Raw genomic sequence first — 56993 nt, 5'->3', positions numbered from 1 at the left:
TCGCACCGTCTCACCCGCCTGCCGGAGAGTCGGCGAGAATGGCGAGCTCTTCGGCGATCGTCTTCACCGTGTAGCGGATCTGTTCTTCCGAATGGCAGCTGGTGACGAAGAACCGCAACCGCGCCTTGTCCTCCGGCACGGCCGGGTAGAGGATCGGATTGGCGTTGATGCCGCGGCGCAGCAGCGCATTCGACAGCTTCAGCGCGGTGACGGAGCTCCCGACGATGCACGGGATCACCGGGGTGCCCTCGCTCTCGCCGGTGTCCACACCGGCTTCGCGGGCCAGCTCCAGAAACAGGGCGGACATGTCGCGTAGCCGCTTCAACGTCTCGGGCTCGCTGCGGATCGCCCAGATCGCCGCGAGCGACGCTGCCGCTGTGGGTGGCGGCATGCCGACGCTGTAGATGAAGCCCGGCGTCGTGTACTTCAGGAACTCGATGAGTTCCCTGCTGCCGCCCACGTAACCGCCGCAGCCGGCCAGCGCCTTCGACATTGTGCCCGACCACAATTCGACGTCGGCGCGGTCGACGCCGAAGTGCTCACCGATGCCACCACCGGTGGCACCGAGCACACCGATGCTGTGTGCCTCGTCGATCATCAGCAAGGCCTGGTGCTTGCGTTTGACCTCGATGAAGGCTGGCAGGTCCGGGATGTCGCCGTCCTGGCTGTAAACCCCTTCGATGATGATCAGCACCCGACGGTACTGGTGACGAATGCTGGTGAGCAGCTGGTCGAGCGCACCGGGGTCGTTGTGCGGGAACGGCCTGCGGGTGGCGCCGGAGAGCTTGCAGCCCTGCATGATGCTGTCGTGCGCGAGGCTGTCGTGGATCACCAGGTCGCCGCCGCCGAGCAGATGCCCGATCACGGTGACGTTGGTCGCGTGACCGCTGACCAGTGCCATCGCGTCCTCGGTGCCGAGCAGGTTCGCCAACTCGAGTTCCAATTCGCGGTGGACGGGCTTCTCCCCCGACAGCAGGCGCGACGCCGAGCAGGAGCTGCCCCATTGGCGCACCGCGTCCGACACGGCCGCGGCCACCGCGGGGTGACCCGACATGCCGACGTAGTTGTAGCTGGAGAAGTTGATGACCTCGGCACCGTTGATCACCGAGGTGTCGCGGGTGACGCCGTCGTTCACCAGGAAGTAGGGGTTCTCGACGCCGACGGCCTCGGCGAGCGCCTTCCGATCGGCCAACGCCTTGACTTCCTCGAACTCCCCGATCCGGAACTGCGGGCTCACTGTCGGCGCGACTTCCGTTGCCGCAGACTCCGGTACCCGTCCGCCCGCCATGGCGATCACATCGGCGATGGTCGTCGCCTGGCCGAATCCACTGGGGTCGATCGTGATGCCCTTGCGAGCGAGCCCGCTCGCAAGGTCGGTCACCATGATCGAATCGAAGCCGAGGTCGCCTGCGATGGTCTGCGCCGCGCGCAACTTGGCATCCGGGAAGCCGCTGACGCGTGCGACCTCGGCGCGCACAATCGCGGCGACGTCGACGGCCGGGTTCGCCTGCGGCGCGGGCGTCGTCGCGGCGGTGACCGGCGCGTCACCCTGGCCGTAGGCGGCCAGGACGGCCGCCTGTTCGCGAAACAGGGCGATGAGGTTGTCCATGGTCGAGTCCTTGGTGGCTGGGGCCGTGGTGGATACAGGTTCTTTCACCCAGAAGCGGTTGGCGGTGCTGAACGAGTAGCCACTGAGCCGGTGAGGAACCCGAGCTTCGTTGGGGTACAGCAGGTTCCAGTCGGGGTTCAGACCGTCGCGGTAAAGCGCGGCGACGACCTTGGTGACGCCTGTCGCGACGGTGAGGGCGGATGGCGCTTTGCGGTGGGCGCGCGTGATCATCGGAGCGAGCGTGCGCTTGGCGCCGAACTCGACGAGGTGTGTCGGCTCGGCGTGCATCGCCTCTGCTGCCGCGTCGGCGAACCGAACGGTGGCACCGATGTGCTCGGTCCAGTAGTCCGCATCCATCGGCTCGTCGTCGCCGAGCAGCCGGCCGCGCAGCGTGGAAAAGATCGGGAAAACGGGTAGTCGGTACGAGATTTCGGTAGCGATCGACGCGAACTTCGCGGTCATCGGCTCCATCAGTCGGGAGTGGAAAGCGTGCGACACGTTGAGCCGACGTGCGGTGATCCCGACGCCTGCCAGGGTGTGCACGGCCTCGTCGATCGCCTCCATCGCACCCGACAACACGACTTCGTCGGTCCCGTTCACTGCGGCGAGGTCGAGGCCCACTCCGGTCACGTCGTCGACACCCGCCCGGACCGCCAGCATGCCGCCGCCGTCGGGTAGCTGTTGCATGAGCCGACCGCGTGCGATCACCAGCCGGCAGGCGTCGTCGAGGCTGAACACCTCGGCGATCGCGGCGGCGGCGTACTCGCCGATGCTGTGGCCGAGCAGCCAGGCGGGTTCGGCACCGAGTTGAAGCAATGCCCGCGCCTGCGCGTACTGCAGCGCGAAGATCGCGGGCTGGGCGAATTCGGTGTCGTTCACGCGGTTGTCGTTCATGATCGAGGTGATCCGCACGCCAAGGTGCGGCAGCATCGCGGCGTCGACGGCGTCAAAGGCGGCGCGGAACACCGCGTTGCTTTCGTACGCCGCCATGCCCGGGTACTGCGTGCCCTGCCCGCTGAACAACCAGCCCGCCGACATTCCCGCCGCGGTGCCGATTTCGAAGTCGCCGCGCAGTGCCGCGACGGACTCGGCGCGGTCAGCGGCGACGACGGCGAGCCGAACCTTGCCTGAAGACTTGATCCGGTTCGTCGAGAAACCCAACTGGGCGATCGGGACGTCACTGTTCTCGATGTCGTCGGCGAGCTGTAACGCGTTGCAGTGCAGCGCCTCCGGCGAGTCGGCTGACAGGGTGAACACGCCGTCGCCGGCTGCGGTCGAAGCTGGCTCAACCGCAGGTGCACTGGCGAGCACCATATGGCAGTTCGTGCCGCCGATTCCGAAGCTGGAGACCCCCGCATACACGGTTTCGGCCGGGAGTTCCATCGGCGAAGTGAGCAGCCGCAGTCCCCCGGCGGCCAACCGAAGTCGGGCGTTCTCGGTCTCTGCGAACCGGGACGCAGGCACCACCCGGTGATGCAGGCTCAGCGCAATCTTGATCAGCCCTGCGATGCCTGCCGCGCCCTCGGTATGGCCGAGGTTGCCCTTGATCGACCCGATTGCGCAGGGCTCGTCGCGGCCCGAGCGGTGCGCGTCGGCCATCGCCTTCGCCTCGATCATGTCGCCGAGAAGCGTTCCGGTGCCGTGCGCTTCGAGGAAGGCGATCTGCGCAGGCACGATGCCGGCAGCCCGATATGCGGTGGCGGCCACCTGCTGCTGGGCCCAGCGGTTCGGCGCGGTGATGCCGTTGCTGCGGCCGTCGCTGTTGACCGCGCTGCCCTTGATCACGGCGTAGATCGGCAGACCTGCGGCCACCGCGTCTTCCAGCCGTCGCAGCACGACGACCGCCACGCCTTCGCCGCGGCCGATTCCGTCGGCTGCGCCGCTGAACGGTTTGCAGCGCCCGTCCGGTGCGGCCAGCCCGGCCTGCGTGTAGAAAACGTTGACGGCGGGGGTCAGGGTGAGGTTGACCCCGGCGGCGATGGCCTGGTCGCATTCGCCGTTGCGCAGCGCCTGCGCGGCCACGTGCACTGCGACAAGCGACGACGAGCACGCGGTGTCCACAGCGAGGCTCGGCCCTCTGAGATCGAGTTGGTAGGACAGCCGGTTGGCCGTCATGAAATAGCCGTTGCCCGAACCCGATTGCGCGGTGATTTCGCGGTAGTCCGTCAGATGTACATGCGCCCATTCGTTGGCCATCACCCCGACGAACACTCCGGTGGCCGAACCGGCCTGTGCACGCGGGTCGAGCGTGGCGTCTTCCAGCGCGCGCCACGTCGCCTGCAGAAGCAGGCGCTGTTGGGGATCCATCGCCTGGGCCTCGCGCGGCGTGATGCCGAAGAAGTCGTTGTCGAACGCGTCGGCGTCGCTGATGAACCCGCCGGTGCGGTGGTTGAGGGTCCCGTCGTCATGCAGTTCGGCCGCGTTGAAGCGGTCCGCCGGAATCTCATCGATGCCGTCGGCGCCGTCCAGCAGCAGTTTCCACAACGCGGCCGGATCGCCCGCCTTCGCGAAGCGGCAATCGATTCCGACGACGGCGACGTCGCTCATTACGCCACCGCCTCCTGCTGCTCGGCGACGGCGGCGTCGATGAACTCGGCGATGTGAGCCAGCGTCGGGTAGTCGAAGATCATCGTCGGGTCGACGTCGATGTCGAAGTGTGCTTCCACATCCCCGACGAGGCTGACCGCGTGCACCGAGTCGACGCCCATCTCGGCGAGCGGCACCATCGGATCGATCGCGGTGGTTGACACCTCGAGATAGGACGCGAGCTGCGCGGTGAGCCAGCGCAGGATCGAGCGGCGGTCGGCGTTCATGTGAGGGCTCCTACGGTTGCGGTGCTGTCGTGGACGACATCGGTCAGTTCGGCGTTGAGGAAGGCCGCCCGCATCGATGCGCGCTGCACCTTTCCGCTTGTGGTCAGGTGGATGCCGGAACGGTTGACGAAAACCACTGCGGGAGCGGAGATGTCGAAGGCGCGGGCCACGGAACCCTTGACGGCGCCGGCGAGCTCGCCGTAGCTCGTATCGCCGAGCAGTTCCGGTTTGACCGACTGAATCAGGACCAGCCGTTCGGCGTCGTCGACGTCGACCGACACCGCGACCCCGCGTGCACCGGCGACGGCCGGGTGCACGCCCTGCACGAACTCCTCGATGTCGTGCGGATACAGGTTGCGGCCGTTGACGATCAACAGGTCCTTGAGGCGGCCGGCCACGTACAGCTCGCCGTCGTGGAGCAGTCCCAGATCGCCGCTGCGCAGATAGGGCCCAACGCCGCCGGAGGTGTACGCGTCGAACTTTTCGAACGTCTCCGCGAGGCGCTGGTAATAACCGGCCGCGACGCTGGCGCTGCGCAACCAGATCTCGCCGACGCGGCCCTCAGGCAACTCACGCAAGGTGTGTGGGTCGACAATGCGCACGTCGATACCGAGTGCAGGCGCGCCCGAACTCATCAGGCTGACCGCACGGCCCGTGGCAGGTTCGTAGCGGTTCTGCTCGAGCGCATCAGCGTCGGCGTCCAGAAAACGTGGGTGATCGCGGGCGAAGGTGGCCATCAGCGTCACCTCGGCCATGCCGTACGCGGGACTCATTGCCGACGGTGCGAAACCGAACGGAGCGAGCATCTCGGTAACCCGCTCGACGGTGCGACGGCGAACCGGTTCGGCGCCGTTGAGCGCCACCGCCAAGGAGGAAAGGTCAAGGCCGGCCAGTTGTTCTCCAGTCACCCTCCGCGCGATCAGGTCATAGGCGAAATTCGGTGCAGCGGTGTGGGTTCCGCGGTAATCGCTGATCATCCTGAGCAGCCGGACCGGCTGCTTGAGGAACGCGAGAGGTGACATCGCGATGACCTTCGCACCGACGGAGAAAGCGCTCAGGACGCTGATGAGACCCATGTCGTGAAAATGTGGGATCCAGCCGGTGAAGACAGAACCGTCGGACACTGTCAGTGCCGCGGTGATCGCGGCGGTGTTGCTCATCACGTTGCCGTGGGTGACGACGACGCCCTTCGGGTCGCCCGTCGACCCGGACGTGTACTGAAGAAAGGCGACGGTGTCGGCCGCGATGGCAGGCATGCTCCACGCGTCGGGGTCGACCGGCTTCGATTCGTCGATGGCCTCGAACACAATTGGGTCGTCCAGGCCGAGACCGTCAACGCCCGCTGCGAGGAGGTCACGAAGCTTGGCGGTCGTCAGCGCCAGACTGCTGTCCGCATCGCGCACTATCCGGGCGACCCGCTGCATGCTGCGCGAATCATGCGGCAGCGGTGCAGGTATCGCGATCACTCCGGCGTAGAGGCAACCAAGGAATGCCCGCCAGAACTCGAGGCCGGGTTCGAACAACAACAGCACCGGTCGGGAGGCCTCGGGCCGCGAGGTAAGCCACACGGCCACCTCGCGGGCTCCGCGGTCGAGGTCGCGGAACGTCGCGACGTCCTCGACGAGGGTTCGACCGGACTCCTGCAGAAATGTGAAAGTGCGGCGCTCACCGTAGGTTTCGAAGTGGGAGCGGAGACGCTCGACGAGATTCACGCTGTCCTCGCTTCGACGAGATCGGCGCCGACAGCCGTGACGATCGTGCGGCTGATGGCGGCTGTGACGGCGTGCGCAGCCTCCTGCAGCAGCATGTGCCCGGCGAAGGGGTGGTGCTCGTGTGCGGCGCCGGGGACGGCGGCGGCCATGTCGTGCGAGTGCGACGGCGGCGTCAGGACGTCGGCTCCCCCGCTGAGGATGATCGTCTGGGCGCGGACCGAGGCGAGCGTGGCGGTCTGGTCGTAGGACCGCAGACTGGGCAGGAACCCGACGGCGGAGTCGAGGGATGTGGTGGCAGCAAGGGCATTGGCGAACAACGCGCTCAGTGTCGAACGCGCGTTGTTGCCGATCTGACGGGCCAACGTCGCGCATACGGGCTTGGTCAGCAGCCGAATGGCGCGCTGCGGCGCGAAACCGGCGAGCCCGCACAGCATGTCGGTTGCGGGGCTGGCCAACAGTCGAGCGAGGCCGCGCTCGGCGAGCCGGCCCGCGGCCGTCGCAACGAGGATCAGTCCGTGCGGCTCCACCGGCCGATCGGCGCGAGGCAGGCCAAGGTAGGCGAGGGCGACCATGCCGCCCATCGAGTGACCCGCGAGGGTGACTCGGCCAGTGACCCGAAGAGCGGTCAGGACGTCGGCGAGATCTTCGGCGAGCTGCGACACCGTGTAGGTGCGTTTCGGCGCGGAATCCGACTCGCCGTGGCCGCGGTGGTCATAGCTGATGATGCGGATGCGGTCGCCCCACTGCCGGGTCAGTTGCCGGATCTGGTCTGCCCATGAGCCCTGCTCGAGGCACAGCCCGTGCAGCAGCACCACGGTGGCCTCGGGGTGCCGCGGCCCTTGGTCGCGCACTGCGAGCCGGATACCGTCGCGTACGACGACGATCCGTTCGGTGCCGGAGCCTGCGGTGACCATGACGAAAATGGTCAGGGATCAGCCAGTGGCTCCGTAATCGTCGCGACGCCAGATTCCGCTGCTCGATGGAGAGGGTTTTCTAGCCGCCTGGTAAGCCTGCCTGCGATCTCCACCGGATCTCCACACAACCTCCAAGCTCGGATACCCGCTGTTGGCGAGCATCGAGCGCATGCGCGAAATCCTGATTGCCTCGCTGTCGCCGGTCGGTCACATCGCTCCCCTGCTGAACGTCGCGCAGGGTTTGGTGGACCGCGGCGACCGCGTCACCGTGCTCAGTTCCGCGGCCCACGCCGAGAAGATCCGCGCCGTCGGCGCAACGCCGGAGGCCATCCCGCCCGAGGCCGACTTCGACCTGACCCGACTCGACATCGACCTGCCTGGCCGCGCCGAGACCTCTGGCATCAAGCGGGTCAACTTCGACATCGTCCGGTTGTTCGTGCAGCCGATGCCCCACCAGACGAGGGCGCTGTCGGCGTTGATGTCGCAGACCCGGTTCGACGCGATCATCGCCGATGCGGGTTTCTTCGGGATACTGCCGTTTCTGCTCGGTGATCGCGCGGCCAGGCCGCCGGTGCTGGCCTACAGCACCACCCCGCTGATGATCAGCAGCCGTGACACCGCGCCGACCGGGATGGGGCTGCCGCCGTCGACGAGTCCGCTGGGCCGGCTGCGCAACCGCGCGCTGCACCTGCTGGCGCAGCGGGTGCTGCTGCGCCAGTCGCACAACGCCGCCAACTATCTGCTCGACCATCTGAACAGTCGACGGCTGCCGATGTTCTTGCTCGATGCCGGGTTGCTCGCCGACCGCTGCATCGCGCCGACGGTCCCCGAATTCGACTATCCGCGCAGCGACCTGCCCGACCACGTGCGCTACGTCGGTGCGGTGCACCCGGCGCCGTCGCGGGGCTTTCGGCTGCCGCCGTGGTGGGCCGAACTCGACGGCGGCCGACCGGTCGTGCACGTCACCCAGGGCACCATCGACAACGGCGATCTGGGCAGGCTGCTGTCGCCGACGCTGCAAGCGCTCGAGGGTGAGGACGTCGTCGTGGTGGCCACCACCGGCGGTCGCGAAACGGCGCAACTGCGGCGACCGGCGAATGCCTATGTCGCCGACTACATTCCGCATGATCTGCTGCTGCCGAAGGTCGACGTGATGGTCACCAACGGCGGCTACGGCGCGGTGCAGCGCGCACTGTCGATGGGCGTTCCGCTCGTCGTCGCGGGCAACACCGAGGACAAGCCTGAGGTCGCCGCACGTGTGGCGTGGAGCGGCGCGGGCGTCAACCTGCGCACAGGCACGCCGACGCCGGGTGCGGTGCGCGCCGCGGCCCGCGACGTGCTCAACGACGGCCGCTATCTCGACGCGGCGCGCAGGCTCGAGGCGGCGTTCGCCAGGCGCTGCGGGGTCGCCGAGATCGCCGCACTCGTCGACGAGGTGATCGGCGAGCACCGCGAGGCGGTACACGCCGCCGATTGAACTTCTCGCTACCGACGACCGTCGTGGAAACAGAAAGTCGCGTAGTCGGCTACTCGTGAGGATCGCCAACGGACGGAGAAGGCTCGAGTCATGTTCACCGAACTGCAATTCGTCGCGGTAGCGGTCTTCTTGATGTGGGGCCTGGCAGCGTCGCTGTGCGGGCTACTCAAACCTGACGCCGACGAAACCAAGCTGGTCCATTCGGACCGCAGTTCGAGCGTAGAGAACTAAGCGGACTTGTCGCGGCGCTCACTGCGCGACGGCTTACGCGGCACGATCGTCGGAAGCACGTTGTCCTGCACGGTCTCCTTGGTGACGACCACCTTGGCGACGTCGTCGCGGCTCGGGATGTCGTACATCACCGGCAGCAGGACCTCTTCCATGATCGCGCGCAGGCCGCGGGCGCCAGTGCCACGGTGGATGGCCTGATCGGCGATCGCGTCCAGCGCGTCGTCGGTGAACTCCAACTCGACGCCATCCATTTCGAACAGCCGAACGTACTGCTTGACCAACGCGTTCTTCGGCTCGGACAGGATCTTGACCAACGACTCCTTGTCGAGGTTGGTCACCGACGCGACGACCGGCAGGCGGCCGATGAACTCGGGGATCAACCCGAACTTGATCAGGTCCTCGGGCATCACTTCGGCGAAGTGGTCCTGGGTGTCGATCTCGGCCTTGGAGTGCACCTCGGCGCCGAAGCCAAGCCCGCGCTTGCCGACCCGGTCGGAGACGATCTTCTCCAGGCCGGCGAACGCACCCGCGACGATGAACAACACGTTCGTGGTGTCGATCTGGATGAACTCCTGATGCGGATGCTTGCGGCCGCCCTGCGGCGGCACCGAGGCCTGCGTGCCCTCCAGGATCTTCAGCAGCGCCTGCTGCACGCCCTCACCGGAGACGTCGCGGGTGATCGACGGGTTCTCGCTCTTGCGGGCGATCTTGTCGACCTCGTCGATGTAGATGATGCCGGTCTCGGCGCGCTTGACGTCGTAATCGGCGGCCTGAATCAGCTTGAGCAGAATGTTCTCGACGTCCTCGCCGACATAACCGGCCTCGGTCAGCGCCGTGGCGTCGGCGATGGCGAACGGCACGTTGAGCATCTTGGCCAGCGTCTGCGCCAGATACGTCTTGCCGCAGCCGGTGGGCCCGAGCATCAGGATGTTCGACTTGGCGAGCTCGACGGGCTCAGCGCGCGAGTCGCGCATCTTCTCCTGCGCCTGAACGCGCTTGTAGTGGTTGTAGACGGCCACGGCCAGCGTCCGCTTGGCGGTGTCCTGGCCGATGACGTAGCCCTCGAGGAATTCGCGGATCTCCGCCGGCTTGGGCAGCTCGTCGAGCTTGACGTCGTCGGCATCTGCCAGTTCCTCTTCGATGATCTCGTTGCACAGGTCTATGCATTCATCGCAGATATAGACGCCCGGGCCCGCAATGAGCTTTTTCACCTGCTTTTGGCTCTTGCCGCAGAACGAGCACTTCAGCAGGTCACCGCCGTCTCCAATGCGCGCCATGGTGGTGGGGTCCTACTTTCCTCGCGGTCGGTAAAAAGCTGGCTACAGGTCACCCGTCAGGTGTTGGTCCCGACGCTACCCGTATGTTCCGGCGCGGTGCGACCGATAAAGCCGAATCGCGTCGGTGGTATTTATCTGTGTTCGCAGAACATATCGCTTGTCACACCCTGCAGCCCCCCGGAACCCGCCGCCGTGTCCCTGGCGTGTCGCCGCCGTTATGAGACCGAGAGGCCGCCCCCGCGCATAGCCGTAGAGTTGCGATGTGGTGTTCGCTGCGCCCCACGATACCGTGCTGATCGCCGACGGCGGTCTGGCGACTGAACTGGAGGCCCGCGGCCACGACCTCTCCGACGACCTGTGGTCGGCCCGCCTGCTGGTCGACGCACCTGTAGAGATTGTGGCCGTGCACAGCGCGTTCTTCCGCGCCGGCGCCGCGATCGCGACGACGGCGAGCTATCAGGCGTCCTTCGACGGGTTCGCTGAACGCGGAATCTCGCGCGCCGACGCCGCCGGGTTGATGCGGCGCAGCGTGGAGTTGGCTCGGCAAGCCCGCGACGAGGTCGGCCACGGGTGGGTGGCCGCGTCGGTCGGGCCGTACGGCGCCGCGCTGGCCAACGGCGAGGAGTACGTCGGCCGCTACGGGCTGTCCGTCCCCGCGCTGAGGGACTGGCATCGCCCGCGGCTGGAGGTGCTGGTGGCCGCCGAGCCTGACGTGCTGGCGCTGGAGACGGTGCCCGATGTCGACGAGGCCGAGGCGTTGGTCGACCTGGTCGGTGAGGTGGGCGTGCCCGCGTGGCTCTCGTACACGATCGCGGGGACGACGACACGCGCCGGGCAGCCACTGGCCGACGCGTTCGCGGTCGCCGCCGACGTCCCGGAAATCGTTGCGGTAGGCGTGAATTGCTGCGCGCCCGCCGACGTGCTCGGCGCCGTCGAGATCGCCAGCGAGGTGACCGGTAAGCCCGTCGTCGTCTACCCCAACAGCGGCGAATCCTGGGACGGCGAGCGCCGCGTCTGGATCGGCGACAGCCGATGGTCGCCGGGTCTGGCGCCGTCGTGGGCGGCGGCGGGCGCGCGCATCATCGGCGGGGGTTGCCGGGGACGACCGGGCGACATCGCCGCCCTGGCGGTGACTCTGCGCTGAGGGCGCTCCGCACTCAGGCGTGTGCGCCGTGGGCGCAGAGTCAACCGCGGAAGCTAGGCAGTCTGGGCCGACAGCTTGCGGTACTCCAGGACCGTGTCGATGATCCCGTAGTCCTTGGCCTCCTCGGCCGTCAGGATCTTGTCGCGGTCGGTGTCCTTGCGGATGACCGCGGCATCCTTGCCGGTGTGGCGGGCCAGCGTGGCCTCCATCAGCGTGCGCATCCGCTCGATCTCCTTGGCCTGGATCTCCAGGTCGGAGAACTGGCCTTGGATGACGCCGGACAGCGCGGGCTGGTGGATCAGCACGCGGGCGTTGGGCAGCGCGAGCCGCTTACCCGGCGTACCGGCGGCCAGCAGCACCGCGGCCGCCGATGCGGCCTGCCCGAGGCACACCGTCTGGATGTCGGCGCGCACGTACTGCATGGTGTCGTAGATCGCCATCAGCGACGTGAACGAGCCGCCGGGCGAGTTGATGTACATGGTGATGTCGCGGTCGGGATCCAGCGACTCCAACACCAACAGCTGGGCCATGATGTCGTTGGCCGAGGCGTCGTCGACCTGCACGCCGAGGAAGATGATGCGTTCCTCGAAGAGCTTGTTGTACGGGTTCGATTCCTTGACGCCGAAGCTGGAGTGCTCGATGAACGACGGCAGGATGTAGCGGGCAGTGGGCGCAGGCCCACGATGTGTGAGATCGGTCTGGTCGGTCATGGCTTGACTCCGTTGACGTTGGCGTTGGTGATGATGTGGTCGACGAAGCCGTATTCGAGGGCTTCCTGCGCGGTGAACCAGCGGTCGCGATCGGAGTCGGCCTCGATGCGCTCGATCGGCTGGCCGGTGAACTCGGCGTTGAGCCGGAACATCTCCTTCTTGATCACCGCGAACTGCTCGGCCTGGATCGCGATGTCCGCGGCGCCACCGGTGATACCGCCGAGCGGCTGGTGCATCAGGATCCGGGCGTGCGGCAGCGCGTAGCGCTTGCCCTTGGTGCCGGCGGCGAGCAGGAACTCGCCCATCGAGGCGGCCATGCCCATCGCGTAGGTGGCGACGTCGCACGGCGCCAGCACCATCGTGTCGTAGATCGCCATGCCCGCGCTGATCGAGCCGCCAGGCGAGTTGATGTAGAGGTGGATGTCCTTGGTGGGGTCCTCGGCGGCCAGCAGCAGGATCTGCGCGCACAGCCGGTTGGCGATGTCGTCATCGACCTGTGAACCGAGGAAGATGATGCGTTCGGACAGCAACCGCTCGTACACCGAGTCGACAAGGTTGAGCCCTGCCCCGGCACCACGCATGTCAGTCACGACTGGATACCTGCTTTCTGTTCACGTGCTAGTTCACTCGACACTAACCAACCTGCGCCGCCGAGCACTCCCCAGAAGAGGCCCGTTCGCTCACAGCGTCACTTGGCGTCGGCGGGTTCCTCGTCGGAGGTGGTCTCCTCGGCGGCCTCGGTGGGCTCATCAGCAGCCTGCTCGGCCTGCTGACCCGACGGCCCGAAGAACTCCGTGGTGTCGATCACGTTGCCGTCGGTGTCGGTGACGGTGCCGCCGTGCACCACCGCCGCGACGGTCAGGCCGCGACGCACGTCGGCGAACATCGCGGGCAGCTGATTGTTCTGCTGCAGGTACTGCAGCAGCTGCTGCGGCTCGAGGCCGTACTGACGCGACATCAGCACCAGCCGTTCGGTCAGGTCGTTTTGGCCGACCTGGATGTCGAGCTTGTCGGCGATGGCGTCCATCAGCAGCTGCGTCTTGACGGCCTTCTCCGCGTTGGTGCGATTGTCGTTGTCGAACTCCTCGCGGCTGCTGCCCTGCGCCTCGAGCGCTTCCTCGAACTTCTTCTCGTCGTGATCGAGGCCGTGGATGGCGTTGTGCAGCGTGTCGTCGATCTGGGCCTGCACGATCTTCTCGGGCAGCGGGATCTCGGTCTGCTCGAGCAGCACCTCGATCGCCTTGTCGCGGATCTGCTCGGCCTGCTGGACGCGCTTGACCCGCTGCACCTGCTCGACGAGGCTGGCCTTGAGCTCCTCGATGGTGTCGAATTCGCTTGCCAATTGCGCGAACTCGTCGTCGGGCTCGGGAAGCTCACGCTCCTTGACCGACTTCACGGTGACGGTCACCTGGGCCTCTTTGCCTGCGTGCTCGCCGGCGGCCAGGGTGGTGGTGAAGACGCGGGTCTCGCCCTCCTTGAGGCCGATGATCGCGTCGTCGAGACCCTCGATCAGCTGACCTGAGCCGACCTCATGCGACAGGCCCTCGGTCTTGGCCTCGGGCACGTCCTCACCGTCGACGGTGGCCGACAGGTCAATGGAGACGAAGTCGCCGTTTTCGGCGGCGCGCTCGACGCCCTTCAGTGTGCCGAAGCGAGCGCGCAGGCTCTGCAGTTCGGCGTCGACCTCCTCGTCGGTCACCTCGATCGGGTCGACGGTGATCTTCAGCCCGTCCAGGTCGGGAAGCTCGATCTCCGGGCGGATGTCGACCTCGGCGGTGAAGGTGAGGTCCTGCCCGTACTCCTTGTTGGTGATGTCGATCTCGGGCTGGCCGAGCGGCTGCACCTCGGAGGTGGTGACGGCCTCGGTGTAGCGCGCGGGTACGGCGTCGCCGATGACCTGGTCGAACATCGCCTGCTTGTCGACGCGCGCCTCGAGCAGCTTCACCGGCACCTTGCCCGGCCGGAATCCGGGCATCCGGACCTGCTTGGCCATCTGCTGGAACGCGGTGTCGATGTCGGGTTGCAGCTCGGTGAAGGGCACCTCCACGTTGATGCGAACCCGCGTCGGGCTCAACTTCTCGACGGTGCTCTTCACGCTCTTGCTCCTTATGTCTAGTGGTATGCGTCTGGAGTCGGGGTGACAGGATTTGAACCTGCGGCCTTCCGCTCCCAAAGCGGATGCGCTACCAAGCTGCGCTACACCCCGGTTGTACTGCTCCTCGCGCTAGCGCTCGTCGCGGCACCTCGTGTGGCCTGGCCGCGAAACGCAGACCTGACCACGCGAGATACTACGGGCTGAACACGCGAACCATTTAATTGGATTTGATTCGGGCGGCGCTAGTACAGTCTGCTGGTGCTGCACATGCGGGCGTAGCTCAATGGTAGAGCCCTAGTCTTCCAAACTAGCTACGCGGGTTCGATTCCCGTCGCCCGCTCCACCAGGCCCGGCGGTCATGCCGGCCGAGTCGAAACACCGGGGCCGGCCCGTCGCTTGCGACGCCTTTTCTGCTCGCCCCGCCGTCGAAGATCGCCCTGAGGCGATATCCAAACACCACACCCCAAGCGCGACGCGCGCACGCCGCTGTCCACCCTGCGTGGTTGACGGCGGGCGACGTGCGCCCTAATCTACTAATGGTTACTATCGCAGTAACCATTAGTAATCCTCGGGAGGACCAAGATGACGACGTATTCCAGCGCCTCGCTCAGCGACCGCGTGCTGCACCTGCCAACCATCGATGTCATCGCGGCCGTCCTCGGCCGCTACGGGCTCGTGATCGTCATCGGTTGGATAGGAGCGCTGAAGTTCGCGAACTTCGAGGCGCATCAGATCCAGCCGCTCGTCGCACACAGTCCGTTCATGGGCTGGCTGTACCACTTCCTGCCCGTGTACACCTTCTCCGCGCTACTGGGCGTCTTCGAGGTCGCCGCCGCGGTGTTGCTGGCCATCAAGCCGCTGGCTCCGCGCCTATCGATCGCAGGCAGCCTGATGTCCATCGTGTTGTTCGTATCCACGGTCAGCTTCTTGTTCAGCACACCGGGTGTCGGCGAACCCGCCGGTGGCGGCTTCCCCGCGATTTCGCTGACCGGTGAGTTTCTCCTCAAAGACATTCCGCTGCTCGGCCTTTCGTTCTGGACGCTGGCCGATTCGATCCGCGCCGCCCGACGACGCAAGACGACGGTGTAGCACCCCACGCTGCGGCATCGGATCGACGTCGAGGAGGGCGAGGTGTGGTTCAACAGTTTCGCGGCAGCGCTGGCGGTCTGCCTGTCCCTGGTGGTGTTCGGCAGCCAACAAGCGGCCGCCGAACCCGGCGACCTTGTCCGCCTGGTCGACGAACTCGCAACCGCCGAACAGCGATTGAGCGATGTCGGCGCCGAGATCCAGACACGGCAGGAACAGGTCAACAAGGCGATCGTCGACGTGCAGTCCGCAAGAGACCTTGCCGACCGGGCTTCGCGGAATGTGGCAGACAGCCGGCGCGCCGTTGCCGACGCAAATGCGGCGATCGCGTCTGCGCAACAGCGGTTCGATCGGTTCGCGGCCGCCACGTACGTCAACGGACCGTCCGCCTCGTACCTGACCGCGGTGAGCCCGGAAAGCCTGATCGAAACGGATTCCCAGGAGCACGTCTTGGCGCAGAGCTTCGTCGTCGCCGTGGACACTCTGCGGCGAGCCCGAACGCTGCTGGCCAACAAAGAATCAGCGGCCAGGGCGGCCCAACAGAGGGCGAGCGTCGCAGCCGATGCCGCCCGTCAAAGCCAGGACGATGCGGTGACCGCCCTCGGCGCCGCTCAGCGGGATTTCGGCGTCCGGCGCGCCGAGGTCGATCAGGCGCGTGCCCGCCGCGACGCCGCACGGGCCCGGCTGGCCGCAGCACTGCCGGGCGCCGGGCCGCAAGCCACCGCGCCGCGGCCGGATGCGGGCCCGGCCGGCGACGACTGGGACCGCGCGTCGGGGCCCGCCGCAGCAAGTGCCCCGGTCCGATGGGACACCACCTTGCCGATGGTGCCGAGCGCCAATGTGGCGGGCGATCCCGTCGCAGTTCTCAATTCGGTTCTCCAGATTTCCGAGACCTCGGCGCAGGTGACCGCGCAACTGGGTCGCTCGTTCCTGTCGGCGCTCGGCATCGATGTCGGCGGCCAGTCCGGTGGCACCGGGATCACCAACGGTCGGATCCCGCGCGTGTACGGGCGGCAGGCGTCGGAATACGTGATCCGTCGAGCCATGTCGCAGATCGGCATTCCGTATTCCTGGGGCGGGGGCAACGCCGCGGGCCCGTCACGAGGCATCGACTCCGGCGCAGGCACAGTCGGCTTCGACTGTTCGGGAATCGTTCTCTACGCGTTCGCGGGAGTCGGAATCAAACTGCCCCACTATTCGGGCGACCAATACAATTCCGGCCGCAAGATACCGTCGTCACAGATGCGGCGCGGCGATCTGATCTTCTACGGCCCCAACGCAAGTCAACACGAGGCGCTGTATCTCGGTCAGGGCAGGATGCTCGAAGCACCCTTCACAGGTTCTGATGTGCACATCTCCCCCGTGCGCACCACGGGCATGACCCCGTACGTGACCCGCCTAATCGAATATTGAAGGCCGACAACCGAAGTGAGTCAGTCCCGTTGACGTTGCGCGTGCCGGGCGACCCGGGCGCGGTTGCCGCACAGAGCCGAGCACCACTCCCGACGGAAGTGATCCTTGACGAAGTAGTACGCGCAACCGGGCGCCGTGCATGGCCGAAGTTGTTGCCACTGAGGGCTGGTGATGAGATCGATCGTCTGTCGGGCGACCAGGGTGGTCAACGCATCGGCATACGACTTCCCAGCCCAGAGTTGACGCCGTGTCAATCCGCGATCGTCGGGCTGAAGTTCGGGCCACACCGAAGTCGCAGTGGCAGTGGCATTGACGATCGACATCGCCGTGGGCAAATCGGGAACAGGCGACTGCCCCACTGTTCGCGGATCGTCGGTGTGCTCGGCCGCGAGCCTGCGAACCGCGTCGCGTAGACGGATCAGCCGCTCCACGGCGTCCTCGGAGACCTTGTCGGCTTCCTGGCCAGCCGGAGTCAATTCGGACTGTGCGCCGACGGCCTTGACCCAATCATTCGCATACATCCGATCGGCGATCGCGTCGTGAACGCCATGACGATCGATGTAGATAGTGTTGACGAGGGAAAGCGGTGCAGGCTCGTTCAGTCGGGGCGGGGGTGGCGTAGGCGTCACGGATCCTTCCATCCTGTCGTCTGGGCTAGCAGTCGCCTGACCGCAATCCTAATGGTTAGGTGCAAGCGGTGGCATTAGCTTGCCCGGCCCTAATGCTTGCACAGGCAGGCAACGTTAGCTCTGGACGTCGTATTCCTGAGGCCCACCGGCGCTCGCTCGGAGCGCTGGCGAGCAACGCGGTGACGCGATCCTGCCAACGGCCGATCAATCGCTGCCAGCGGAATTAATGGCAACGATGCCTTGTTGCCATTAGTACATTGCTAATAGACCTTCAAGGAGACCCATCATGAAGAAGTTCGGAATCGCCTCGCTGATCGCAGGTGCGCTGACCGCCGGAGTCCTCGGTCTTGCCGGCCCTGCCCAAGCGGACATCGGCCACCACATCTGGGTCAACACCATCACCCAACCCCACGTATACGTTCCGCACGTGGACACCTCGGTTCACCCCTGAGGCCCCGCGGCAAACACGGAAATCGGGCGGCTTCGGCCGCCCGATTCTTCGTTGTGCGACCGCAGCGATTGAAACCCGCAATTCTGACGCGACGGTCAATAACTCATGGAATAGTTGCTACGGCAAACATTGATGCGGATCGGTGTTTTCCGGGGGGTCGTCGTGACAGACAGACATGCGAAATACGTCGGTCTCGCTGTGGCAGTCGGCATCGGTAGTTGGGCGCTGACCACCCCGTCGGTGGCGTGGGCCGAAGATCCGCCGTCAACGTCGACCAGCGACGCGTCGGAGTCCACGACGACCGCATCGGAATCGACTGTGTCGACTGGTCCCTCGAAGTCGGACGCATCGCCGGCAGATACGAAATCCGACGAAAAACAGGGCGTCGACCCGGCGCCGTCGACGTCGCCCACCGAGACGGAAGCAACACTCGACAACGGCGTGATCGTGCGGTCCTCCGGCGGCGCGGTGACGTCCGCACCGGACAACGAGGCCAAGCCTTCGCACTCCGACGACGACACCGACGTTCCCGATCCGGACGACACGCAACGACCCGTCGCCCCGGCCGACAAAAAGGCCCGCAATGAGCCGCGACGCAGCTCGCGGATCGCGGCCACGCCGGAAACCCGTTCCAACACAACTCAACTCGGCACGAGCAACGGATCGGACGGCTCCGCCAGCCGTGCAGTCGACGACCCGCAGCCGACGAACAACACGCCTGTGACCGAAAGCGTCGCCGCCAAGACCGTGATCCCAATGGCGGTCACTGCCGCTGTCGTCGCGCCCGCTCCGACCCCGGCGCGGAAGCCGGTCCCCGACCTACGGATGGCCCCGGCCACGGTGCTCCAGACCGCGGCCCGGCTGCTCAACGTGGCGCTGGCACCGCTGCTCGGACCTGGCCCCGCGACCCCGCCAGATTCGCCGCTACTGTGGGGATTGCTGGCCTGGGCGCGCAGGCAGTTCGGTCTGGCCGCGCCGACGACGACCGCTGCTGTTACGACGGCGCAGAGCACCCTGGCCGCCACGTCGGGCCTGCCCGCCGACCTGGAACGCACCGTTTTGGTGTCGGGCCTCGACCAGCCACTGGACTTCCGGTTCCTGCCGAATGACGGCGGCATCTTGATCGCCGAGAAGAACGGCGCGATCAAGCTCTACCATGACGGCCACACCGAGACCGTGATCACGCTGCCGACCAGTACCGGCGGCGAACGCGGAATCGGCGGCATCGAAGTCGATCCCGACTTCGAGACCAACCACTACCTCTACGCGTCCTACACCACCGTCAATGCCGCAGGCACCAACGTGAACCGGTTGTCCCGCCTCACCCTCAGCGACGATCTGCATGCCGTGGACGCCGAACGCGTGATCCTCGAGTTGAGCGAGCCCAACCCGATACACCACGGCGGCACAATCCGTTTCGGGCCCGTCGACCACATGCTGTACTGGTCGACCGGCGAAAACAACTTCGCCCCGAACGCCCAGGACCTGTCGAACCTGCACGGCAAGATCATTCGCATCGACCCGGTGTCGCTGAAAGCCGCGGCGGGCAATCCCTTCCTGAACACGCCGGGCGCGCGACCGGAGATCTTCGCCTACGGCCTGCGCAACCCCTTCCGGTTCACGTTCACGCCCGACGGCAAGCTGCTGGTCGGCGACGTCGGCAGCGCGGACTGGGAAGAACTCAACCTCGTCACCGCGGGTGCCAACTACGGGTGGCCCCTTGCCGAAGGCAATTGCAGCGGTTGCGGTTTCGTGAACCCGATCTATACCTACCCGCACACCGGGCTGCCCGCCCGGGCCGGCGCCATCACCTCGGTCCTCTACTACACCAGCGACGCGCTGGGAGAGCAGTACCAGAACCGGGTGTTCATCTCCGATTACACCCTCGGCTGGATCAAGATGCTGACCTTCGACAAGGACTTCACCAGTCTGATCGACGTCGCAACGTTCGACGATCAGGCCGGTATCGTTCTGCAGCTGTTGCAGGGACCGGACGGAAACATCTACCAACTCGACTATCGCGGCGAGCTTTCCGTCATCGCGCCGTCGGGCGGTAACCGGGCCCCCAAGGCCGTCATCTCCGCGACCCCCGACCAGGGCTACGCCGACCTTGCGGTGCAGTTCTCCGGCGCCGGATCAACCGACCCGGAAGGCGCTGAGCTGACCTATCTTTGGGACTTCGGCGACGCGGGTGATGCGGACACGTCGACCGCGGTCACCCCCACGTGGACCTACACCGAGAACGGTTCCTACCTCGTCACGCTGACCGTGACGGACGCCGGCGGCAAGACGAACCAGGCGACCCATCAGATCGTCGTCGGCAGCGTCACCCCCACGATCGACACCCTCACCGTCAGCCAACCGAAATACAACGCCGGCGACACCATCACCTTCACCGCGACGGCGTCGGATGCCGACGACGGTGCGCTCGACAGCAGCGCCTACCACTGGAGGGTGCTGTTCCGCCACGCCGACCACATCCACCCGTTCGCCGACGACATCGTGGGACCCAACGGCAGCATCACCATCCCCCGCGACTCCCACAACGTGGACACGACGCGCTACGAGATCATCCTCACCGTCACCGACAGCTCCGGACTGTCGACCAGCAAGTCGATCACGGTGAACCCCAATCTCGTTCAACTGCAGTTCACGTCGAACGACCCGGATGCCGTCTACACGATCGACGGTGTGCCACACAAGGGCACGTACACCGAAACCGCGGTCGTCGGCGTCGAGCGCGTGATCGGCGCGCTGCCATCGCAATTCGTCAACGGCAAGCGACTGGTGTTCGGCTCCTGGTCCGACAGCAACCTGCCGACGCACACCATCGTGACACCGGCGACGGCGACGACTTACGTTGTGACATACGACGAATACATCGCTCCGAAGAGTCCCGAGCCTTGGTCGATCCCCTCGCAGATCCTGCTGTCACAGCGCGCCAACCTCGATCGCCTCGCCGGCGCCATCACCACTTCGGTCGGGCTTCGTAGCGCCGCACCGCTGCTCAACGCCGTCACCGACGTCATCGCCGTCGAGACGATCCGCGCTGTCGGAGCGGTGGCGGCGCTGGCGTCCAACGTCATTCCCGTCACCGCGACCGTGCTCAGAGCGCCCGCCGAGATCACCAATATCCTCGTCGACACCGCGCTCGCCTTAGTCCAGGCTGCGATCAGTCCCGACGGTCCCGCCGCGCTGGGCGCACTCGACCTCGTGCAGGTACTGCTGAAACAGGAAGTGGCCGAACAACAGGGCCTGATCCTCGGCGCGTTCGCGAACCTGATCGATGACGTCGCCACGGCGTACGCCGTGCCGCTACCGCCGCCGGCAGCGCCAGGTACGCAACCCATAGAGCGGTCGCTGACGATCGCAAACCAGGTTGCCGATTCGGTGTTCGCGATCGTCCGCGCCGCCGTCGCCGCGCCGGTACATGTGGCGAGCACCGCGACGAGGGGACTGCAGGTGTTCGCCGCTGCCAACCCGTCCATCGACCTCGTTCCCGATTGGGTCGCGTTCCTGCTCGGTCAGATCGTGCGGGAGTCGACCGACGGACGACACGCGGTGCTAGAGGCCATCATCAAGGCCGGTGAGGACCTCTCGACGGCGGCGAAAGCGCCGTTCTGAACAGCCAGTATGTGACTTCTCAAGTTGTAGCGCCCCGGCCGGGTTAATGTCCGCAAGGGCGTTCCGAGGGGAGAAGGTTCATGGTGTCGTATCAGTTCGGAGCGGTGGCCGTCGCGTTGGGCATCGGGTCGGCCGTCGTCGCCGGGCACGGGGTCGCGTCGGCCGATACGCCGGAAGGATCCACCGACAAAGCGGGTGCGACGGAGTCGACGCAGACCGAGAACTCCGCGGACACTCCGAAGGCCGAAGACCCCAAGGCCACACCAAAATTCGACGCCGACGTCAAAAAGCTGAAGCCGAAGAAGGGCACGAAGGGTCCGCGGTCCTCCGCCACCCAGTCCGTCAAACCCCACCGTGCGGCGGACGCCGCCGACGACGCCACCACGAAGCCGCGACCGAAGCGCACCGCGAAGGTCGACACCGCCGACGAGCCCAAGGCCGCCGTCGTCGACACCCCGCCGCAGCAAGCCGACACCACACCGGCGCTGGCGAAGGTGTCCACCCCCCCCAACCCGCCGCAAGACCCCGTGCAGATGGTGACCATTGCCGTCGCCAAGGCATTCGACGCGCTGGCACACCCGGCCACCGATCACACGCCGAAGCCGCCGCTCGAGACCACCGCCATGTTGACGCTGGCCACTGCGGCCCGACGTGAATCATCAACCGATACAACGACTCTCGACAAGACTGCGGATACGGCGACCACCAGCCTTTTCGTCGATTCGACGCCCGTCGTCGCGATCCCGCAGATCGCACCGCTGGCCTTCCTGCAGCACATCCCGGTCATCGGACCGGTCGCCGTCACCCCGATCGTCGCGATCATCCACCAGATCCCAGTCGTCGGCGACGTGCTGCATCCGTTCGTCGGATATCCGGTCGGGTCAGGCGCCCGTGATGTCAAGGTGGTCTCCCCCGACGGCACGCTGATCTACGTCCACTTCATGCCCGCGAGCGGGCTCAAACCCGGGCAGAAGGCACCCACCGTGCTCAACGGACCCGGGTTGGGACTGCCCGGTTCGACGAGCATCAACGGCACCCCGCTGGACGCCGTCCTGGCCGACGCGACCGGGATGATGAGCGTCGGCACACTGCGGCACGCCGGCTACAACGTGGTCACGTGGGATCCCCGCGGCGAATGGAATTCGGGCGGCAGACTGGAACTCAACTCCCCCGAATTCGAGGGCCGCGACATGTCGGCCATCATCAGCTGGATCGCCGACCAACCGGAGGCGCGCCTCGATGCGCCCGGCGATCCGCGGATCGGCATGGTCGGCGTGTCGTACGGAGGCGGAATCCAATTGGTGACCGCCGCCAACGACCACCGGGTCGACGCGATCGTGCCCGCGATCACCTACAACAATCTGGTCACCACGCTGTACAAGAACGCCGCGTTCAGGAGCAGTTGGGCCACACCCCTGACGGTGGTGATGCTGCTGACCGCCGGCGAGATCAATCCGAGGATCCTGCCGGTCGCCATCTACGGCGCCCTGACCGGGACGATGCTGCCGAGCGACCTTGCCATCTTGGACGCGCGCAATCCCGACATCAGCAAGATCACCGCGCCCACACTGCTCATCCAGGGCACCGCCGACACGATCTTCTCGCTGCAGCAGTCCGATGCCACCGCGCAGACGCTGATCGCCAAGGGAGTGCCGACCAAGGTGGTGTGGTTCTGCGGCGGACACGGTGTCTGCCTGAACAATCCGCTCGACCTTCGCGACGGCGCACTGATCCAGGACCGCACGCTCGACTGGTTGGACCGCTACGTGATGGGCCTGCCCGTGTCGACCGGTCCCCAATTCGAGTGGGTTGACCAACGCGGACAATGGTATTCGTCGAACACCTATCCGGTGGCCGCGGGCGGTTCGATCGTCACGTCGAGCAGCCAGCAGCGCTCGTTGCCGCTGATCCCGTACCTCGGCGGCTCGGGAATTCCGTTCGTCCCGATCGCCTTCACGGCCCCCTATGCGCTGAACCTCAGGACCGAAAAGGCGACGACGACCACCTATGTCGTTGGCGCGCCGAAGCTTTCGTTCAGCTACTCCGGCACCGGCACGAGCACCCACGTCTACGCTCAACTCGTCGACAACCAAACCGGTCTGGTGCTCAGCTACCTCGCCACCCCGATCCCCGTGACCCTGGACGGGGCGACGCACACGGTTGACCTTCCGCTGGAACCGGTTTCGTACACGATGCGGCCTGGCGATTCCGTCACCCTGCAACTGGTGGGCTCGGCGGGGCTCTACGCGACGGTCATCCCGTCGGGCGGTGTGCTGAACGTGTCGAACATGAAACTGACGTTGCCGACCGCGGATCCGTCGGCGGTGACGGCGGCGTAATTCAATCCGCCGCCCGAACCGTGGCCATAACGTTGCTCAACCGCAACGATTCTCACAGTCTGCGTCCGTAGCGTTCACTCAATGCTCGGCGAATCGGCAGCCCCCATCGGCGGGTTGTGCGCGGCCGGTTTCGAGCGGGTACGCACCGAATTCGCGTCGAACTTCACCGATCGCGACGACGTCGGCGCCGCGGTGGCGGTCTGGGTCGAAGGCGATCTCGTCGTCAACCTGTGGGGCGGCTTCGCCGACGCGGCGGGTAAGCGCCCGTGGCGCGAGGACACCCTGGCCAGCGTGTACTCCGGCTCCAAGGGGCTGACGAGCACCTGCGTTCACCTGCTGGCCGACCGCGGCGAACTCGACCTCGACGCGCCGGTGGCGCGCTACTGGCCGGAGTTCGGTCAGGCGGGAAAACAGGACATCACCGTCGCGATGGTGCTCGGGCACCGGTCGGGGGTGATCGGGCCGCGCGCCCGGATGCACTGGGCCGACGCCGCCGATTGGGACGCCGTTTGCGGGCGCATCGCCGCCGCCGAGCCGTGGTGGGAACCCGGCACCGCGCAGGGCTATCACATGGTGACGTTCGGCTTCATCCTCGGCGAGGTGGTCCGCCGGGTCACCGGCCGCACCATCGGGCAGTATCTGCGCACCGAGATCGCCGAACCGCTCGGTATCGACGTCCACATCGGGCTGCCGATCGCCGAGCACGGGCGCTGCGCCGAGATGGTGAACAAACCGCACATCCGCGACGTGCTGGCCTGCGGTGCGGCGCCCGAATATCCGTCCTCGCTGACCGAACATCCGATGGCCGGGCTGGCGGTGGCGATGGGCTTCGTCCCCGACGACGAGTTGGGCTCGAACGCGTTGCAGAGGTGGCGGACACTCGAGTTCCCGGCCACCAACGCGCATGTGACCGCGCTGGGCATGGCGACGTTCTACAACGCGCTGGCGCAGGACAAGCTGTTGTCGCGTGAGCACATGGAGCGGGTGCGGGTATCGCAGGGCGGCTTCGACACCGACGTGGTGCTGGGCGCACGTGTGGCCGACCACGGCTGGGGGCTGGGCTACATGCTCAACCAGCGCGGTGTCGCGGGGCCGAACCGGCGCACGTTCGGCCACGGCGGATCGGGCGGCTCGTACGCGTTCGTCGACCTCGAGTACCGCATCGGCTATGCGTATGTGATGAACCGTTTCGACGCCACGAAATGCAACGCCGACCCGCGCAGCGTGGTGCTCTCCGACGCGGTCTACTCCGCTCTTGGCGTAATGCGCGGCTGACTTTCGGGGGGTTTCCTGTCGGTACGCTGGACGTCATGAACGGCGTCCTGCTCGTCCTGATCATCGTTGTCATCGCTGCGCTCGCGTTTGCGGTGTACAGCTCGTCGAAGGCGTCGGGTCGGCGCAGCGCGGCGTCGCTGGCTGACGCGAAAGCCGACGCCCGTCGGCTCATCGAACGGCTCGGCGGCCAGGTGCTCAACGTCACCGGCACCAACGACGCCGCCAAGCAGGCGATGGCCGACGCGTCCGAGCGCTACACCGCGGCCTCGTCACAGATCGAGCAGGCCACCACGGTGCGACAGGCCGCGTTGGCCAAGGAGAGCGCCGTCGAGGGGCTGTACTACGTGCGCGCCGCGCGCACTGCGATGGGCATGGATCCCGGCCCTGAGTTGGAGTCGCTGGCCGGGCAGCGGTCGGCGGGCACCGTGACCGAAGACCGGCGCATCAACTTCGAGGGCCGCGAGATCGAGGCGTCGCCGTCGCCGTCGCAGCGCACACCGAACTACTACCCCGGCGGCCGGGTCGCAGGCCGTCCAGTTCCTGCCGGATGGTATTCGGAGCCGTGGTGGAAACCAGCTCTGGTGGCCGGCGCGTGGGGCCTCGGGTCGGTGCTGTTGTTCGATGCGTTGTTCGACGGCATGCACGGAGTCGACTACGGCGCACAGGGTTTCGAGAGCGGTTACGGTGACGGCTATTCCGACGGGTTCGCGGCCGGGCAGGACGCAGGCGGATTCGACGGCGGCAGCGCCGACGCCAGTGGCTTCGACGGGTACAGCGGCGACGGCGGCGGCTGGGACGGCGGTGGCTGGGGTGGCGGCGACTTCGGCGGCGGCGACTTCGGCGGCTTCTGATTCAGAAGCGGCTGTCCAGACGCGCCGACACCCCGGCCTCTTGTAAGTCCAAGCGTTCCAGCATGGCGCGGGCCGCCTCCTCCTCGATGCGCCCGGCGTCACGCTCGGCGATCAGCGCGCTGCGTTGCGCCGCAAGCACTTCGCGATAGAGCTGCGAGAACACCTCCGCGCGCCGCGTGTGCGACTCCGGATCAGGCATCTCGTCGGCGTCCTGGGAGTGCCTGGCGATGGTCAGCCTGATGTTGGCCAGCGTCGCGGCATCCAGACCCGCGGGCGGGTCGGCGGCGAACTTGGCCAGCACGTCGTCCGCGGCAGTGTGCACGATCTGCTCGGCCTTGCGGGTCTCGGTGTCGTCGAGCACCCGGTCGGCTTCGAAAGACGGCCCGAGCCAACGGATCAGCAGCGGCAACGTCCAGCCCTGCAGGAGCAGGGTGCCGACGCTGACCGCGAACGCGATGGCCTGAATCGTCGCCCGTTCGGGGAACGGCTCACCGGCGGTGGTCAGCAGTGGGATACCCGACGCCGCGGCCAGCGTCACCACACCGCGCATGCCTGTCCACGACACGACGACGTTCTCCTGCCACGTCAGCAAGCGGCGGTCGATCATGGTAGACCACTTGCCGTCCAACCGTTTTCGCGTGCCGAGCGCGCCGCGTGCACCGCCAGGGACCGGCACGCTGAGCCTGCTTTCGACATGACGCGACAGCAGGCCCCGGCCGAACATCAGGAACACGCATGCGGGCCGGATCACCAGCACGACCGTCAGCACGACAGCGGACGCCAGCGCGACCTCGGTCAGCGATTCGTGTGCCTCGCGCAGATCCTCGAGCACGAACCGCAATTGCAGCCCGATGTAGGCGAAGACGAACGCCTCGAGCATCACATCGACGGAGTTCCACACATACCGCTCCTGCAGCCGTGTCTGATAACCCGCATCCAGCGAGCCGTGGCCGACGACGAAGCCCGCCACGACGACCGCCAGCACCCCGGACGCGTGCAGATGTTCTGCGGAGATGAACGCCGCGAACGGCACCACCAGACCCTGGATCGTTTCCAGCCCCGGATGCGCGAGCCTGCGCCGGATCCACAGCGTGATGTAACCCAGTGCCGCACCGAATGCGGTGCCGAGGACGGCGCTGTAGCCGAACAACAGGACCGGATTTTCGATGAACGCCTCGCTGCCCGCGACGTGCGCCACCGAAATCGAGAACAGCGACAGCGCGGCCGCGTCGTTGACCAGACTCTCCCCCGTCAGGATCGCCATCACCTTTTTGGGCAGGCCCAATTTTCGGCCGACCGCCACCGCAGTGACCGCGTCGGGCGGCGCCACCACCGCACCGAGGATCAACGCGGTGGCGAACGTCAGCGACGGCACCAGCCACGCGGCGACGCCCGCGACGGCGACAGCGGTGATGACGACGAGGCCGACCCCGAGACCCAGGATGGGTCGGATGTTGCGCAGGAAGGTCGGGAACGAAAAGTCGAGGGCGGCAGAGTAGAGCAGCGGCGGCAACACCACCGACAGCAGCACTTCGGATTCCAGCTCCACGCCCTTGAATTCGGGTGCGAACGACGCCGCGAATCCGACCACGACGAGAACGAGTGCAGGTTCGAGCCCGCGCCGATGCGCGATGGCCGTCACCACGATGGCGCCGACGACAACGAGAATCAGTTCCACCCGGCGATTGTCGCCGAGGCCGCCGAACCTCGCTCGATTTGCTGGCGGACCCCGGGGACGTCGAGTGGGTGACGTCGCCAGAGTCCTCTCCTGCGTTGCCGCGTCAGGCGTCGCCTCCGCCGCTACCGCCTGCATCACCGGACGCGCCGGCGCCGCCGTTGCGTCGAACGGACGCCCCTTCTTCCATCGACGATGCGACCCGCTACCTCGATAGGAACTGCGCTTGGACATATTCAACCCCTTTGAACTCGTTGTTTGCCAAGCGACAGCAAATACTCGAATTCGCGCAGCGTTTCCATCCGCAAACACGGTATCCGCTGACTGAACACCCGTATCAGGTAATTCAGGCGATACGCGCGCGGCTCTCTTGTCGAGAGCAAATTCAAACTCAACGCCGTCGCTAATTCGCCAAATACGCCTGTGCGCCCGGACGCGAGTCCAGCGAACTACGTCTGGTCGGTCGGACACCAGAACAGATTGCGGCCCTCGAGTTCGGCGGTGCGGATCGTGGTGCCGCACACCCGGCACGGTTCCCCGGCCCTGCGGTAGACGTACGTGCGCGGGCGCCCCGGCGCATACGACGGCAGACCGTGGTCGTCCTCGGGTCGCACCGTGATGATCTTGCCGCGCCGCAACCCGACCTTCATCAGCGCGACCAGATCCGTCCACATCGCCTCGAACTCGGCCTCGTCGACGCGTGTGCCAAGCCGATACGGGTCGATGCGATGGCGGAACAACAGTTCGTTGCGGTACACGTTGCCGACCCCGGCGATCACCGTCTGGTCCATCAGCAAGGCCCCAATCGGCCTCCGGGACTTGCAGATTCGCGCCCACGCCAGCGAGCCATCGGCGTCCGGCCGCAACGGATCCGGCCCCAGCCTGGCGACCACCTCGGCGACTTCGGGCTCCTCGATCACCTCGCACACCGTCGGGCCACGCAGATCGGTGCCGTACTCGGTGCCGATCATCCGCATTCGCACCTGGCCGACCGGCAGCGGCATGGGGATCGGCACCTCGGTGAACGTGCCGTACAGGCCGAGGTGCACGTGCACCACCCGGCCGCCCTCGTAATGGTGGAACAGGTGCTTGCCCCATGCGCTGGCCTTCTTGAGCACCCGCCCGTTGACCGAGGCGGCGCCGTCGATGAACCTGCCCTGCGGGCTGGACACCATCACGGGGGCACGTCCGAACCGGCGCTGATGCAGCCGGGCCAGCCGGTGCAGGGTGTGGCCTTCGGGCATGCCTCAGGCCGGTGCGCCGGGCACCGGTGGCGCGACGTGCGTCTTCTCGTACTCGGCCAAGATGTCGATACGGCGTTGGTGCCGTTCGGCTTTCGACCACTCGGCCGCCAGGAACGCGTCGATGATCTCCAACGCCTGCTCCAGCGTGTGCATGCGGCCGCCGATGCCCATCACCTGGGCGTTGTTGTGCTCGCGGGCCAGCGTTGCGGTCTCCACGCTCCATGCCAGCGCGCAGCGCACCCCTGGCACCTTGTTCGCGGCCATCTGCTCACCGTTGCCCGAACCACCGATCACGATGCCGAGGCTGCCCGGGTCGGCGACCGTCTTCTCCGCGGCCGCGATGCAGAACGCCGGATAGTCGTCCTCGGCGTCGTAGACGTAGGCGCCGCAGTCGACCGGGTCGTGGCCGTTCTTGCTGAGGTGCTCGATGACTGCCTGTTTGAGTTCGAAGCCCGCGTGGTCAGAGCCCAGGTAGACGCGCATGGCGGCCATTCTGGCAGAACGTGCACCCGCCCCTCCCGCGAGCGCCCGTGTTTGTCCGCGACACGCCGCGAAAAAGTGGCATTTTGCGGTCACTTGCCTGGCGTTTCAGCCGACGGTGATGGCGTCCAAGCGCTCCTTGATGAATGCCGACGACGTCACCGGCCCCAGCCCCGACACCCGCCCGATGGGCGGCTTCAGCGGCGTGACGACCGCGTCGTGGTTGGCCTCGTAGAAGTAGACCAGCGACACCAGGTCCTCCTCGGGCGCGTGCGGTTGCGGTGGCAGCACCCGATGCCTGCCCGACGGCCAGCGTCGCCCGCTCCAGTACTCCAACAGGTCGCCGATGTTGACGGTCAGCGCGTCGGGGTCGTACGGGGCATCGCTCCAGTCGTCGTCGTCCGAATACACTTGCAGGCCACCGGCGCCCGGTTCGCGGTCGAGAATGGTCACCGTGCCGAAGTCGGTGTGCGGTCCGATGCGGAACTGCCCGGGTTCGGGTTCGCCGACGACGCTGACCGGCGGATAGTGGTTGATGTTCATGGTCCAGGTCGGCCGGTCGGCCAGGGCGGCGAACGGGTTGTCCGGCAGCTTCAGCGCATAGGCGAACAACGCCAGCAGATCGTCGGCCAACCGGCGCATGGCGGCGGTGTACTGGCCGACCAGCCGCTGCAACGACGGGACCTCGTCGGGCCAGACGTTCGGTGCGAACCACACCCGGTCCACCTCGGGGTCGCCGGTCGTCGTTTCGGCGCCCAGGCTGTAGCTCTCCTTCAGGTCCGGCGGCGTCTCGGTGCCCTCGGCGTACGCGTTCGCCTCGACCCCGGGCGGCAGCCAACCGTGGCCGGCGACCGACACGGCGTAGCGCTGCTTGACCTCATCGGGCAGCGCGAAGAACTCGCGCGCGGCGGCGCGCACCTCCGCCGGTAACGACGGGTCTATGCCATGCCCGGTGACCAGGATGAAACCCGCACGCTGCAATCCCTCATCAACTGCCACGGCCACCCTGTCGGCAGCCGCCGCACCCTCGCGCCAATGCGAAATGTCAACGGTCGCAATCACTCACTGATCCCTATGTCCTCGTTCCAGAGTTGCGGGTTGGCCGCGATGAAGTCCGCCATCATCGTCACACACCGCTCGTCGTCGAGCACCGTGACCGCTACGCCGTGCTCTGCCAGCCAGTCGTGCCCGCCGGTGAAGGTGCGGCTCTCCCCAATCACCACCGCCCCGATGTTGAACTGGCGCACCAGTCCGCTGCAGTACCAGCACGGCGACAACGTCGTCACCATCACCGCCGACCGGTAGTCGCGTTGCCGTCCCGCAGCCCGAAACGCGTCGGTCTCGGCATGTATCGACGGATCGTCCTGCTGCACCCGCCGGTTGTGGCCGCTGCCGAGCAGCACCCCATCGGCGGTGAACAGCGCGGCACCGATCGGAATACCGCCTTCCGCCAACCCTTTTAGGGCCTCCTGGTAGGCGACCTCGAGCATCGCGTCGGCGTCCATCTAGCCGACCACCCGCTCCGCGGCGATCTTGGACCTGCACAGCGTCAGATAGGCGGCCCCGGCCAACAGGAACCCGACGAAGAACGTGACGTCACCCAGTGCCGGGCACGCCTTGGCGACGAAGCCGACGAACTTCTCCTGGTTGGAGAACAACGCCACCGACACCGCCAACCCGATCACGAACGACAGCAGGCCGTTCCAATTCGCATACGAGCGGTCGTAGAGGAAGCCTGCGACGGCCTGGCCGCGGCGCAGATACTGGTCGGCGAACACCACGCCGAGCCACGGTCCGATCCAGTAGGCGATGATGAGCAGGAACGCCTCATAACTCTGGGCGGCGTCGGGCAGCGCCCACGAGGCCACCAGAAAGCCCGCCACGCCGAAGAACACGGTGACGACGGCCCTGGCGACGTGATGCGGAAGTTTGATGCCAAGCGTCACGAAAGCCATTGCGCCCGAATAGATGTTGATGGCATTGGCGGCGACGGCGCCGATCGCGATGGCCAGCAGCGTCGCCTTGGCCAGCGGCGAGGCCAACTGGCTGGTGAACTCGGCGGTCGGATTGTCCAGCGAGTCACCGCCGATGGTGACCGATGCCGCGCCGACCACCTCGAGGAACACGCACGACACGAACAGCCCTGCGGCCGCGAAGAATCCGGTACGGGCGGTCGACACAGAGGCGGGCAGGTAGCGGGTGTAGTCGGCTGCGTAGGGCGTCCACCCCGCCGCGTAACCGAATGCGGTGCCGACGGTCAGCAGGAATCCCCCCATGCCGCCGACGCCGCCCGCGGCGGGAGCGCCGAGGTGCGCTTTGGACAGGATGACCACCGACGCGACCGCGAAGATCACGGCGAGCACCGGGAACGTCCAACGCTCGAAGGCCTGCACCAGGTTGTGCCCGAAGAACGCCAGCGCGGTCTGCAGCAGCACGATGATCACCAGTCCGACCAGCGGGGCGAAACCAAACAGGGTGGCCAGCGCGTAGGCGCCGCTGACGCTGTTGGTGGCGAACCAGCCGACCCCGGCGGTGATCGACATCAGCACCGCGGGCACAGCGTTGCCCTTGAACCCGAACGGAAGTCGGCCCAGCACCATCTGTGGCACTCCGTGCAAGGGTCCGCGCGCGGACAGGAAGTAGTGCGCGATCGCGCCAAGCCCGGTGCCGATCACGATGCCGAGGACCGCCTGCCAGAAGCTCATGCCGAACGCCGCCACCGCCAGCACGCCGACGAAGATCGTCGCGAATTCGAGGTTGGGCGAGGTCCAGGTCCAGAACAACTGGCTGGGTTTGCCGTGGCGATCGGCCTCGGCGATGTATTCGTTGCCGCCGGGTTCTACGGCGACGACCTGGTCGCGGTAGCTGCCGTCGCTCTGGACGGTGGGTTCGGTGACTGTCACCGTCATACAGTCATGCCCACGTCGCTAACTCGCAACCGGAGTAAACGCGCCGGAAACAAACGGGCAGGCCGACAGGTTGGTACGCCACATGGAGACACTCGTGGTGAGCGCCAGCCCGCGCGAAGACGGCAACTCGCACATCCTCGCGCGCGCCGCCGTCGAGGGCGCACAGCGAGCCGGGCACCATGTCGAGCACCTTTTCCTCGACGAGCACGTGCAACGGATGCTCGGCAACTGCCGGCGGTGCCGCCTGTCCGACGGCAGCTGCTCGCTGGACGACCGCTACGAAGAGCTGCTGATCGACCACATGCTGCCATCGGACGGCATCATCTTCGCGATGCCGCTGTACTTCTACGGCATGCCAGGCCGACTCAAGACCGTCTTCGACCGGTTGTTCTGCTACACCGCCAACAGCGCTCCGCAGCAGGACCGGGTGGTCAACGGGATCATGCACAAGAAGATCGGCGTACTGATCTCCTGCGAGGAGAGCTATCTCGGAGCGACCCAAGGCGTCATCGCGCAGTTCCAGGAGCTGACCCGTTACCTGAACCAGGACCTGGTCGGGGTTGTCGTCGGAAATGCAAACAGCCGCGGCGAGATCGTGCGTGACCCCAGCGACCCGCTGGCATGCGCACGCGATCTCGGCTCGCGACTGTTCGATATCCGGGTCACCGACTACCGGTTGGACACGGTCCGCTCGAACCGGGTCTGGGACGGCGCGCCGACGTTGCGTTGACTCTGCATCTACGGCGTCGAACTGCCCGAAACGGCCGCCCTCAGCGCAGAGTCAACGCGCACACGCGACAACCGTGCACGCTGTCAACCCGGAAATGCGAAGAATTCCAGCGCGATACCGTCTGGATCACGGAAACTGAGCGCCGATCCATAGGGCGCATCCACAATGCCGCAGTGTTCGATGCCTAGCTCGTCGAGGCGCCGTACCCAGGCTTCTAACTCGCTCCTGGCGGAGCAACCGAAGCCGATATGATCCAGCCCAACCCGAAACTCGCTGAATCCCTCACTATCGGCTCGCTCGTCATGCTGGTGAATGCCAAACGCGGAACCGTCCTCAAAGATCCACACCTGATGGTGAAACCCTGCGCCGGTGTGCTCGTCGATCGCAGGCTCCGTACCGATCAGCGCGCGATACCAGGGCCCGCTGACCGTCAGATCGCTTACGGTCACGGCGACATGGTTGAGGGCGTGAAAACCGACCATCGAGGTCCTTCCATTGATCTGACGTTGGGTACTCAGTTCTTTCGCACGTCACCCAGGGCTCCGCGGCATGGCCGACGAGCTCGGTCCCCGCGTCCCGGCAAGCACGCCATCGGCGGATCCGGACCCGAGGGACGGCATCTGTGTATACGCCAGGCGCATGGAAAAGCTTGCGAAGCGGCGCAACCCGACAAACCAGGCGCGGAGCCGGACCGGGCTGCGATCAGATACCACGAAGCACCGCAACGCGTCGCCGCTCCGACGAGGCTGGCGCGATCGAACGTCGATGTGGCGCGATCGGACAAAGATGGGCGCTCGGGATCCTCATATCATTGCCGACACTGCATCGTCGCGAATGAAGGGAATCGCGTCCGGCCCCGCGTGTTCTGGGAATCGACGTAAAACTTCTCCCCCACACCGCAGTCTCAACAACACGATCGACAAGCGAATCTACTCAAAGATTTCACGAAGGAGCCAACCCATGGGCCGCGAAGTTTCGGGAGTGACGGAGAAGAAGGTCACGTTCGACAGCGATGGCAAGAAAATCGCAGGCCTTCTCTTCACTCCCGACGGAATCAGCGCAGGGGAAAAGCTGCCTGGGATGGTCATTACCCGACCAGCGAGCGGTGTGAAGGAACAAACGGCAAGCCTGTACGCGCGGAAGTTCGCGGGCAAGGGGTACGTCACCTTGGCTTTTGATCCAAAAGGCTACGGCGAGAGCGAGGGCGTTCCTCAAATGGAGGATCCCTTCTCGATCATTTCAGACAACAAGAACGCGTATACCTACCTCGCATCGCTGCCCGAAGTTGATAAAGACAAGCTCATCAGCGCCGGCATCTGCATGGGAGCCGGACATGCGACGGCCGCCAGCTCGGCGGATCCGCGCATCAAGGCGACGGTGGCGATCAGCCCGTATCTGACGTCACATATCGACTATCCAAAAGCGTTCGGGGGAAAGACCGTCGTGAGTGTATTGATGGGTCTTTCCGACCCGATCATCAACCTCTTCAAGCTGTTCGGGGTCTACTTCTACATACCGATTGTCCCGTTCAAGAAGTGGATGGAAATAATCCCCGCGACGGAGACGCAGGTGGGAATGAAGGAGTACTACGGAGGCGAGGGGCAGCCCGGCTATGTGCCCAATTGGAAGAACAAAGGCAACTTCTATCGGGCAAGTAACATAATGACTGGCCGCTACAACCCCTTCGAATACATAAAAGGATTCATCAACAAGCCGTTCTTCATGGCGTATGCCGACGGCGGGTATTCGGTGGATAAACTCCAAAAATTCTATGCGGAGATCCCGGCGGACAAAAAGGAAATCATGGTCGCGGAGGCCGCCACCCACTTCGACTTGTACTACAAGCCAGAGTTCGTCGACCCCATCGTCAACAACGCCGACGCCTTCTTGAGGAGGAATTTGTGAATGGGGTCGTGACGGCGGGAACTAGGAGCGTCTTCCGGATCGAGCGGGATACCACCGTTGCGGCCCAGAAGATTTACGATCGCCTCGCCGACGCAGCGGCGTGGAATCAGTGGGCTCCAGTCTTCAACCGTTCTGACGTCGTCCAGCTGGGTCCGATAGACCCGTTGGGCGCCGGAGCGATTCGTCGGCTACGCGGCCTGCGCGGCCTACTGACCATCGACGAGCAGATCCTGGAAGCCACACGGCCCTCCTATCAACGGTATACGGCGTTGCGTGGACTACCGGCGCGTGAGTACAGCGCAGAGGTGCGCATCGATGAGCTAAACGGTGGGACGCGCCTGGTTTGGACCGGTCAATTCAAGCCACGCGTCCCCGGCACCGGCTGGGTCCTGGCCAAAATCCTCGCGTATTCGATAGGTGTGGTCGTTAATCGGCTGATCGCGGGGTGTGAACGCGCCGCGGTCAACGGCTTGTGACTGTCCGGTATCGAGGCCTGCGACGCTAGGAGGGGCCGCCGATCTCCTGCTGGTGCAACACCGTTCGCAAACCACGCCGAATGCCGTTCGGCGGTCGTTACCGATCAATAGTCGTGCGCGCATAGACAAGCGGAGCGGCGACGCCCGTCGCGATACTGGCGTCAGCGACAGCTTGGCTCATGGGCGGTCGGCTCTACGACGGATTCGCAAGTGAGCGCTTGAGGACTGGCCAGCGTCGGCCCACTTCACTGGCGTGCCTTCACCAACACCATGCTTCACTGAGCGGCCTTGTCGGTGCGGGACGAAACATACAACCACTATTGGAGAATCAATGATCGCTGACACTTGTGATGTCATTGTTGTTGGAGCCGGTCCGGTAGGTGCCACAGCCGCTCTGCTTCTCGCATCACAAGGACTTTCGTGCATCGTGATCGAGGCACAACAACAGGCATACAGCGGGCCCGCCGTGCACGTCGTTTCGACACGGTCGATGGAGATTTGGCGCGAGGTCGGACTGGAGGGTGACATCCTCGCGCTGAGCAAAATGATGCGCGAGAAGGGCGGCATTCCCCACTGCTCGGCACTGACAGGTCTCGAGATGGAGCCAGCGCACCCGGCTGAACTGCCAGACATGCATATGGGCGTTGGTGACTTTGTCAGCCCGACCCGTGCGGTTCACCTGCCAGAGAATCTGCTCTCGCCGTTGTTGTGGCTCCACTTGCGTGGGAATCCGCGCATCGATCTCCGAACAGGTTGGAAGTACCTGTCGCACACGGACTTCACTGACGGCGTCACGGTCAGCGTCGCAGACGCCGCGACTGGAACCCGTGACGTCATCGTGGCCAACTACATCGTGGCCACCGACGGTCCATCCAGCAGTGTCCGGCTTGCATTGGGAGTCGCGACGCACGGACCGATGTTGCAGCACATGGTCAGCGTGCACTTCAGCGGCGAACTCGAGGCCCTCCCGCGCGCTGCGTCCGGGCCGGTGGTGTGGACCCGCAGCGCCAACGGTGTCGGCGCCCTCCTGATCCACGGGGGGCCAAACGACCTCGTGTTTCAGTTCCCCTATTTCCCCCCCTTCGAGTCGTTGGACGATTTTCCTCCAGCGACCTGTCGCGACCGCATCCTCGACGCCATCGGTGACCGAAATATCGAAGTCAACGTGAAGGCCGTTGAGTCGTGGACGGTGCAAATGCAGGTGGCCACCACCTACCGGATAGGGCGCTCCTTCCTGGCTGGTGAGGCAGCGCATCGGTTTCCGCCCGACAGCGCGCTGGGGCTCAATACGGGTATCGCAGATGTCCACAATTTGGCGTGGAAACTGGCCTGGGTGCACACCGGGCGAGCCGGTGACGACTTGCTGAACACCTATGAGCGGGAACGTCATCCCGTCGGTGTCGCCATGGCCGCCGAGGCAATGGAAAGCCTGGACGGCATGTTAGAAGTTGTTGCCGTGCTGGGCCTGCCGCGACGAGCAGCACGACTGCTGCCTCGTGCCGTCGCCGCACTGCCGACGTGGTTACCGCAGGCTCCCGTGCGTGTGGTCCTACACGGCCTGATCAGATTGGCGTACCAGCGTTTCTTCCTGGGAATCTCGCCGGGCAGGGTCGGGCGGTCTGCAAGGCGCCGCGCTCGAGCAGCCATCACAAGGCAGCGTTCCCACCACCACACCTGTGGACGCGACTTGCGGGTGCGATATACAGATGGCGCGGTTTCCTCCGATGGGCTACCGGCCGCCCGCAATGATCAGCACTTCTGCGCGCCTTTTTCGCGTTCGGGTGGGCGCCTTCCGCATCGCTGGGTTAGCGAGCGGGGAGGCCGTGTTTCGACGCTGGATCTGATCAGTCGCGATGAACTCACCCTGCTGATGACATCAGAAAGCGCGCCAGTGTGGTGCGTTGCGGCTGAGGGTCTTCCATTCTCGCCAGTAGCGGTCGCCGAACGCGACATTTTTGAGACGGGAGTACCCGCAAGGCGTTTCGACGCTCTAGTCGTTAGGCCGGATGGTCACATCGTCGCGGCATTGGACTCCGAGCGACATGGCGCCGGATCTTTGCGACAGGCTCTGCTGGTCGTTGGGGCGTCATCGTCGGCTGCAGGAGCGGACGCGACGCCATGAGTGCCGTCGTCGAAGTTCGGCCGCCGACTACTGCCGGCCCAACACGGGGTGTGGAGTCCAGCTTGCCTCCGGGAGACGGAACTCTGGTCGGTCCACGGCTTTTGGCGGCTGTGGCGCATGTGTGAGGTAGCGACTATGGGAAGAGGTAGATGATGAACGCTCCTATGGTCTCAGCCAACGATGAGCCTGTTAGTAGCGAAAGGGCTGGACCGGTCGCCGCTTGGTGCGCCAGATTTGAAGTAGAGGTGATGCCGCTTGTGGACCACCTTCGCGCGGTCGCCTGGAAGTACGCCGGCAACGCAAGCGACGCTGAGGACCTACTCCAGGAGACTCTTCTTCGGGCCTTCAAGGCATTTGCCCGGTTTGATCAGCACCGGCCTTGTATGCCGTGGCTGCTGACGATCATGCGGAATACGTGGATTACCAACTACCGGGCCTCTAGACATCGGCCGGTTGAGCACCTCGTTGCCGACTATTCAGAACACGAAGCGTCCGCGTCGACGGGAACTGTTGGTCAGAGGTTGTCGGCCGAAGACCAAGTGCTGTGCGGCGATGTGAACGCCGAGTTGCTTCGCGCGGTTCTCGCACTGTCGCTGGATATGCGCAAGACTCTGTATCTCGTGGCTTTTCAAGATCTTGATTATCACGAAGTGGCCAGGCTAATGGGTGTATCGCGACATACCGTGGCCTCACGAATGCACCGCATTCGGCGTAGTCTGCGAATGGTGTTGCAGCAGCATGAGATATGCAGCGCCGCTTAGCGTCACAGGCCTCGACACCGTCAGTCGAGATTCTCCATAGGCACAGAATCGCTCGGGTAAGAACACGCATTCTCGCCGGGACTGCTCTGCGGCATTGGGAGACACACCATCGTCGTCATGACAGGTTCCACCGCGCCGGGTCCACCGATTGTGCCGATCGGTTCGATCGATCTCGAGCCACCGCACTTCTGGCGCGGCGACGACGAATACCGCGACGGCGCATTTGCAACGCTGCGCCGCGAGGCTACTTTCCTCTTTCCTGCACGTGATCTCGGTGGGTCGGACTAGGAGCGGGCGGTAGGCAGCGCAACTCATTCAAAACTGCACGGCCACGCGTCCGCCGGTTTCCAGCAGACTCTCAGTGCATAAACACCACCAGCATTGGTTACGGTTCGTTGCCCATTGTGAGGGCAGTTCTGTATCAAGATCGATGGAGGTGGTGCACCGTGGCCTCACAAGCAGTTCATTCGAAGCGTGACTTCGACTCCACCGCAAACCCGTCTGTCTTCGCGGGCGAGGCGCAATACCAAACGCTCAGTAGATCGCTGCTCCGACAGTCGGTCCCGATGCATTTGACTACAGACCGTGTCGATAGCTTTTGCGCGCGAGTAGCCTCGCTCGACCTCGGGTTCGTTCAGATGCAAAGAATCTGGTCTGGCAGCCGATTCAATGTGCATCGAACCAGTAGGCTCATCGCCCGCAGCGACTCAGACTTCCTCAAGGTCGTTGTTCAAACGGGGGGTGTCTGCACGCTTTCGCAGGGTGGTCGACACGCCACCTTGGCCGCGGGGCAGTTCGTCCTGTATGACACCGCGCGTCCCTATGAGATCAGCGGGAAACCTGGCTTCCATATGTCGGCCGTCCTGATACCGCGTCAAGTTCTGCGCCTGTCCCCGTCTCACTTGGAACGCTTGGCATTGCAACCGATAAGTGGCCGACAGGGCATCGGACTGCTGGTTTCGGAGTACATCGAAAAACTCGCTTCGCAAACGGGCAACGGAATCGAATCTGGCGCATGCCATCTGGCCGACGCGACCCTGGCCCTGCTCGCTGCATCGTTCGCCGAACAACTCGGTACCGATTGCATGGAAACCGATGATGGAAAAGTAACTATTCTTCGTGTCCAGGCCCACATCGAGCGTCGCCTCAGCGACCCGAAGTTGAACATCGCGAGCATCGCTTCGGCCAATCACATTTCGATCCGCACTCTGCAAAAGCTCTTCGAAGCCGAGGGCCACACGGCGACGGGGTGGATTCGTCTCCGACGGCTTGAGCACTGTCGCAGGTACTTGGCCGACCCGGCCCGTGCCCACCAATCGATAGGGTCGATCGGCGCTAGCTGGGGGTTGCCCGATCACGCACGTTTCTCGCGGCAGTTCAAGGCGCAATACGGTCTCTCGCCGACGGATTACCGCGCCGCAGCGATCGCTGTCGCCGGATATGCGCAAGACTCTGTATCTCGTGGCGTTTCAAGATCTTGACGATTGCGAGGTGGCCAGGCTCATGGGTGTGCCGCGACGTACCGTGGCCTCATGAATGCACCGCATTCTGCGTAGTTTGCGAATGGTGTTGCGCCAGCGGCGTGCTTCCCAGCGCGGCCCGGGCCTGAAAAGGAGCGCTCGGACCGCTCTGCTCCTGCGAATGTGTGAGATCCGATGCAGGAGAAGCTTGGGCAGCTGCGTTCTGGTTGTTACCTATGATCAACGCCGAGTAATTTCGTGCCAGACAAGGATTCTCGGCTGGAACAAGAGTTGAGGAGCCGCAACGGGTCATATTGCGTCTACTGCGTTGCGCTGGCTTCGCATGACAAGAAATGAGCTGTGGTGGGCAAGCGGAGGCGCTGCTCCGAGTTCTTGACTGTCGCCCGCCCCCGATTCTTCGAGCAACCTCAGCCTACCGCCGGCACAGCCCGTCGGTGACACGACCCATGATCTCAGCAACCGGCCCTGGACGACTTCGCCGGAATTGGCTGCCGGCGAACAAGCTCAATCCCTGCGCATCACCCGCCTCAGCCGCTGCGGCGAGCAAAGGCGCAGTCATGAAGCCGATCTCGGGAAAGCCGAACGGTGCCTGATCGGAATGATCGTCGGTAAACCGGTTGCGAATTGCCCGCGCATACCGCCCGGTGAACGACCGGGTCACCACCGTTTCTGAGAACTCGTCACTCTGCAGGGCAGCGCGGTACACCTGATGCGTACCCGCCTCATCGGCGAGCAAGAAGGCCGTACCCAGCTGCACGGCCGCTGCGCCCGAACCTAGAATCGTCGAAACGTCGGAAGCCGTGGCGATGCCGCCGGCACCTACAACGGGGATGTCTACGCTGGCGGTCACGGCTGCGACAAGTTCCGGGAGCGCCTCCGTAGCCGGCTGCTCCCGCGGATCCAGGGTGCCGCGATGACCGCCCGCTTCGGGGCCTTGCGTGACCAGGGCATCAACGCCGATCGCTGCCGCAATCCTCGCTTCGGCCACCGTGGTCACCGTCGCCGTAGTGCTCGCCCCCACCGCCTGTAGCCGCTTCACCTCCGCCGGGCTCGGCAAACCGAAGGTGAAGGAGACCATGTCCGGGCGGATATCACACAACATGTCGAGCTTGGGTTGCCAGTCGGTGTCGTGTCGTGGCCGGCCCACCTCGACGCCGAATCTTGCGGCGTCAATTCGAAGGTGTTCCGCATATTGCTCTAACTCTTGCGGAATGGCCGCCACCGGTGTTGGGACAAAGAGATTCACCGCCAGCGGCCCGGACGATAAGCGCCGAACCTCGGCAGCCTGGTGGGCGCATGCTTCGGTCGACAGCAATCCGGCTGCAACCACGCCAAGCCCGCCAGAATTCGTTGCAGCAGCGCATAATTGGGGCGTCGATGGACCACCCGCCATCGGCGCGACTATCACTGGAACCGTGAGGTCATTGAAGACAAAGTGCACCATGCTGTCCTATACGCCGGTCGGCGTCGAGATATTCGCCTGAGAGTCAATGCGTTCAGGTAACCCATCAAGACGTTTTTCACCTCGGATGTGTCCCGTGCCTCGGGTGTGAAAATGATTACCGTGGAATGTGGGGCCGACTCCCTAGAATCGCCGAGATGTCGATACCCGATGTGAAACCCGGGACATCTGCCGCCCATCGAGCCGTGGCCCGACTAGCGACATCCAAGATCGGAATCGCGATGGTGCGCTCGCTCGGCGGCCGGTATGACCCCCTACTGTTACGGCTCACGCGCGGCAGGATCTCCCTCGTCCATCCTTTTCCTGCATTGTTGATTCACCATGTCGGCGCTCGCTCCTGCAAGCCCCGGACGAGCGTGGTCGTGTACTTCACCGACAGTGGGCGAATCATCGTGATCGCTTCGAACTTCGGTTCGCGCCGCAATCCCGCGTGGTACCACAATGTTCTAGCGAATCGCGAGGTGAGGCTGTTCGGGCGCGGCATCGACCGCCGCTTCACCGCAGAGGAAATCGTAGGCCTCGAACGTGACCGCCTGTTCGCCCTGGTGCAGGGGGCAGCGTCGCCGTATGGCGACTACCAGGCGGCGGCTGGTGACAGAACGATCCCTGTCATCGCGTTTGCCCCCGTCGACGGTCATAGTCACCGCCGACGGGCATGAAGCCGCGCTCCCCTGCCTGCGATATCGCGTTCCTGTCGATTTGATCAGCACGCGAACGGCGGGGACCTAATCCGCTTCCCCGGCGTACTTGGATATGTGACCGAACCCAGATACGCGTTAGGCAGCGGCATATCCCGTCTGGACACGCTTGAGCTACGACGGAAAGAGGCCCTACACGACATGAATTCGGTTACCACACTGCCGACAATCGTGGCAGTCGGGCCAGCGACCGCAGAGGGTGCTCGGATGCGGGTTGCCCTCCTCTATTTGGAAAAGCACGTCGACGTAGACATGGGCCGGTCGCGCCGCGGCACTGGACCCGCGCTGCGGTGTGCGCCTGTCGAAACGATTCTGTCGGTTCTCGTCTGAGGCGTTCCAGCCACATCGGCTATTGATCCGTTGATGGGTTGTCGCCGCGGCCCACCGTCGAAAGGAAGCTCATGTCACAATCGTCGTCCTCGACGCGCGTTGACCATCACCAGCGCATGCTCGAGATGATCTTCGGTTTCTGTACCACCCAGGTAGTGCGCACCGTCGCCGGGTTGTCGATAGCCGATCACTTGGCTGCCGGACCGCTGACCGCCGACCAGATTGCCGAGCGCGAACACACCTCTCCACACATCACATTCCGGCTGCTGCGCGCCTGCGCCGGACTGGGATTGACCACCGTAGATGACGCAGGTCGCTTCGGCAGCACCGAGGTTCTCGAGACACTGCGCTCAGATGCACCTCGCTCGCTGCGCGCGCTGTCGATCGGGGCCACCAACGACGCATTCTGGTTGCCGTGGATGAGGTTCGCGGAGTCAGTGCGCACCGGACACAACCAGGCAGCCGAAACCCTCGGCATGGATGTCTTCAGCTATTTGGAGCAGAACCCCGCGCTAGCAATCGAATTCAGTGCCGCTATGACCAGCTTCACGGAGCTGTGGGCGTCGCCGTTGGCTGAACTGATCGATACGCGCAATGTTCGTCGCGCGGTGGACGTTGGCGGCGCCAACGGTACGTTGCTGACACTGCTCCAACAGGCCAACCCGGCGCTCCAGGGAATTCTCTTCGACCGCCCGAACATCGCCGAAACTGCGAAGGCGCTGCTCGCGGGGAACGGTTTCGCCGAACGCACCGACGTCGTTGGCGGCGACTTCTTCGAGTCCGTTCCGACGGGGGATCTCTACCTACTGAAGAACATCCTGCACGACTGGGACGATGAGAGGGCCGTGAAAATTCTGCGCCGGTGCCGTGAGGCGATGGAACCGGGCGGCCGCGTTGCAATCATCGAATTCGTCATCGGCGATGACCCTCACAACAGCTTCGGTACGCTGGTGGACTTGCTCATGCACGTGCTTGCCGATGGGCGCGAACGCTCGCTGAAGGATTTCGATGCCCTGCTGCACCATGCCGGTTTGAAGCGTACGTCAGTACTGACGGTGGATACGCCGCAGAGCGTCATCGAGGCCGTCGCCCAGTAGGCATCCGGATATCCGTGCGGCACGAAGCGAAATGGGTGGCGACTGCCTGCCGCGCGCGCTTAGCAGCACCAGGTCGATCGCACGCCGGTGTGAACTCGTCGCCCGGCAACGAACTCGAAATGAATCCCGACAGGAGAAACACATCGTGAACACCGACATGGAAACGGACTACCTCGTCATCGGCGCCGGCGCCTCGGGCAGCGTGATCACACGCCGATTGCTCGATGCGGGTCATCGTGTGCACGTCATAGAGGCCGGCCCCGGCGACTGTGATCCTGCCATCGCCTCGCCGCACGCGTGGGTCGAATTGATGGTCCGCGGGTCACTCGACTGGGGGCTGGCGACCACGGCACAGCAGCACGCGCACAATCGGCAGATCCCCTGGCCTCGTGGCAAAGTGCTCGGCGGGTCGAGTGCTGTGAACGCCATGATCTACGTTCGCGGACACGCCAGTGATTACGACAAATGGGCCACCCACACCGGAGACCCAGGTTAGTCGTGGCGAAGCGTGCTACCGCTGTTCAAACGCTCAGAGGCCAACGACCTCGGACCGTGCGAGTACCACGGTGGCGATGGGCCGTTGCCGGTCAGCAGCGCATCGACCATCCATCCCATTTCCGCCGCATTCGTCAGCGCCGCAATTGCGTCCGGCCACAAGCCGATAACGGATTTCAACGCCCATGAGATGACCGGCGTCGGCTATGTGCAGACGACCACATGCGGCGGTGTACGGATGAGCGCTTGGCAAAGCTTCGTGGCGCCGGTGGCCGACAACCCGAACTTGACGGTTACCACGGATGCGTTGGTGCACCGCGTCTTGATTCAGGACGGTCGCGCGGTCGGCGTCGAGTACGGCAAGTCCGACGGTCAGCTGACACGGGTTTATGCGCACAATGAAGTGGTGCTGAGCGCGGGTGTCATCGGATCGCCAAAAGTGTTGCTGCTCAGCGGTATCGGTCCCGCGGAGCATCTGCGATCAGTCGGCGTACAACCCCTCGTGGACTTGCCAGGTGTTGGAGGAAACCTTCATGATCACCCGCTTGTCGCCAACCTGTACGAGGCCAAGCGGCCGCTACCCGACCCGGTCAACAATCTCGTCGACGCACAGCTGTTTGCTCGTAGTACCGTCTGTGAGGGCGAGGCACCTGACCTGCAGCCCGTGATGGTTCAGGTACCGATACCCGTCGATGGACATCCCTTCCCGGATAACGGCTATGTCATCGGGGCTGGCTTGCTGGCTCCGAAATCACGTGGCACATTGAAACTCTCGTCGAGCGATCCCAGTGATCCACCGCTCGCGGATCCGAACATGCTCGCCGACCCGTACGATGTGGAAGCATTGGTGGACGCCGTACTACTCTGCCGCGAGCTCGGCGGATCCGAGGCGTTCGCCGCATGGCGCAGATCCGAACTGGCCCCCAATCCGGACGTCCAAACACGTGACGAACTTCGGGAATACGTGCGCCAGACCGCAACCACGTATTTTCATCCAGTGGGCACCTGCACGATGGGTCGCGCGGATGACCCCAGTGCAGTTGTCGCGCCCGATCTTCGGGTGCGGGGCGTCGAGGGGTTGCGCGTCGCCGACGCGTCGATCATGCCAACCGTTCCGCACGCCAACACCAACGCAGCGTCAATCATGGTGGGTGAACGCGCGTCTTGTCTCATCCTCGGCACCTAGCGGAACATGGTGAGGCGCGGTAGGCGCTCGGTGACCACTGACACCTATCGCGCCGCACGATGTGTCGATGTCTCGGCGGGTGTTCCTCCGCAGCGGCATCGCCCCTGCCAGCGCAGCCAGACTGATCAGGCGCGAGGGAAATGTGCCGGCCGTGGCGTGAGCCCCCACTCTTTGGCGAGCAGCTCGTGTGACCGCAACCGGTCTCGGTGGTTGTGCGTGATCGTGGTGACGACAAGCTCCTGCGCGCCGGTGGCGCGCCGAAGTCCGTCGAGCTTGTCCGCGACCGTCGCGGCCGTACCCACGAACCGCGTGGCGACGCGGTCCTCGACCAACGCCGCGTGTTCGGGCGCCAACTGCCCATCGACATGTTGCGGATTCGGGTACGGGATGGCGCCGTCGCCGCTGCGAACGCTGTACGCCCATTGCGCGAACGGCATCGCGAGATACTCAGCTTCCGAATCAGTCTCCGCGACAAGGACATCCGCGGATACGACGAGGTAGGGTTCGTCAAGCGTCGATGATGGAAGGAAAGCGTTTCGGTATGCTTCGACGGCGTCGAGCACGGTGCCCGGGCTGAGATGGTAGTTCGCCACGAAGGGCAGTCCCCTGGCTCCGGCGGCCTGTGCGCTCTGGCCGCCACTGCTACCGAATAACCACAGCTGAACCGAGGCGCCCTCGCCCGGCGTGACAGAAAGGTGGACGCCGTCCGCGACCTCGAACGTCCCGTCGATCAGCGCTATGACGGCATCGAGCTGATCTTCGAAATCCGGTACAACGGCGCCGGGCTGCTGCAAGACACTACCTGTGGCGACGAGGCGCTTCGACGCCAACAGCGAATTCATCCGAAAAGGCCTGGGAAACAGTGTATTTTCCAGAATCATCGGCTCCCGCGGGGTTTCTGACTCGGGCTTCCCGGCCGCTGCGTCGGCACGGCGCTGCGGTGAGCGTCCGAGCCCCAAGTCGATGCGGTCGGGATACAGCGCGTCGATTGTGCCGAACGCCTCCACCACTGCCGCGGCAGTGAGGTGGCCGATCTGGACCGCGGCCGATCCCACCCGGATGCGATCGGTCGCAGCGGCAATCAAACCGATCAGCACCGCCGGCGACGAACTCGCCATGGCGACGAAGTGATGTTCGGTGACCCAGTAGCGTAGGTAGCCCCACTTCTCAGCATGCTGCGCGAGGTCGATGGTGTTTCGCAGCGCCTGCCGCACGGTAGACCCTTCACTGACCGGTGACACGTCGAGGATCGACAAGGGCACCCTGGTCATCGCGGGCTCCGTTGGCCGGCCGCGACGGCGACCGGATGCCGATTCGACGGCCAGACCGTGCTGCTCCGCGGCGTCCCATCGATCGGCAAACGTCTCTCCTCAACGTCAGTGAAGTCGGCGAACGGACCGTCGTTTCGCCTACTGACGTAGACGCTGTTGTCGCACAGCGGGTCTCGTGTTCGGCTGGGATGTGTTGTAGATCGCAGTAGAGTGCACCCGCGGCGTTCTCACTCGCCCGCCTGGAGCTGGGCTATCGCTTGAGCGACGGCGCTGGTGTTGCCGTACTCCCAGCTGCGGTGCTGCGTGATGCCCTCGATGTGCCACCCCGCATCGGTACGGCGCATGCGATTTGTGTAAGAGCCGTGCAGTAGATAGAACTCTCCGCCCTCTGCCCCCACGAGCAGATGTTGCGCAAACATGTAGGAGTGGCAGACGGCCCGATCGGGATCGCTGGCGTCAAATTCGATGACATGGTTGGGGCTGAGGTGCTGTGTGGCAGTAAATCCGTTGAGAGCGAGCGAGACCTGCGCGACCAGTTCCTCGCGGGCATAGTCCTGCGCGGGCATACCGCCTTCAGAGAAGTCCGCATAGACGGGATCGGTGAAGCAGTCGGCGAACATTGCCCAGTCGCGGCGGTCGACGCCCAGCGCATACTTGGTCACTTGTTCGCTGATCTGAACGCGGTCTTCCAGCCGCCGCACGCGGTCTTCGAGATCAGTAGTCATGCCGCATCCTTCGTTGGTTTGAAGTAGATATCGTTTGAGTTCAAACTATCTGCATTCAGATATTATTTCAAGAGATCGTCTTGAGGCCTGCGTATACTGATCGTCGTGCCCTCACCGAAACGTCAAAACCCGTCACGTACACCGCAGAATCCGGGTCTCGACGACTTGACCTGGCTGGCCCACCGTGCCGCGGATGCACTGGGAGACGCGTTCAACAAGGTCTCGCGGGACGCCGGGCTGGCAGACCTGCGGGACTGGCTGGTGCTGGCACTGATCAGCGGTGATGAAAAGCCGCGCACCCAACTGGAGATCGCCACTCAGCTCGGGATCGACAAGTCGACCCTGGTACCACTGCTTGACCGGCTAGAGCGCGACAAATTGATCGTGCGTACCGTGTCCGAGCGCGACCGGCGCGTGCGCATTCCTCGGGTTACTCCGGCCGGCATCAAGATCGTCAAACAGGTGGCGATCGCGCGCGATGCCGCGATCAACGACAAGCTCGCGGCGATCCCACCACAACAACGCGCCGACTTCCACGCGATGCTGTGGAGCATTGTTCAACCCGCCGACGATTAACGCAGTTGCGTTGCCCCCGAACGAAGGCCGTGCGTGAATCCACCGTCCCGTTGTCCCCCTGCTGAGGAGTTGCCCATGACACCCACATCAGTCCGCAATATCCGCGGCGAGTCCTGAGCCTCCCCATGGCCGGTTACGTCCTCGGCTCGGGCTGGCACGTCGTTCTGCGCGATCTTGGTATCGATACCGCCGCGACACTGGCCCGCGCTGACCTTCCCAGGGAACTGCTGGCGCGGCCCGATGCGATGCTGACGATCGAGCAGTTCTACCGCTTGTGGACCGCCGTGGAGGCGGAGTTTGACGGACCCGACGTCGCTCTTGCCATGGCCCAGGCGATTACCACCGAGGCATTCACTCCTGCGATATTCGCCGGCCTGTGCAGCCCGACGCTGCGCGTGGCCGCTGAACGCATCGCGACTTATAAGCGCCTGTTCTATCCGGTCACCTTGGATGTCAAGTGCGAGGACGCGCTTCGTATAGCAGTCAAGGCGCGGGAGCCCTTCGAACCGCCGCCTGTGTTGGCCCGGTTCGAATTGCTGTTCTGGATTAGATTCGCTCGCCTTGGCACTCGTGAACATATCCGGCCGATCCGGCTGACGTTTCCCGCACCGGTGCCCGACCGCCAAGCGCTGGCCGAATTCGCCGGCGGCGATTGTGTCGTCATCGGCCGCTCACCCGAGATCACGTTCGGCGCCCTGGATGCCCGGTGCCCGTTCGTCACCGCGAACGAGGCAATGTGGCAGGTTTTCGAACCCACTCTCCGGCAGCGCCTTACGGTGTCGGACGACAACGCGCCGTGGTCAGCGCGAGTGCACGCGGCGCTGCTCGCAGCGCTACCAGCCGGGCGAGGATCCCTCAGTGAGCTGGCCGCCGACCTTCACCTCAGCGCGCGCTCGCTGCAACGTCGGCTTGCCGCCGAAGGCGACACGTTCCAGGGCATTCTCGACCGTGCACGTGAACGCCTCGCCCGCCACTTCCTGACCACAACCGATCTGCCGGACAGCGAGATAGCGTTCCTCATCGGCTACGACGAACCGGCCTCTTTTCACCGAAGGTTCCGCTCGTGGACCGGGTGTACTCCTGGTGAGGTGCGCGCGGCGGTGCTTGAACCGAAATCAGGCTGACGTACTCGACCGCAACGAATAATCCGTGTGCTTCGTGCGTCTGTGTCTGCGTGACCGATCCGCAATGCCGGTTGAGCGCAGCAGCGCACCGATATGACCATTGAAAAATCTTTCGCCATGTGGGCGCGGTTGGGTTCGCTGAAAGTCGTGTGCGCCGCGCTGATCGGACTACAGGCGCTCTACATGGCCTTGGTGGCGTTCGGGAACATCAGCGACTTCTCAACCAATCAGCAACTGGTGAAACATGTTCTGGCGATGGACAGCACGAATTTTGGTCAACCCGTAGGTGTCGGGTTGGATCACGCCGTCATGTGGCGAGCCCTCACCGCGGCCACCGCGCAGGATGCCGTGTACGTCTTGATCATTGTCTGGGAGTCGGCAACAGCCTTGGTGCTCGCGGGGGCGCTGGCCATGTGGATTCTCGAACGTCGTTCGGGTAGGCCCACGGCGCGTGCGCTGTCCACGATCGGCCTGTTGATGATTCTCATGCTGTTCTTCGGTGCCTTCATCGACATAGGCGGTGAGTGGTACCAAATGTGGCGGTCGACGACGAACAACGGCGTCGAACCGGCGTTCCGCAACACCGTCCTGTCGATTGCGACCCTGATCGTGATCCATCTCCCGCAGACGCCCGCGTTGCGTTGACGCTGCGCCCACGGCGACAAAGTGGGAGAAGCCGGCGCCCTCAGCGCAGCGTCAACGCCTGAACCGCCCGAACCGTCAGTCGAACTGCGGCGCTTCGGTGCGGGTGCGCTTGAGTTCCCAGAAGTGCGGATACGACGCGAACGTCACTGCGGCGTCCCACAGCTTGCCGGCCTCTTCACCGCGCGGAATCCGCGACAGCACCGGGCCGAAGAACGCCACACCGTTGACGTGAATGGTCGGGGTGCCGACGTCCTCACCGACCGCATCCATGCCCTCGTGGTGGCTCTTGCGCAGCGCCTCGTCGTACTTGTCGGTGTCGGCGGCCTCCGCCAACTCGGGGGGCAGGCCGACCTCTTCGAGCGACTCCTTGATGACCTTCGAGAAATCCGGGTCGTTTTCCCGGTAGCCCTGATCGTGAATCCGGGTGCCCATCGCGGTGTACAGCGGCGCCAGGATCTCCGGACCCTTGGCCTGCTCGGCCGCGATAGCCACGCGCACCGGCCGCCACGCCGCTGCCAGGCCCTTCTTGTAGTCCTCGGGCAGATCGCGGCCCTCGTTGAGTACCGCAAGGCTCATCACGTGGAAGTTGACCTCGATATCGCGGACCTTCTCGACCTCGAGGATCCACCGCGAGGTGATCCAGCACCACGGGCACAGCGGGTCGAACCAGAAACCAGCGACCGATTTTTCAGCCATTACTCAGTTGGTCCTCTCGGTAGAAGGGCAGAACTCCGTTCAGCACAACCGTGCCCGCGAGTGCTGTGTTCCCACTGCCACGACGGTCAAAAAGTCGCCCCAAAGGACACGCATAGTGTGCAAATGGTTATCCAAGCGTGTTGTCGATGTGACCGTTGTCAATCAGTGTTTCCCTTGTGATTAAAGCGAAACGATTTATGACCGCAACTCTGGTCGGGGCCGCGGCGGCAGTGACCCTCGCAGCGCCGGCATCCGCCGACCCCGACAACTCCTTCCTCAACGCACTGACCAGCGCCGGCATCGGCTTCAACGACCCGAACAGCACCGAACAACTGGGCCAGTCGATCTGCCCGATGCTCGTCGAGCCTGGTAAGAATCTGGCGCAGATCTACTCGACGGTGTCCAACAAGGGCATCAACCCGGACATGGCGGCCTTCTTCACCGGGATCGCGATCCAGATGTACTGCCCGTCGATGATGACCTCGATCGGCAACGGAACGTTCCTGAACCAACTCAGCGGGCTGCACATCCCTGGCCTGTAGCGCGCCGCCTGGCTGCGCGGCCGATAAGTTGGACGCGTGGCACTTCCCAATCTGACTCGCGAGCAGGCCGTCGAACGCGCCGCGCTCGTCACCGTCGACAGCTATCGCATCGTCCTCGACCTCACCGACGGCGGGGGTAAACCGGGCGAACACACGTTCCGCTCGGTGACGACGGTCGAGTTCGACGCCCTGGCCGGCGCCGACACCTACATCGACATCGCCGCCAATTCCATCCGAAGTGCGACGCTCAACGGTCGCGCCATCGACGTGTCCGGCTACGACGAGTCCACCGGCATTCCGCTGCACGGGCTCCAAGCGCACAACACCGTCGTCGTCGACGCCGACTGCCGCTACTCCAACACCGGTGAGGGGCTGCACCGCTTCGTCGACCCGGTCGACGGCGAGGTCTATCTGTACTCCCAGTTCGAAACCGCCGACGCCAAGCGGATGTTCGCGTGTTTCGACCAGCCCGATCTGAAGGCCACGTTCGACCTCACCGTCACCGCGCCGTCGCACTGGGAGGTCATCTCCAACGGCGCGACGGTGTCGAACGACAACGGCGTGCACACCTTCGCCGCCACCCCGCGGATGAGCACCTACCTGGTGGCGTTGATCGCGGGCCCGTACGCCAGATGGGACGACACCTACAGCGACGACCACGGCGACATTCCGCTTGGTCTGTTCTGCCGCAAGTCGCTGGCCGAGTTCATGGACGCCGAGCGGCTGTTCACCGAGACCAAGCAGGGATTCGGCTTCTACCACAACAACTTCGGCGTGCCGTACGCGTTCGGCAAGTACGACCAGCTCTTCGTGCCCGAGTTCAATGCAGGCGCAATGGAAAACGCGGGCGCGGTGACGTTCCTCGAGGATTACGTCTTCCGCAGCAAGGTCACCCGCGCATCGTACGAACGCCGCGCCGAGACGGTGCTACACGAGATGGCGCACATGTGGTTCGGCGATCTCGTGACGATGCAGTGGTGGGACGACCTGTGGCTCAACGAGTCGTTCGCCACCTTCGCCTCGGTGCTGTGCCAGGCCGAGGCCACCGAGTACAAAGAGGCGTGGACGACGTTCGCGAACGTCGAGAAGTCCTGGGCCTACCGGCAGGACCAGCTGCCCTCGACGCACCCGGTAGCCGCCGACATCCCGGACCTGGCCGCGGTCGAGGTGAATTTCGACGGCATCACCTACGCCAAGGGCGCCAGCGTGCTCAAGCAACTGGTCGCCTACGTCGGCCTCGAGGAGTTCCTCTCCGGGCTGCGGGATTACTTCCGCGACCACGCATTCGCCAACGCCACCTTCGGCGATCTGCTCGGCGCGCTGGAAAAGGCGTCGGGCCGCGACCTGTCCGGCTGGGGCCAGCAGTGGCTCAAGACCACCGGCCTGAACACGCTGCGCCCCGACTTCGACCTCGACGACAACGGGCGGTTCACCCGGTTCGCCATCACGCAGAGCGGCGCGCAACCAGGCGCCGGTGAGACCAGGGTGCACCGGCTGGCGGTCGGCGTCTACGACGACGATGACGGCAGCGGCAAGCTGGTCCGCATCCACCGCGAGGAAATCGACGTCGAGGGTGCGACCACCGATGTACCTGCGCTGCAGGGAGTTTCGCGCGGCAAGCTGATCCTGGTCAACGACGACGACCTGACGTACTGCTCACTGCGCCTGGATGCCGAGTCGTTGCAGACGGTGCTGACCCGCATCGCCGACATCGCCGATCCGCTGCCACGCACACTGGCGTGGTCGGCGGCATGGGAGATGACCCGGGAAGCCGAACTGCGCGCCCGCGACTTCGTGGCGCTGGTCGCCGGCGGCGTGCACGCCGAAACCGAGGTCGGCGTCGCGCAGCGACTACTGCTGCAGGCGCAGACCGCGCTCAGCGCGTACGCCGAGCCGGGTTGGGCCCGCGCCGAGGGCTGGCCCGCCTTCGCTGACCGGCTGCTGGAATTGGCCCGCGGCGCCGAGGCCGGGTCCGACCATCAACTGGCCTACGTCAACGCACTGTGCGGATCGGTGCTGTCCGATCGGCACACCGACGTGTTGAGAGCGCTGCTGGACGCCGACCCGACCACCCAAGGTCTGGCCGGCCTCGTGGTCGACACGGATCTGCGCTGGCGCATCGTCACCGCGCTGGCCGCCGCAGGCGTTGTCGACGCCGACGGCCCGGACACCCCGTTCATCGACGCCGAGGCGCAGCGGGACCCCACCGCGGCAGGCAAGCGGCACGCCGCCGCGGCATCGGCGGCACGGCCGCAGCCAGCGGTCAAGGAGGCGGCGTGGCAGCAGGTGATCGAAGACGACACGCTGCCCAACATCACCGCACGCTCGATCATCGGCGGCTTCGTCAGGCCCGGTCAGGAAGAGGTGCTGACCCCGTTTCGCGCCAGGTACTTCGACGCGATCTCGGGTGTCTGGCAGCGGCGTTCGAGTGAGGTCGCGCAGACGGTGGTGATCGGCCTCTACCCCGCGTGGGATGTCAGCCAGGCCGGCCTCGACGCCGCCGACCGGTTCCTGGCCGACTCCGAGGTGCCACCGCCGTTGCGGCGACTGGTGGTGGAGGGCCGTGCGGGCGTCGAGCGGGCTTTGCGAGCGCGCGCCTTCGACATCACCTGACGTCTCCGCCATACGCTCCGTGCATGGTGGTCAGTCGCACGCGCAGAGCGCGTGCCGCCCGCAAGCGGAAGCGTCGGCTCGACGCCGTCGTCAATGACCTGACCGCCGAGCAGTGGGCGGCGATCCAGGCGGCCTGGAGCGGCTGCGCGTACTGCGGCGCGACCGACAAGCCGCTGCAGCGTGACTGCGTGATGGCGATCTCGCGGGGCGGGCGCTACACCGTCGACAACGTGGTGCCCGCGTGCGCGGCGTGCAACACCAGCAAGTGCAACGAGGAAGTCACCGCCTGGCTACGCCGCAAGCGCCTCGACGAGCGCGCATTCCTGGCGCGCTACGTCGAGATCCGCGCGATGTTAGCGGGGTGAGACGCCCGCGCTGAGCACCCGGATGGCGCTGATCAGGCCGTCCATCAGGTTGCCCTCTTTGAACGACGCGGCGGCCGCCGAGACGCCGAGCGGCGCGGACTCCTCGATGCCGCGGCCTTGCACGTCGGCGCCGTAGACCACCTCGATGGCGCGCTGGTTCGGCGAAACCGCCAGCAGCACAGCGTTGTTCGGCGTCGGCACCTTGGCAAGGATGGACCTGGCGGTGGCTGCGGTGTCGGCACCGAGGTCGCCCAGGTACACCGCGAAGCGGGCCTTGGCGTACCGCGAGCCGTACTTGAGCGCGTCGTCGAGCACCACCAGATCCTTGACCGGGAACGGGTAGGTCACCGACACCTGACCGGGCTCGGTGACGCCGGAAATCCGGCCGCTGTTGGTTACGACGAACCCGCGCGGCAGCTGCGCCGGGAGCGCTGATCCGACAGTCGCGACCTCACCACTTACCACTTGCGCCGCCTCCAATCGTGACGCCGTGCGAATCATGACCGCCGTGGCCGTGATCGGCCGGCTCGTCGGACGCCCACAGAATCGGCTCGTGCGTCCACGGCTCGGTCAACTTGTAGGTCTCGGGGTGCGGGCCCTTGCGGTTCTTGCCGACCCCGTAGATCAGGCCGATCAACACCAGCAGGACAACCAGCGGAACGCCTCCGAGGAGGGAATGAGTCAATGCGGTGCTCACGACGCAAACCGTATAACAGCCACTGGTCAGGCCGCGCCCTCACCCAGGTATCTGACCCACGCCGGGTCGAGTTCTTTCACGGACGACAGCAACCGCCAGTGCTGACCCTTCGGCGGTACGGGCATCGAACGCAGCGTCCACCCCAGTTCGGTGAGCAAGCGGTCGGCCTTGCGGTGGTTGCAGGTCGAGCACGCCGCGACGCAGTTCTCCCAGGAATGGTCGCCGCCGCGGCTGCGCGGCACCACGTGGTCGACGGTGTCGGCCTTGCCCCCGCAGTAGGCGCAGCGGAACCGGTCGCGGTGCATCAGCGCCGCCCTGGTCATCGGGATACGCGCCCGGTAGGGCACGCGCACGTAGGACTGCAGCCGAATCACCGACGGCACCACGATCGACCTGGTCGCCGAGTGGATCACCGGGCCGTTCGGGTCGTCGTGCACGACGGTGGCTTTGCCGCACATCAGCATGATGACCGCTCGCCGCATGGGCAGAGCGGTCAACGGTTCGTAGGTGGAATTCAGCAGTAGCACGCGACGGCGACCCCAGATCGAGGCCTCGTTGGTACTGGGCGGATGGGCGTCGACGCTGTGCAGGACGTGCGATTGCGCGTGGCCGACCGCGGGCCCGGATATGCCCGTCGCGGCCTGGTGGTGCCGGTGGCCGCGACCTTTCTTGCGCTGCGCCATACGTCCTCCGACCGACAGTCCACCATGGATTGGGGACAATCGCACGACAATTCTGCCCGTGTTCGCTGGTCACTCTGGTGAACAGTGGATGACCTCACCGGTTCGCGGCGCGCAACCGGCCACAGGGACAATGGAGCGCGTGACAGCTCCGCAGCGCTCGTTCTACGACGAAGTCGGTGGCCACGACACGTTTCACAAGATCGTGGCGCGGTTCTACCAACTGGTCCGCGAGGACGAGATCCTGCGTCCGATCTACCCGGAGGACGACCTCGACGGTGCCGAAGAGCGGTTGCGGATGTTCCTCGAGCAATACTGGGGCGGCCCGCGGACGTACTCGGATCGGCGCGGCCATCCCCGGCTGCGCTTGCGGCACGCGCCGTTCAAGATCGGCTATCTGGAGCGCGACGCGTGGCTGCGGTGCATGCACACCGCCGTCGCGGAGATCGACTCGCATACGCTCGACGACGAGCACCGCAAGGAACTTCTCAGCTATCTGGAAATGGCCGCGCATTCGATGGTGAACTCGCCGTTCTGATGAGCACGCCCTGGTGGTCGCACGCGCTGTTCTATCAGGTGTATCCCAGGTCGTTCCGCGACAGCGACGGCGATGGTGTCGGTGACCTCGACGGTGTCACCGCCAAGCTGGACTACCTGCGCGCGCTCGGCGTCGACGCCATCTGGCTGAACCCCGTGATGGTGTCGCCCATGGCCGACCACGGCTACGACGTCGCCGACCCCCGCGACGTCGACCCGCTGTTCGGCGGCATCGACGCGCTGGACCGGTTGACCGATGCCGCGCACCGGCGCGGCATCAAGGTGACGATGGACCTGGTTCCCAACCACACCAGCTCGCAGCATCCGTGGTTTCAGGCGGCGCTGGCCGCCGGCCCGGGCAGCGACCCGCGTGAGCGCTACATCTTCCGCGACGGCACCGGCCCCGGCGGCGTTGAGCCGCCCAACAACTGGGTGTCGGTGTTCGGCGGGCCTGCGTGGACCCGCGTCACCGAGGCCGACGGCACACCCGGCCAGTGGTATCTGCATCTGCTCGACGCCGAGCAGCCGGACCTGAATTGGGACAATCCCGAGGTTTTCGACGATCTGGAGAAGACGCTGCGGTTCTGGCTGGAGCGCGGTATCGACGGCTTCCGCATCGACGTCGCGCACGGGATGGCCAAACCGCCGGGGCTGCCCGACATGGACGTCGTCACGGCCGAGATGCTGCTGGCCGACATGGACGACGACCCGCGGTTCAACAACGACGGTGTGCACGAGATCCACCGCCAAATCCGGCGCGTGTTCGACGACTATCCGGACGCCGTCGCCATCGGCGAGGTGTGGGTCTACGACAACGAGCAGTTCTCCCGCTACGTGCGCGACGACGAACTGCATCTGGGCTTCAACTTCCGGCTGTTGCGCGCGAAGTTCGACGCCGCGGATATCCGTGGGGCCGTTGAGAATTCGCTTGCCGCCGCGGCGCTGGTGGACGCCGTGCCGACGTGGACGCTGGCCAACCACGACGTCGACAGGGAACCGACCCGGTACGGCGGCGGGCCTGTCGGGTTGGCCCGAGCGCGGGCGATGGCGCTGCTGATGCTCGCGCTGCCAGGTGCGGTGTTCATCTACAACGGTGAGGAACTCGGCCTGCCGAACGTCGATCTGCCCGACGCGGCCCTGCGCGATCCGGTGTGGGAGCGCTCGGGGCACACCCGCCGCGGCCGCGACGCGTCGCGGGTGCCGGTGCCGTGGGAGGGCGATGCTCCGCCGTTCGGGTTCTCGTCGAATGTCGACACGTGGCTGCCGGTGCCAGCCGAGTGGGCCGCGTTGACGGTGGACAAGCAACTCGCCGACCCCGATTCGACGCTGGCATTCTTCCGGCGCGCATTCGAGTTGCGCCGCGGCGGTGGAGAATTCGGCGGCCGGACGTTGGCGTGGCTGGACTCCCCCGCCGGCGGCGTGGTGTTTCGGGTCAGCAGCGGACTGGTCTGCGCGCTGAACGCCGGGACCGAGGCGATGACGCTGCCTGAGGGTGAGGTGTTGTTGGCCAGCGGCCCGTTGGCCGACGGCGTGCTGCCGCCGAACACTGCGGTGTGGGTGGTCTAGTCTCCTGCGCGAGCAGTCGCAAAGTGTCCCGAAATCCCGGCGTGTCGGGACCTTTTACGTCTGCTCGCGGGGAAAGTCAGCGCAGCACCACAGCCGGGTCGCCGCGGCGGCGGTACACCGACCCGAACCGGGCGTCGATGCGCAGCCACGTCGGCAGTACCCGCACCCGGACGATCTCGTCGGCGGCGACGGTGGCCGGGTCCAGCTGTTCCGACGACTGCGGCAGGAAACCCATTGCTGTCAAGGCGAATACGC

At 65.3% G+C, this 56993-nt stretch carries 53 protein-coding genes, 2 tRNA genes and 1 pseudogene (2 of these 56 cut by a window edge); 30 read left to right on the top strand and 26 right to left on the bottom strand.

What is annotated here, in order from left to right:
* The 5 genes in view from C1A30_RS02015 to C1A30_RS01995 are tightly spaced (at most 4 nt apart) and all read right to left on the bottom strand, a layout consistent with a single transcriptional unit that may run on beyond the window.
* A protein-coding gene (locus tag C1A30_RS02015) for a thioesterase II family protein (RefSeq protein WP_101946588.1) crosses the window boundary here: on the bottom strand, positions 1-6 show its 5' portion. The gene continues 681 nt to the left of window position 1, outside the view; 6 of the gene's 687 nt are visible here — the first part of the coding sequence; its start codon is at positions 4-6; its stop codon lies beyond the left edge, outside the window.
* Positions 7-10: 4 nt separating this feature from the next.
* The gene (locus C1A30_RS02010; protein ID WP_101946587.1) at positions 11-4156 is read right to left on the bottom strand and encodes a type I polyketide synthase; all 4146 of its coding nucleotides are present in this window, start codon (positions 4154-4156) and stop codon (positions 11-13) included.
* Positions 4156-4422: an acyl carrier protein gene (locus C1A30_RS02005; protein ID WP_101946586.1), complete on the bottom strand. Its 267-nt coding sequence runs from the start codon at positions 4420-4422 to the stop codon at positions 4156-4158. The genes C1A30_RS02010 and C1A30_RS02005 overlap by 1 nt, the downstream gene beginning before the upstream one ends.
* Positions 4419-6134, bottom strand: coding sequence for a fatty acyl-AMP ligase (locus C1A30_RS02000; RefSeq protein WP_101946585.1), 1716 nt, complete (start codon positions 6132-6134; stop codon positions 4419-4421). The genes C1A30_RS02005 and C1A30_RS02000 overlap by 4 nt, the downstream gene beginning before the upstream one ends.
* Positions 6131-7048: an alpha/beta fold hydrolase gene (locus tag C1A30_RS01995; protein WP_101946584.1), complete on the bottom strand. Its 918-nt coding sequence runs from the start codon at positions 7046-7048 to the stop codon at positions 6131-6133. Before C1A30_RS01995 ends, C1A30_RS02000 begins: the two co-directional genes overlap by 4 nt.
* A gap of 169 nt (positions 7049-7217) precedes the next feature.
* Here C1A30_RS01995 and C1A30_RS01990 point away from each other — a divergent pair, with 169 nt between their 5' ends.
* Positions 7218-8525: a nucleotide disphospho-sugar-binding domain-containing protein gene (locus C1A30_RS01990; RefSeq protein ID WP_101946583.1), complete on the top strand. Its 1308-nt coding sequence runs from the start codon at positions 7218-7220 to the stop codon at positions 8523-8525.
* A 90-nt stretch (positions 8526-8615) separates the two neighbouring features.
* A complete protein-coding gene (locus C1A30_RS35515; RefSeq protein WP_160112678.1) occupies positions 8616-8756 on the top strand; it encodes a hypothetical protein in 141 nt (46 codons plus the stop codon).
* On the opposite strand, the gene clpX is transcribed toward C1A30_RS35515, so the two are convergent.
* Positions 8753-10033, bottom strand: a complete 1281-nt coding sequence (clpX, locus tag C1A30_RS01985; protein WP_101946582.1) for an ATP-dependent Clp protease ATP-binding subunit ClpX — start codon at positions 10031-10033, stop codon at positions 8753-8755. The two genes, C1A30_RS35515 and clpX, sit on opposite strands and share 4 nt — an antisense overlap.
* Positions 10034-10325: 292 nt before the next feature.
* Here clpX and mmuM point away from each other — a divergent pair, with 292 nt between their 5' ends.
* A complete protein-coding gene (mmuM, locus tag C1A30_RS01980; RefSeq protein ID WP_101946641.1) occupies positions 10326-11177 on the top strand; it encodes a homocysteine S-methyltransferase in 852 nt (283 codons plus the stop codon).
* A 53-nt stretch (positions 11178-11230) separates the two neighbouring features.
* Here mmuM and clpP2 read toward each other — a convergent pair whose 3' ends face one another.
* From clpP2 to C1A30_RS01960, 4 genes are all read right to left on the bottom strand, one after another.
* Complete coding sequence (gene clpP2 / locus C1A30_RS01975) at positions 11231-11887, bottom strand: ATP-dependent CLP protease proteolytic subunit ClpP2 (protein ID WP_101946581.1); 657 nt, start codon at positions 11885-11887, stop codon at positions 11231-11233.
* On the bottom strand, positions 11884-12468 hold the full coding sequence (locus C1A30_RS01970) for an ATP-dependent Clp protease proteolytic subunit (protein WP_200828136.1): 585 nt from the start codon (positions 12466-12468) through the stop codon (positions 11884-11886). The genes clpP2 and C1A30_RS01970 overlap by 4 nt, the downstream gene beginning before the upstream one ends.
* A gap of 107 nt (positions 12469-12575) precedes the next feature.
* Positions 12576-13982, bottom strand: coding sequence for a trigger factor (gene tig, locus C1A30_RS01965; protein WP_160112677.1), 1407 nt, complete (start codon positions 13980-13982; stop codon positions 12576-12578).
* A 37-nt stretch (positions 13983-14019) separates the two neighbouring features.
* Positions 14020-14093 (bottom strand) — tRNA-Pro (locus tag C1A30_RS01960).
* 158 nt (positions 14094-14251) lie between these two features.
* Here C1A30_RS01960 and C1A30_RS01955 point away from each other — a divergent pair.
* The 3 genes from C1A30_RS01955 to ripA all read left to right on the top strand — a co-directional run bounded on the left by C1A30_RS01955 (position 14252) and on the right by ripA (position 16481).
* Positions 14252-14325: transfer RNA gene (locus C1A30_RS01955), tRNA-Gly, on the top strand.
* Between the two features lie 239 nt (positions 14326-14564).
* On the top strand, positions 14565-15071 hold the full coding sequence (locus C1A30_RS01950; protein ID WP_101946578.1) for a YkgB family protein: 507 nt from the start codon (positions 14565-14567) through the stop codon (positions 15069-15071).
* 42 nt (positions 15072-15113) lie between these two features.
* Positions 15114-16481: an NlpC/P60 family peptidoglycan endopeptidase RipA gene (gene ripA / locus C1A30_RS01945; RefSeq protein ID WP_255413177.1), complete on the top strand. Its 1368-nt coding sequence runs from the start codon at positions 15114-15116 to the stop codon at positions 16479-16481.
* Between the two features lie 20 nt (positions 16482-16501).
* On the opposite strand, the gene C1A30_RS01940 is transcribed toward ripA, so the two are convergent.
* A complete protein-coding gene (locus C1A30_RS01940; protein ID WP_235009607.1) occupies positions 16502-17110 on the bottom strand; it encodes an ABATE domain-containing protein in 609 nt (202 codons plus the stop codon).
* Between the two features lie 286 nt (positions 17111-17396).
* Between C1A30_RS01940 and C1A30_RS35720 the strand changes: the two genes are divergently transcribed.
* The 5 genes from C1A30_RS35720 (at position 17397) to C1A30_RS01920 (ending at position 25650) form a co-directional block, all read left to right on the top strand.
* Positions 17397-17561 carry a hypothetical protein gene (locus C1A30_RS35720; protein WP_200828132.1) on the top strand — a complete coding sequence of 55 codons (165 nt, stop codon included), beginning with the start codon at positions 17397-17399 and terminating at the stop codon, positions 17559-17561.
* A gap of 162 nt (positions 17562-17723) precedes the next feature.
* Positions 17724-21185 carry a PQQ-dependent sugar dehydrogenase gene (locus C1A30_RS01935; RefSeq protein WP_142392529.1) on the top strand — a complete coding sequence of 1154 codons (3462 nt, stop codon included), beginning with the start codon at positions 17724-17726 and terminating at the stop codon, positions 21183-21185.
* 80 nt (positions 21186-21265) lie between these two features.
* Positions 21266-23524, top strand: coding sequence for a CocE/NonD family hydrolase (locus C1A30_RS01930; protein ID WP_235009606.1), 2259 nt, complete (start codon positions 21266-21268; stop codon positions 23522-23524).
* A gap of 81 nt (positions 23525-23605) precedes the next feature.
* Complete coding sequence (locus tag C1A30_RS01925; RefSeq protein WP_101946574.1) at positions 23606-24799, top strand: serine hydrolase domain-containing protein; 1194 nt, start codon at positions 23606-23608, stop codon at positions 24797-24799.
* A 35-nt stretch (positions 24800-24834) separates the two neighbouring features.
* A complete protein-coding gene (locus tag C1A30_RS01920) occupies positions 24835-25650 on the top strand; it encodes a hypothetical protein (protein ID WP_101946573.1) in 816 nt (271 codons plus the stop codon).
* 1 nt (position 25651) lies between these two features.
* On the opposite strand, the gene C1A30_RS01915 is transcribed toward C1A30_RS01920, so the two are convergent.
* The 6 genes from C1A30_RS01915 to C1A30_RS01890 all read right to left on the bottom strand — a co-directional run bounded on the left by C1A30_RS01915 (position 25652) and on the right by C1A30_RS01890 (position 31958).
* Complete coding sequence (locus C1A30_RS01915) at positions 25652-27328, bottom strand: sodium:proton antiporter (protein ID WP_101946572.1); 1677 nt, start codon at positions 27326-27328, stop codon at positions 25652-25654.
* A 446-nt stretch (positions 27329-27774) separates the two neighbouring features.
* Positions 27775-28569: an Fpg/Nei family DNA glycosylase gene (locus C1A30_RS01910; RefSeq protein WP_101946571.1), complete on the bottom strand. Its 795-nt coding sequence runs from the start codon at positions 28567-28569 to the stop codon at positions 27775-27777.
* 3 nt (positions 28570-28572) lie between these two features.
* Complete coding sequence (locus tag C1A30_RS01905) at positions 28573-29052, bottom strand: ribose-5-phosphate isomerase (RefSeq protein ID WP_101946639.1); 480 nt, start codon at positions 29050-29052, stop codon at positions 28573-28575.
* Positions 29053-29157: 105 nt separating this feature from the next.
* A complete protein-coding gene (locus tag C1A30_RS01900) occupies positions 29158-30111 on the bottom strand; it encodes an isopenicillin N synthase family oxygenase (protein ID WP_101946570.1) in 954 nt (317 codons plus the stop codon).
* Positions 30108-30554 carry a nucleoside deaminase gene (locus C1A30_RS01895; RefSeq protein WP_101946569.1) on the bottom strand — a complete coding sequence of 149 codons (447 nt, stop codon included), beginning with the start codon at positions 30552-30554 and terminating at the stop codon, positions 30108-30110. Before C1A30_RS01895 ends, C1A30_RS01900 begins: the two co-directional genes overlap by 4 nt.
* The gene (locus C1A30_RS01890; RefSeq protein ID WP_101946568.1) at positions 30555-31958 is read right to left on the bottom strand and encodes a cytosine permease; all 1404 of its coding nucleotides are present in this window, start codon (positions 31956-31958) and stop codon (positions 30555-30557) included.
* 82 nt (positions 31959-32040) lie between these two features.
* On the opposite strand from C1A30_RS01890, the gene C1A30_RS01885 reads away from it, so the two are divergent.
* Positions 32041-32688 carry a flavodoxin family protein gene (locus C1A30_RS01885; protein ID WP_101946567.1) on the top strand — a complete coding sequence of 216 codons (648 nt, stop codon included), beginning with the start codon at positions 32041-32043 and terminating at the stop codon, positions 32686-32688.
* An 83-nt stretch (positions 32689-32771) separates the two neighbouring features.
* Here the strand turns inward: C1A30_RS01885 and C1A30_RS01880 are convergent, their stop codons facing one another.
* Positions 32772-33170, bottom strand: coding sequence for a VOC family protein (locus C1A30_RS01880; protein ID WP_101946566.1), 399 nt, complete (start codon positions 33168-33170; stop codon positions 32772-32774).
* A 478-nt stretch (positions 33171-33648) separates the two neighbouring features.
* On the opposite strand from C1A30_RS01880, the gene C1A30_RS01875 reads away from it, so the two are divergent.
* The 6 genes from C1A30_RS01875 to C1A30_RS01855 all read left to right on the top strand — a co-directional run bounded on the left by C1A30_RS01875 (position 33649) and on the right by C1A30_RS01855 (position 39433).
* The gene (locus C1A30_RS01875; protein WP_160112676.1) at positions 33649-34593 is read left to right on the top strand and encodes an alpha/beta hydrolase; all 945 of its coding nucleotides are present in this window, start codon (positions 33649-33651) and stop codon (positions 34591-34593) included.
* On the top strand, positions 34590-35069 hold the full coding sequence (locus C1A30_RS01870; RefSeq protein ID WP_160112675.1) for an SRPBCC family protein: 480 nt from the start codon (positions 34590-34592) through the stop codon (positions 35067-35069). The genes C1A30_RS01875 and C1A30_RS01870 overlap by 4 nt, the downstream gene beginning before the upstream one ends.
* Before the next feature lie 331 nt (positions 35070-35400).
* A complete protein-coding gene (locus tag C1A30_RS01865) occupies positions 35401-37191 on the top strand; it encodes an FAD-dependent monooxygenase (RefSeq protein ID WP_101946563.1) in 1791 nt (596 codons plus the stop codon).
* A gap of 248 nt (positions 37192-37439) precedes the next feature.
* Positions 37440-37952: an RNA polymerase sigma factor gene (locus C1A30_RS01860; RefSeq protein WP_160112674.1), complete on the top strand. Its 513-nt coding sequence runs from the start codon at positions 37440-37442 to the stop codon at positions 37950-37952.
* 117 nt (positions 37953-38069) lie between these two features.
* Entirely contained in the window at positions 38070-38240 is a 171-nt protein-coding gene (locus C1A30_RS35510) for a hypothetical protein (protein ID WP_160112673.1), read from the top strand.
* 158 nt (positions 38241-38398) lie between these two features.
* Positions 38399-39433: a helix-turn-helix domain-containing protein gene (locus C1A30_RS01855; RefSeq protein WP_101946561.1), complete on the top strand. Its 1035-nt coding sequence runs from the start codon at positions 38399-38401 to the stop codon at positions 39431-39433.
* A gap of 412 nt (positions 39434-39845) precedes the next feature.
* Here the strand turns inward: C1A30_RS01855 and C1A30_RS01850 are convergent, their stop codons facing one another.
* Positions 39846-40877, bottom strand: a complete 1032-nt coding sequence (locus C1A30_RS01850; protein ID WP_101946560.1) for a nitronate monooxygenase — start codon at positions 40875-40877, stop codon at positions 39846-39848.
* 155 nt (positions 40878-41032) lie between these two features.
* Here C1A30_RS01850 and C1A30_RS01845 point away from each other — a divergent pair, with 155 nt between their 5' ends.
* The 4 genes and pseudogenes from C1A30_RS01845 to C1A30_RS35930 all read left to right on the top strand — a co-directional run bounded on the left by C1A30_RS01845 (position 41033) and on the right by C1A30_RS35930 (position 44701).
* Positions 41033-41554 carry a nitroreductase family deazaflavin-dependent oxidoreductase gene (locus C1A30_RS01845; RefSeq protein ID WP_160112672.1) on the top strand — a complete coding sequence of 174 codons (522 nt, stop codon included), beginning with the start codon at positions 41033-41035 and terminating at the stop codon, positions 41552-41554.
* Between the two features lie 485 nt (positions 41555-42039).
* Positions 42040-43020 carry a methyltransferase gene (locus C1A30_RS01840; protein ID WP_160112671.1) on the top strand — a complete coding sequence of 327 codons (981 nt, stop codon included), beginning with the start codon at positions 42040-42042 and terminating at the stop codon, positions 43018-43020.
* A gap of 31 nt (positions 43021-43051) precedes the next feature.
* Positions 43052-44047 (top strand): annotated as a pseudogene (locus tag C1A30_RS35935) (GMC family oxidoreductase); the annotation flags it as partial.
* A gap of 135 nt (positions 44048-44182) precedes the next feature.
* Positions 44183-44701: a GMC oxidoreductase gene (locus C1A30_RS35930; RefSeq protein WP_235009615.1), complete on the top strand. Its 519-nt coding sequence runs from the start codon at positions 44183-44185 to the stop codon at positions 44699-44701.
* Positions 44702-44826: 125 nt separating this feature from the next.
* On the opposite strand, the gene C1A30_RS01830 is transcribed toward C1A30_RS35930, so the two are convergent.
* Complete coding sequence (locus C1A30_RS01830) at positions 44827-45972, bottom strand: LLM class flavin-dependent oxidoreductase (protein ID WP_101946557.1); 1146 nt, start codon at positions 45970-45972, stop codon at positions 44827-44829.
* Positions 45973-46199: 227 nt separating this feature from the next.
* Entirely contained in the window at positions 46200-46697 is a 498-nt protein-coding gene (locus tag C1A30_RS01825) for a nuclear transport factor 2 family protein (RefSeq protein WP_101946556.1), read from the bottom strand.
* A gap of 165 nt (positions 46698-46862) precedes the next feature.
* Here C1A30_RS01825 and C1A30_RS01820 point away from each other — a divergent pair, with 165 nt between their 5' ends.
* From C1A30_RS01820 to C1A30_RS01810, 3 genes are all read left to right on the top strand, one after another.
* Positions 46863-47273: a MarR family winged helix-turn-helix transcriptional regulator gene (locus tag C1A30_RS01820; RefSeq protein WP_160112670.1), complete on the top strand. Its 411-nt coding sequence runs from the start codon at positions 46863-46865 to the stop codon at positions 47271-47273.
* Between the two features lie 125 nt (positions 47274-47398).
* Complete coding sequence (locus C1A30_RS01815) at positions 47399-48397, top strand: AraC family transcriptional regulator (RefSeq protein ID WP_101946554.1); 999 nt, start codon at positions 47399-47401, stop codon at positions 48395-48397.
* Between the two features lie 93 nt (positions 48398-48490).
* Positions 48491-49042 (top strand): DUF2165 domain-containing protein, encoded by a 552-nt coding sequence (locus tag C1A30_RS01810; protein WP_200828129.1) that lies wholly within the window; start codon positions 48491-48493, stop codon positions 49040-49042.
* A gap of 75 nt (positions 49043-49117) precedes the next feature.
* Here the strand turns inward: C1A30_RS01810 and C1A30_RS01805 are convergent, their stop codons facing one another.
* On the bottom strand, positions 49118-49738 hold the full coding sequence (locus C1A30_RS01805) for a DsbA family protein (protein WP_101946552.1): 621 nt from the start codon (positions 49736-49738) through the stop codon (positions 49118-49120).
* A gap of 197 nt (positions 49739-49935) precedes the next feature.
* Here C1A30_RS01805 and C1A30_RS01800 point away from each other — a divergent pair, with 197 nt between their 5' ends.
* The 3 genes from C1A30_RS01800 to C1A30_RS01790 are packed head-to-tail and all read left to right on the top strand — an operon-like array spanning position 49936 to position 53258.
* Complete coding sequence (locus C1A30_RS01800) at positions 49936-50280, top strand: DUF732 domain-containing protein (RefSeq protein ID WP_101946551.1); 345 nt, start codon at positions 49936-49938, stop codon at positions 50278-50280.
* Between the two features lie 36 nt (positions 50281-50316).
* Positions 50317-52893, top strand: coding sequence for an aminopeptidase N (gene pepN, locus C1A30_RS01795; protein ID WP_101946550.1), 2577 nt, complete (start codon positions 50317-50319; stop codon positions 52891-52893).
* Between the two features lie 23 nt (positions 52894-52916).
* Entirely contained in the window at positions 52917-53258 is a 342-nt protein-coding gene (locus C1A30_RS01790) for an HNH endonuclease (RefSeq protein ID WP_101946549.1), read from the top strand.
* Here the strand turns inward: C1A30_RS01790 and C1A30_RS01785 are convergent.
* Genes C1A30_RS01785 through C1A30_RS01775 form a run of 3 tightly spaced genes read right to left on the bottom strand, consistent with a single transcriptional unit; the run spans position 53247 to position 54638 of the window.
* Complete coding sequence (locus tag C1A30_RS01785; protein ID WP_101946548.1) at positions 53247-53723, bottom strand: DUF5130 domain-containing protein; 477 nt, start codon at positions 53721-53723, stop codon at positions 53247-53249. The two genes, C1A30_RS01790 and C1A30_RS01785, sit on opposite strands and share 12 nt — an antisense overlap.
* Entirely contained in the window at positions 53710-53955 is a 246-nt protein-coding gene (locus C1A30_RS01780; protein WP_101946547.1) for a hypothetical protein, read from the bottom strand. The genes C1A30_RS01785 and C1A30_RS01780 overlap by 14 nt, the downstream gene beginning before the upstream one ends.
* 26 nt (positions 53956-53981) lie before the next feature.
* Positions 53982-54638, bottom strand: a complete 657-nt coding sequence (locus C1A30_RS01775; protein WP_101946546.1) for an HNH endonuclease — start codon at positions 54636-54638, stop codon at positions 53982-53984.
* Between the two features lie 130 nt (positions 54639-54768).
* Here C1A30_RS01775 and C1A30_RS01770 point away from each other — a divergent pair, with 130 nt between their 5' ends.
* Together C1A30_RS01770 and C1A30_RS01765 are read left to right on the top strand one after the other, a co-directional pair.
* Entirely contained in the window at positions 54769-55173 is a 405-nt protein-coding gene (locus C1A30_RS01770) for a globin (protein ID WP_200828135.1), read from the top strand.
* The gene (locus C1A30_RS01765) at positions 55173-56738 is read left to right on the top strand and encodes a glycoside hydrolase family 13 protein (RefSeq protein ID WP_101946545.1); all 1566 of its coding nucleotides are present in this window, start codon (positions 55173-55175) and stop codon (positions 56736-56738) included. Before C1A30_RS01770 ends, C1A30_RS01765 begins: the two co-directional genes overlap by 1 nt.
* Positions 56739-56814: 76 nt before the next feature.
* Here C1A30_RS01765 and C1A30_RS01760 read toward each other — a convergent pair whose 3' ends face one another.
* Positions 56815-56993, bottom strand: the 3' end of a protein-coding gene (locus C1A30_RS01760) for a hypothetical protein (protein ID WP_101946544.1). Its footprint extends 496 nt past the window's final position; 179 of the gene's 675 nt are visible here — the last part of the coding sequence; its start codon lies off the right edge, out of view; the stop codon is at positions 56815-56817.

Source organism: Mycobacterium sp. 3519A (assembly GCF_900240945.1).
Classification (GTDB): Bacteria; Actinomycetota; Actinomycetes; order Mycobacteriales; family Mycobacteriaceae; genus Mycobacterium.
The sequence above is the reverse complement of the archived record's forward strand: the minus strand, read 5'-3'. Positions and strand labels throughout refer to the sequence as shown.

What these genes read in the sequence shown, in the direction of transcription:
- C1A30_RS01790 (WP_101946549.1), top strand. Translation starts at nt 52,917, where the DNA reads ATGGTGGTCAGTCGCACGCGCAGAGCGCGTGCCGCCCGCAAGCGGAAG.
- C1A30_RS35515 (WP_160112678.1), top strand. Translation starts at nt 8,616, where the DNA reads ATGTTCACCGAACTGCAATTCGTCGCGGTAGCGGTCTTCTTGATGTGG.
- C1A30_RS01885 (WP_101946567.1), top strand. Translation starts at nt 32,041, where the DNA reads ATGGAGACACTCGTGGTGAGCGCCAGCCCGCGCGAAGACGGCAACTCG.
- C1A30_RS01995 (WP_101946584.1), bottom strand. Translation starts at nt 7,048, where the DNA reads ATGGTCACCGCAGGCTCCGGCACCGAACGGATCGTCGTCGTACGCGAC.
- C1A30_RS01925 (WP_101946574.1), top strand. Translation starts at nt 23,606, where the DNA reads ATGCTCGGCGAATCGGCAGCCCCCATCGGCGGGTTGTGCGCGGCCGGT.
- C1A30_RS01880 (WP_101946566.1), bottom strand. Translation starts at nt 33,170, where the DNA reads ATGGTCGGTTTTCACGCCCTCAACCATGTCGCCGTGACCGTAAGCGAT.
- C1A30_RS01990 (WP_101946583.1), top strand. Translation starts at nt 7,218, where the DNA reads ATGCGCGAAATCCTGATTGCCTCGCTGTCGCCGGTCGGTCACATCGCT.
- C1A30_RS01865 (WP_101946563.1), top strand. Translation starts at nt 35,401, where the DNA reads ATGATCGCTGACACTTGTGATGTCATTGTTGTTGGAGCCGGTCCGGTA.
- C1A30_RS01840 (WP_160112671.1), top strand. Translation starts at nt 42,040, where the DNA reads ATGCTCGAGATGATCTTCGGTTTCTGTACCACCCAGGTAGTGCGCACC.
- C1A30_RS02010 (WP_101946587.1), bottom strand. Translation starts at nt 4,156, where the DNA reads ATGAGCGACGTCGCCGTCGTCGGAATCGATTGCCGCTTCGCGAAGGCG.
- C1A30_RS35720 (WP_200828132.1), top strand. Translation starts at nt 17,397, where the DNA reads ATGAAGAAGTTCGGAATCGCCTCGCTGATCGCAGGTGCGCTGACCGCC.
- C1A30_RS01805 (WP_101946552.1), bottom strand. Translation starts at nt 49,738, where the DNA reads ATGGCTGAAAAATCGGTCGCTGGTTTCTGGTTCGACCCGCTGTGCCCG.
- C1A30_RS01895 (WP_101946569.1), bottom strand. Translation starts at nt 30,554, where the DNA reads ATGGACGCCGACGCGATGCTCGAGGTCGCCTACCAGGAGGCCCTAAAA.
- C1A30_RS01775 (WP_101946546.1), bottom strand. Translation starts at nt 54,638, where the DNA reads ATGGCGCAGCGCAAGAAAGGTCGCGGCCACCGGCACCACCAGGCCGCG.
- C1A30_RS01810 (WP_200828129.1), top strand. Translation starts at nt 48,491, where the DNA reads ATGACCATTGAAAAATCTTTCGCCATGTGGGCGCGGTTGGGTTCGCTG.
- C1A30_RS01860 (WP_160112674.1), top strand. Translation starts at nt 37,440, where the DNA reads ATGCCGCTTGTGGACCACCTTCGCGCGGTCGCCTGGAAGTACGCCGGC.
- C1A30_RS01910 (WP_101946571.1), bottom strand. Translation starts at nt 28,569, where the DNA reads ATGCCCGAAGGCCACACCCTGCACCGGCTGGCCCGGCTGCATCAGCGC.
- C1A30_RS01875 (WP_160112676.1), top strand. Translation starts at nt 33,649, where the DNA reads ATGGGCCGCGAAGTTTCGGGAGTGACGGAGAAGAAGGTCACGTTCGAC.
- C1A30_RS01830 (WP_101946557.1), bottom strand. Translation starts at nt 45,972, where the DNA reads ATGACCAGGGTGCCCTTGTCGATCCTCGACGTGTCACCGGTCAGTGAA.
- C1A30_RS01890 (WP_101946568.1), bottom strand. Translation starts at nt 31,958, where the DNA reads ATGACGGTGACAGTCACCGAACCCACCGTCCAGAGCGACGGCAGCTAC.
- C1A30_RS02005 (WP_101946586.1), bottom strand. Translation starts at nt 4,422, where the DNA reads ATGAACGCCGACCGCCGCTCGATCCTGCGCTGGCTCACCGCGCAGCTC.
- C1A30_RS01815 (WP_101946554.1), top strand. Translation starts at nt 47,399, where the DNA reads ATGGCCGGTTACGTCCTCGGCTCGGGCTGGCACGTCGTTCTGCGCGAT.
- C1A30_RS01765 (WP_101946545.1), top strand. Translation starts at nt 55,173, where the DNA reads ATGAGCACGCCCTGGTGGTCGCACGCGCTGTTCTATCAGGTGTATCCC.
- C1A30_RS01770 (WP_200828135.1), top strand. Translation starts at nt 54,769, where the DNA reads ATGGAGCGCGTGACAGCTCCGCAGCGCTCGTTCTACGACGAAGTCGGT.
- C1A30_RS01930 (WP_235009606.1), top strand. Translation starts at nt 21,266, where the DNA reads ATGGTGTCGTATCAGTTCGGAGCGGTGGCCGTCGCGTTGGGCATCGGG.
- C1A30_RS01800 (WP_101946551.1), top strand. Translation starts at nt 49,936, where the DNA reads ATGACCGCAACTCTGGTCGGGGCCGCGGCGGCAGTGACCCTCGCAGCG.
- C1A30_RS01825 (WP_101946556.1), bottom strand. Translation starts at nt 46,697, where the DNA reads ATGACTACTGATCTCGAAGACCGCGTGCGGCGGCTGGAAGACCGCGTT.
- C1A30_RS01920 (WP_101946573.1), top strand. Translation starts at nt 24,835, where the DNA reads ATGAACGGCGTCCTGCTCGTCCTGATCATCGTTGTCATCGCTGCGCTC.
- C1A30_RS35930 (WP_235009615.1), top strand. Translation starts at nt 44,183, where the DNA reads ATGGTTCAGGTACCGATACCCGTCGATGGACATCCCTTCCCGGATAAC.
- C1A30_RS35510 (WP_160112673.1), top strand. Translation starts at nt 38,070, where the DNA reads ATGACAGGTTCCACCGCGCCGGGTCCACCGATTGTGCCGATCGGTTCG.
- C1A30_RS01970 (WP_200828136.1), bottom strand. Translation starts at nt 12,468, where the DNA reads ATGCGTGGTGCCGGGGCAGGGCTCAACCTTGTCGACTCGGTGTACGAG.
- C1A30_RS01950 (WP_101946578.1), top strand. Translation starts at nt 14,565, where the DNA reads ATGACGACGTATTCCAGCGCCTCGCTCAGCGACCGCGTGCTGCACCTG.
- clpP2 (WP_101946581.1), bottom strand. Translation starts at nt 11,887, where the DNA reads ATGACCGACCAGACCGATCTCACACATCGTGGGCCTGCGCCCACTGCC.
- C1A30_RS01845 (WP_160112672.1), top strand. Translation starts at nt 41,033, where the DNA reads ATGTCGATACCCGATGTGAAACCCGGGACATCTGCCGCCCATCGAGCC.
- C1A30_RS01905 (WP_101946639.1), bottom strand. Translation starts at nt 29,052, where the DNA reads ATGCGCGTCTACCTGGGCTCTGACCACGCGGGCTTCGAACTCAAACAG.
- C1A30_RS01850 (WP_101946560.1), bottom strand. Translation starts at nt 40,877, where the DNA reads ATGGTGCACTTTGTCTTCAATGACCTCACGGTTCCAGTGATAGTCGCG.
- clpX (WP_101946582.1), bottom strand. Translation starts at nt 10,033, where the DNA reads ATGGCGCGCATTGGAGACGGCGGTGACCTGCTGAAGTGCTCGTTCTGC.